The sequence below is a fragment of the Microbacterium sp. ZW T5_56 genome (genome assembly GCF_044987425.1).
In the GTDB taxonomy this organism is placed as follows: Bacteria; Actinomycetota; Actinomycetes; order Actinomycetales; family Microbacteriaceae; genus Microbacterium.
Genome location: NZ_JBJDRI010000001.1, coordinates 1 through 57,671, shown reverse-complemented (window position 1 = coordinate 57,671; position 57,671 = coordinate 1). Strand labels below are relative to the sequence as shown.

The 57,671-nt window shown below is 66.5% G+C and carries 46 protein-coding genes (1 of these 46 running past the window's edge); 28 read left to right on the top strand and 18 right to left on the bottom strand.

Annotated features, from left to right (window positions below; translation table 11 throughout):
• Window positions 1-34, bottom strand: partial view of a LacI family DNA-binding transcriptional regulator gene (locus ACI3KU_RS00230; RefSeq protein WP_404920273.1) — the start only. The gene continues 1,001 nt to the left of window position 1, outside the view; only the first 34 of its 1,035 coding nucleotides appear in the window; its start codon is at window positions 32-34; the stop codon falls past the left edge of the window.
• A 106-nt stretch (window positions 35-140) separates the two neighbouring features.
• On the opposite strand from ACI3KU_RS00230, the gene ACI3KU_RS00225 reads away from it, so the two are divergent.
• Window positions 141-1,169, top strand: coding sequence for a Gfo/Idh/MocA family protein (locus ACI3KU_RS00225; RefSeq protein WP_404920272.1), 1,029 nt, complete (start codon window positions 141-143; stop codon window positions 1,167-1,169).
• A gap of 20 nt (window positions 1,170-1,189) precedes the next feature.
• Entirely contained in the window at window positions 1,190-2,383 is a 1,194-nt protein-coding gene (locus tag ACI3KU_RS00220) for a hypothetical protein (protein WP_404920271.1), read from the top strand.
• Between the two features lie 212 nt (window positions 2,384-2,595).
• Here ACI3KU_RS00220 and ACI3KU_RS00215 read toward each other — a convergent pair whose 3' ends face one another.
• The 4 genes from ACI3KU_RS00215 to ACI3KU_RS00200 form a co-directional block, all read right to left on the bottom strand.
• Entirely contained in the window at window positions 2,596-4,242 is a 1,647-nt protein-coding gene (locus ACI3KU_RS00215; protein WP_404920270.1) for a glycoside hydrolase family 13 protein, read from the bottom strand.
• An 85-nt stretch (window positions 4,243-4,327) separates the two neighbouring features.
• Window positions 4,328-5,149 (bottom strand): carbohydrate ABC transporter permease, encoded by an 822-nt coding sequence (locus ACI3KU_RS00210; RefSeq protein WP_404920486.1) that lies wholly within the window; start codon window positions 5,147-5,149, stop codon window positions 4,328-4,330.
• Between the two features lie 80 nt (window positions 5,150-5,229).
• Window positions 5,230-6,141 (bottom strand): carbohydrate ABC transporter permease, encoded by a 912-nt coding sequence (locus ACI3KU_RS00205; protein WP_404920269.1) that lies wholly within the window; start codon window positions 6,139-6,141, stop codon window positions 5,230-5,232.
• Window positions 6,138-7,412 (bottom strand): ABC transporter substrate-binding protein, encoded by a 1,275-nt coding sequence (locus ACI3KU_RS00200; protein ID WP_404920268.1) that lies wholly within the window; start codon window positions 7,410-7,412, stop codon window positions 6,138-6,140. The genes ACI3KU_RS00205 and ACI3KU_RS00200 overlap by 4 nt, the downstream gene beginning before the upstream one ends.
• A gap of 143 nt (window positions 7,413-7,555) precedes the next feature.
• Between ACI3KU_RS00200 and ACI3KU_RS00195 the strand changes: the two genes are divergently transcribed.
• The 4 genes from ACI3KU_RS00195 (at window position 7,556) to ACI3KU_RS00180 (ending at window position 12,830) form a co-directional block, all read left to right on the top strand.
• Window positions 7,556-8,764, top strand: coding sequence for an ROK family protein (locus ACI3KU_RS00195; protein ID WP_404920267.1), 1,209 nt, complete (start codon window positions 7,556-7,558; stop codon window positions 8,762-8,764).
• Window positions 8,765-9,415: 651 nt separating this feature from the next.
• Window positions 9,416-10,678, top strand: a complete 1,263-nt coding sequence (locus tag ACI3KU_RS00190) for an MFS transporter (RefSeq protein ID WP_404920266.1) — start codon at window positions 9,416-9,418, stop codon at window positions 10,676-10,678.
• A gap of 338 nt (window positions 10,679-11,016) precedes the next feature.
• Entirely contained in the window at window positions 11,017-12,087 is a 1,071-nt protein-coding gene (locus ACI3KU_RS00185) for a Gfo/Idh/MocA family protein (protein ID WP_404920265.1), read from the top strand.
• Window positions 12,084-12,830, top strand: a complete 747-nt coding sequence (locus tag ACI3KU_RS00180) for a ThuA domain-containing protein (protein ID WP_404920264.1) — start codon at window positions 12,084-12,086, stop codon at window positions 12,828-12,830. The genes ACI3KU_RS00185 and ACI3KU_RS00180 overlap by 4 nt, the downstream gene beginning before the upstream one ends.
• Before the next feature lie 214 nt (window positions 12,831-13,044).
• Here the strand turns inward: ACI3KU_RS00180 and ACI3KU_RS00175 are convergent, their stop codons facing one another.
• Complete coding sequence (locus ACI3KU_RS00175) at window positions 13,045-15,093, bottom strand: glycosyl hydrolase family 28 protein (protein WP_404920263.1); 2,049 nt, start codon at window positions 15,091-15,093, stop codon at window positions 13,045-13,047.
• Between the two features lie 63 nt (window positions 15,094-15,156).
• Entirely contained in the window at window positions 15,157-16,341 is a 1,185-nt protein-coding gene (locus ACI3KU_RS00170) for a GDSL-type esterase/lipase family protein (protein ID WP_404920262.1), read from the bottom strand.
• 154 nt (window positions 16,342-16,495) lie between these two features.
• Between ACI3KU_RS00170 and ACI3KU_RS00165 the strand changes: the two genes are divergently transcribed.
• The 4 genes from ACI3KU_RS00165 (at window position 16,496) to ACI3KU_RS00150 (ending at window position 20,829) form a co-directional block, all read left to right on the top strand.
• Entirely contained in the window at window positions 16,496-17,857 is a 1,362-nt protein-coding gene (locus ACI3KU_RS00165; protein ID WP_404920261.1) for an extracellular solute-binding protein, read from the top strand.
• A 55-nt stretch (window positions 17,858-17,912) separates the two neighbouring features.
• Window positions 17,913-18,842 carry a carbohydrate ABC transporter permease gene (locus tag ACI3KU_RS00160; protein ID WP_404920260.1) on the top strand — a complete coding sequence of 310 codons (930 nt, stop codon included), beginning with the start codon at window positions 17,913-17,915 and terminating at the stop codon, window positions 18,840-18,842.
• Window positions 18,839-19,726, top strand: a complete 888-nt coding sequence (locus ACI3KU_RS00155; protein WP_404920259.1) for a carbohydrate ABC transporter permease — start codon at window positions 18,839-18,841, stop codon at window positions 19,724-19,726. The genes ACI3KU_RS00160 and ACI3KU_RS00155 overlap by 4 nt, the downstream gene beginning before the upstream one ends.
• Before the next feature lie 77 nt (window positions 19,727-19,803).
• Complete coding sequence (locus ACI3KU_RS00150) at window positions 19,804-20,829, top strand: LacI family DNA-binding transcriptional regulator (RefSeq protein ID WP_404920258.1); 1,026 nt, start codon at window positions 19,804-19,806, stop codon at window positions 20,827-20,829.
• Window positions 20,830-20,856: 27 nt separating this feature from the next.
• Here ACI3KU_RS00150 and ACI3KU_RS00145 read toward each other — a convergent pair whose 3' ends face one another.
• The 3 genes from ACI3KU_RS00145 to ACI3KU_RS00135 form a co-directional block, all read right to left on the bottom strand.
• Window positions 20,857-23,004: an alpha-galactosidase gene (locus tag ACI3KU_RS00145; RefSeq protein WP_404920257.1), complete on the bottom strand. Its 2,148-nt coding sequence runs from the start codon at window positions 23,002-23,004 to the stop codon at window positions 20,857-20,859.
• Window positions 23,001-23,888: a hypothetical protein gene (locus ACI3KU_RS00140; protein ID WP_404920256.1), complete on the bottom strand. Its 888-nt coding sequence runs from the start codon at window positions 23,886-23,888 to the stop codon at window positions 23,001-23,003. The genes ACI3KU_RS00145 and ACI3KU_RS00140 overlap by 4 nt, the downstream gene beginning before the upstream one ends.
• 130 nt (window positions 23,889-24,018) lie before the next feature.
• A complete protein-coding gene (locus tag ACI3KU_RS00135) occupies window positions 24,019-26,343 on the bottom strand; it encodes a beta-glucosidase (RefSeq protein ID WP_404920255.1) in 2,325 nt (774 codons plus the stop codon).
• A 261-nt stretch (window positions 26,344-26,604) separates the two neighbouring features.
• On the opposite strand from ACI3KU_RS00135, the gene ACI3KU_RS00130 reads away from it, so the two are divergent.
• The 5 genes from ACI3KU_RS00130 (at window position 26,605) to ACI3KU_RS00110 (ending at window position 32,549) form a co-directional block, all read left to right on the top strand.
• Window positions 26,605-27,504 (top strand): carbohydrate ABC transporter permease, encoded by a 900-nt coding sequence (locus ACI3KU_RS00130; protein WP_404920254.1) that lies wholly within the window; start codon window positions 26,605-26,607, stop codon window positions 27,502-27,504.
• Window positions 27,501-28,394 (top strand): carbohydrate ABC transporter permease, encoded by an 894-nt coding sequence (locus tag ACI3KU_RS00125; RefSeq protein WP_404920253.1) that lies wholly within the window; start codon window positions 27,501-27,503, stop codon window positions 28,392-28,394. The genes ACI3KU_RS00130 and ACI3KU_RS00125 overlap by 4 nt, the downstream gene beginning before the upstream one ends.
• Before the next feature lie 65 nt (window positions 28,395-28,459).
• Window positions 28,460-29,803, top strand: coding sequence for an ABC transporter substrate-binding protein (locus ACI3KU_RS00120; RefSeq protein WP_404920252.1), 1,344 nt, complete (start codon window positions 28,460-28,462; stop codon window positions 29,801-29,803).
• Window positions 29,804-29,885: 82 nt separating this feature from the next.
• Window positions 29,886-31,403, top strand: a complete 1,518-nt coding sequence (locus ACI3KU_RS00115) for an alpha-N-arabinofuranosidase (protein WP_404920251.1) — start codon at window positions 29,886-29,888, stop codon at window positions 31,401-31,403.
• Window positions 31,404-31,529: 126 nt separating this feature from the next.
• Window positions 31,530-32,549 carry a LacI family DNA-binding transcriptional regulator gene (locus ACI3KU_RS00110; RefSeq protein WP_404920250.1) on the top strand — a complete coding sequence of 340 codons (1,020 nt, stop codon included), beginning with the start codon at window positions 31,530-31,532 and terminating at the stop codon, window positions 32,547-32,549.
• Here the strand turns inward: ACI3KU_RS00110 and ACI3KU_RS00105 are convergent.
• Together ACI3KU_RS00105 and ACI3KU_RS00100 are read right to left on the bottom strand one after the other, a co-directional pair.
• On the bottom strand, window positions 32,546-33,622 hold the full coding sequence (locus tag ACI3KU_RS00105; RefSeq protein WP_404920249.1) for a hypothetical protein: 1,077 nt from the start codon (window positions 33,620-33,622) through the stop codon (window positions 32,546-32,548). The two genes, ACI3KU_RS00110 and ACI3KU_RS00105, sit on opposite strands and share 4 nt — an antisense overlap.
• 63 nt (window positions 33,623-33,685) lie before the next feature.
• Window positions 33,686-36,400: an alpha/beta hydrolase-fold protein gene (locus ACI3KU_RS00100; RefSeq protein WP_404920248.1), complete on the bottom strand. Its 2,715-nt coding sequence runs from the start codon at window positions 36,398-36,400 to the stop codon at window positions 33,686-33,688.
• 618 nt (window positions 36,401-37,018) lie between these two features.
• On the opposite strand from ACI3KU_RS00100, the gene ACI3KU_RS00095 reads away from it, so the two are divergent.
• Together ACI3KU_RS00095 and ACI3KU_RS00090 are read left to right on the top strand one after the other, a co-directional pair.
• Window positions 37,019-37,354, top strand: coding sequence for a hypothetical protein (locus ACI3KU_RS00095; protein ID WP_404920247.1), 336 nt, complete (start codon window positions 37,019-37,021; stop codon window positions 37,352-37,354).
• Window positions 37,351-38,355 carry a hypothetical protein gene (locus tag ACI3KU_RS00090; RefSeq protein WP_404920246.1) on the top strand — a complete coding sequence of 335 codons (1,005 nt, stop codon included), beginning with the start codon at window positions 37,351-37,353 and terminating at the stop codon, window positions 38,353-38,355. The genes ACI3KU_RS00095 and ACI3KU_RS00090 overlap by 4 nt, the downstream gene beginning before the upstream one ends.
• 700 nt (window positions 38,356-39,055) lie before the next feature.
• Here the strand turns inward: ACI3KU_RS00090 and ACI3KU_RS00085 are convergent.
• Window positions 39,056-39,955 carry an NAD(P)H-binding protein gene (locus ACI3KU_RS00085; RefSeq protein WP_404920245.1) on the bottom strand — a complete coding sequence of 300 codons (900 nt, stop codon included), beginning with the start codon at window positions 39,953-39,955 and terminating at the stop codon, window positions 39,056-39,058.
• Between the two features lie 136 nt (window positions 39,956-40,091).
• Here ACI3KU_RS00085 and ACI3KU_RS00080 point away from each other — a divergent pair, with 136 nt between their 5' ends.
• Together ACI3KU_RS00080 and ACI3KU_RS00075 are read left to right on the top strand one after the other, a co-directional pair.
• Complete coding sequence (locus ACI3KU_RS00080; RefSeq protein WP_404920244.1) at window positions 40,092-40,529, top strand: hypothetical protein; 438 nt, start codon at window positions 40,092-40,094, stop codon at window positions 40,527-40,529.
• A 69-nt stretch (window positions 40,530-40,598) separates the two neighbouring features.
• Window positions 40,599-41,081 carry a hypothetical protein gene (locus ACI3KU_RS00075; RefSeq protein WP_404920243.1) on the top strand — a complete coding sequence of 161 codons (483 nt, stop codon included), beginning with the start codon at window positions 40,599-40,601 and terminating at the stop codon, window positions 41,079-41,081.
• A 104-nt stretch (window positions 41,082-41,185) separates the two neighbouring features.
• Here the strand turns inward: ACI3KU_RS00075 and ACI3KU_RS00070 are convergent, their stop codons facing one another.
• Window positions 41,186-41,752, bottom strand: coding sequence for a hypothetical protein (locus ACI3KU_RS00070; RefSeq protein WP_404920242.1), 567 nt, complete (start codon window positions 41,750-41,752; stop codon window positions 41,186-41,188).
• 575 nt (window positions 41,753-42,327) lie between these two features.
• Between ACI3KU_RS00070 and ACI3KU_RS00065 the strand changes: the two genes are divergently transcribed.
• A complete protein-coding gene (locus ACI3KU_RS00065) occupies window positions 42,328-43,722 on the top strand; it encodes an IS1380 family transposase (protein ID WP_404920241.1) in 1,395 nt (464 codons plus the stop codon).
• Between the two features lie 491 nt (window positions 43,723-44,213).
• Here the strand turns inward: ACI3KU_RS00065 and ACI3KU_RS00060 are convergent, their stop codons facing one another.
• Window positions 44,214-44,789, bottom strand: a complete 576-nt coding sequence (locus ACI3KU_RS00060) for a TetR/AcrR family transcriptional regulator (protein WP_404920240.1) — start codon at window positions 44,787-44,789, stop codon at window positions 44,214-44,216.
• Between the two features lie 98 nt (window positions 44,790-44,887).
• Between ACI3KU_RS00060 and pdhA the strand changes: the two genes are divergently transcribed.
• Genes pdhA through ACI3KU_RS00045 form a run of 3 tightly spaced genes read left to right on the top strand, consistent with a single transcriptional unit; the run spans window position 44,888 to window position 48,285 of the window.
• Window positions 44,888-45,967 (top strand): pyruvate dehydrogenase (acetyl-transferring) E1 component subunit alpha, encoded by a 1,080-nt coding sequence (pdhA, locus tag ACI3KU_RS00055; RefSeq protein WP_404920239.1) that lies wholly within the window; start codon window positions 44,888-44,890, stop codon window positions 45,965-45,967.
• Window positions 45,964-46,956 (top strand): alpha-ketoacid dehydrogenase subunit beta, encoded by a 993-nt coding sequence (locus ACI3KU_RS00050; RefSeq protein WP_404920238.1) that lies wholly within the window; start codon window positions 45,964-45,966, stop codon window positions 46,954-46,956. Before pdhA ends, ACI3KU_RS00050 begins: the two co-directional genes overlap by 4 nt.
• Window positions 46,957-46,974: 18 nt before the next feature.
• Entirely contained in the window at window positions 46,975-48,285 is a 1,311-nt protein-coding gene (locus tag ACI3KU_RS00045; RefSeq protein ID WP_404920237.1) for a dihydrolipoamide acetyltransferase family protein, read from the top strand.
• Window position 48,286: 1 nt separating this feature from the next.
• On the opposite strand, the gene ACI3KU_RS00040 is transcribed toward ACI3KU_RS00045, so the two are convergent.
• Window positions 48,287-49,213: an SDR family oxidoreductase gene (locus ACI3KU_RS00040; RefSeq protein ID WP_404920236.1), complete on the bottom strand. Its 927-nt coding sequence runs from the start codon at window positions 49,211-49,213 to the stop codon at window positions 48,287-48,289.
• 102 nt (window positions 49,214-49,315) lie between these two features.
• Here ACI3KU_RS00040 and ACI3KU_RS00035 point away from each other — a divergent pair, with 102 nt between their 5' ends.
• Window positions 49,316-50,167, top strand: coding sequence for a helix-turn-helix transcriptional regulator (locus tag ACI3KU_RS00035; protein ID WP_404920235.1), 852 nt, complete (start codon window positions 49,316-49,318; stop codon window positions 50,165-50,167).
• Window positions 50,168-50,377: 210 nt separating this feature from the next.
• On the opposite strand, the gene ACI3KU_RS00030 is transcribed toward ACI3KU_RS00035, so the two are convergent.
• On the bottom strand, window positions 50,378-50,650 hold the full coding sequence (locus ACI3KU_RS00030; protein WP_404920234.1) for a hypothetical protein: 273 nt from the start codon (window positions 50,648-50,650) through the stop codon (window positions 50,378-50,380).
• A 129-nt stretch (window positions 50,651-50,779) separates the two neighbouring features.
• Between ACI3KU_RS00030 and ACI3KU_RS00025 the strand changes: the two genes are divergently transcribed.
• From ACI3KU_RS00025 to ACI3KU_RS00015, 3 genes are all read left to right on the top strand, one after another.
• Window positions 50,780-50,983, top strand: a complete 204-nt coding sequence (locus ACI3KU_RS00025; RefSeq protein WP_404920233.1) for a cold-shock protein — start codon at window positions 50,780-50,782, stop codon at window positions 50,981-50,983.
• Between the two features lie 178 nt (window positions 50,984-51,161).
• Complete coding sequence (locus ACI3KU_RS00020) at window positions 51,162-52,271, top strand: fatty acid desaturase family protein (protein WP_404920485.1); 1,110 nt, start codon at window positions 51,162-51,164, stop codon at window positions 52,269-52,271.
• Window positions 52,272-52,446: 175 nt separating this feature from the next.
• On the top strand, window positions 52,447-53,019 hold the full coding sequence (locus tag ACI3KU_RS00015; protein ID WP_404920232.1) for a hypothetical protein: 573 nt from the start codon (window positions 52,447-52,449) through the stop codon (window positions 53,017-53,019).
• On the opposite strand, the gene ACI3KU_RS00010 is transcribed toward ACI3KU_RS00015, so the two are convergent.
• A complete protein-coding gene (locus tag ACI3KU_RS00010) occupies window positions 53,001-53,879 on the bottom strand; it encodes an alkaline phosphatase family protein (protein ID WP_404920231.1) in 879 nt (292 codons plus the stop codon). The two genes, ACI3KU_RS00015 and ACI3KU_RS00010, sit on opposite strands and share 19 nt — an antisense overlap.
• A gap of 466 nt (window positions 53,880-54,345) precedes the next feature.
• Between ACI3KU_RS00010 and ACI3KU_RS00005 the strand changes: the two genes are divergently transcribed.
• Window positions 54,346-57,671: SdrD B-like domain-containing protein (locus ACI3KU_RS00005; RefSeq protein ID WP_404920230.1), on the top strand; the 3,326-nt coding region annotated here is incomplete at its 3' end.

Genomic DNA, 57,671 nt, shown 5'->3' with positions numbered 1-57,671 from the left:
CGCGCGCTACATCGGCGATCGTCGTACGGCTCATACCACCTCCTCGTGGAACCGGCGTGAACCGGTTTGATGAGTGTAAACCGGTTTGATTCGGGAAGTCAACGGGTTAGTCCGAGACGGCCCGTGGGATCGTGGAGCACGTGACCCTTCCCTCTGCGCGCCTCATCGATCCGTCTGCTGTACCCGCGTTGCGGTGGGGGGTGATCGGGACCGGATGGATCGCCGGCTACTTCGTCGATGCCCTGCACGGGCACACCGGCCAGCGGGTGACGGTCGTCGCCGCGCGCGACGCCGACCGCACCGGAGTCTTCGCCGCCGCGCACGGGATCGAGCGGGTGCTGACGCCGCCGGAGGCGCTGTTCGACCTCGCTGACATCGATGTGGTGTACATCGCCACCCCGCACGCCTCCCACCGAGACCTCGCACTCCGCGCGATTGCGGCGGGCAAGCATGTGCTGGTGGAGAAGCCGTTCGCGATGACCGCCGCGGAGTCGGCCGAGATCGCCGCGGCCTCACGCGCCGCGGGGGTACTGGCGATGGAGGCGATGTGGACGCGCTACCTGCCGCAGAGCGATGTACTCCGTCAGCTCATCGGAGACGGTGAGCTCGGCGAGGTCACGCAGATCGTCGCGGACTTCGGATCCGCCGCCACCTACGATCCGACCAGTCGGCTCTGGGACGCTGCACAGGGTGGCGGAGCGCTTCTGGACATCGGCGTGTATCCGATCTCCTTCGCCTCCTCGATCCTCGGTGCCCCCGAGCGGGTGCAGGCCACCGGACTCGTCACTGCCGATGGGGTGGATCTGCGCGCCACCGCGCTGCTCACCTCAGCCGGAGGCGCCGCGGATGCGGTCGTATCGACGTCGTTGTTGGCCCGCACGCCCGCATCGGCGATGGTGGTCGGCTCGCTTGGTCGCGTCGACGTGCTGCCGGCGTTCTTCGCGCCGTCGGGGTTGCGGGTCACGCGCGGGGAGCTGACGGAGGAGTGGATCGATGACCGCTTCTCGCAGCGCTACGACGCGCTCGGCTATCAGGCCACGGCGCTCGCGGTGTATGTCGGCGAGGGTCTTGTCGAGTCGCCGCTGCACCCGCTGGACGAGGTGACGACGGTGCTGCGTACGGTGGAGGGGATCCGCAAGCAGCTGACGGTGACCCCGCCTCTGTCGTAGCCGCGTGACAGGATCGACTCATGGGTCAGGGACAGAAGGCCACCACCAAGCGGGGTGTCAGCGCACTGGGTGCCTGGGGCATCGTCGCGCTGGTGGGTGTCGGTGTGTGGGCGGTGTTCTTCGGAATCCCGGCCGGCATTCAGACGCTGAAGACGCCGCTGATCTCTGAGGACTTCGGCCTCGAGGACGCTGTCGTGGCGCTTCGCCTCGATGCCGATGATCGGTCGTACCTGGTGCTGGTCAACGATGCCGGTGAGACGCGGTCCGTGCAGCTGGACGAGCGCGGATTCGAGGATTCACGCCTGGTGTGGACCGAGAACGGGCTGAGCACGGGTGGGCCATTCGACGAGTACGTCCTCGACGCCGATGATCTCCGATCCTTTCCACTCGACATCGCCAGCGAATCGTCGTCGGAGCGCGCTCGTGTCGCCACGGGCGATGGGTTCGCGGTGCTGACCGGATCCGCAGAGGGTGCGCAGCTCGCGTTCGTCGATGTCGAGGACGGCAAGCTCACCGAGCGTAACGTCGGCTACACCAGTGCGGGCCTGACGAGCTGTGACGGCGAGGCCGTGCTGGTGTCTGGCGATCATGGTGTCCGCACCGTGACAGGTGAGACCGAGGATCTGAGCGGCACCTCTCCGTTCACCGGTGTCGGCAGCGTCACCTGCGCGGGGGATCGCGTCTATGGCCTGGGCGAGTTCGTCGACGCGGAAGACCACGAGACTCAGACGCTTCAGATCTGGGACCGCACCACCGGTGAGCATCGCGAGGTGGAGATCCGCTATCCGAGGTCCGTGCTCGCCTGGATGTCCGGGACGCCGTTCGTCTGGGAAGGGCGACTGTACTGGGCTGCGTGGACTGCACTGTGGTCTGTGCCTGTCGGCCCGGAGCTCGGCGACTCCGTCACCGCGACCGAAACGGTGGATCTCGGTGGATTCCTCGATGACGTCGACGTCGAGATCATCTCGGGGACAGGCGAGGGCGTTCTCGCCGCAGCCGGGGGACGTGTGTATGGCGTCGCGACGGACGAGAGGTTCATCAATCCGCGGCGGGGCGCATCGTACGACCGGCTGGATCGCATGACGATCTTCGGTGCCGATGCGGCCTCGGGCGAGCGGCGAATCGAATTGGAGTTGCGTGGCATCGACTTCCCGAAGCGGGACATCCACGTCCACGCGATCGCGGTGAACCCGCAGTGGGCGGCCGAGCGCTGAGGCACATCTTTTGAGACCAGCTTGGCCGTTGGTCTCAGGTTTGGCGGAGTTCGGGCTCCTGTAGTGCACCTGGTGAGACCAGCTCGATGAGTGGTCTCAGGTTCGGGGTTCGTGGGGTCGGTGAGCGGCATCTTCTGAGACCGTTCGCCGCCGTGCCTGCAGGAAGCCGGTCCCGCGCGAGCGCGCAGGACCGGCTTGTGACCTCACGTGGGTCAGGCTGTGATCCACACCGTCGTGTCGGCGGGAACCGCGCCGTTCAGGAGCGGCGCCGTCGTCAGCACGACGTTCTCGCCCGCGAGCGGGAAGGGCTCACCGCCGAAGACCGTGATGACCTCCCACCCGTTCGGGCGACGGAAGCGCAGCACATCATCGCGACCCGTCTCGATCCACTCCAGCTGCTCGTCCGTCTGCAGCCGGTGCCGAAGCTCCAGCGCCTTCCGGTACAGGCTCAGCGTGGAGTCGGGATCTGCGTCCTCCACCGCGACGGCGTAGTCGGCGAACCACGACGGCTGCGGCAGGTGCGCGCCGTTCGTGCCGAATCCGAAGGAGGAGCCCTCCGTGGTCCACGGGAGCGGAACACGACAGCCGTCGCGGCCGAGCCGGTCGTACTCGGAACCACGGAAGAAGCCCGGGTCCTGGCGCTGATCGGGCGTGATCTCGGCCACCTCGTGAAGCCCGAGCTCCTCCCCCTGATACAGGTAGGCGCTGCCGGGCAGGGCGAGCATGAGCATCGTGGCGGCCCGCGCACGACGGAGGCCCCCCTCGCGATCCAGCCAGTCGGCAGGGCCACCGGCCTCGACCCACTCCGTGCCCTGCTTGACGGGGCGACCGTTCAGCGGCTCCAGGCCGTAGCGCGTGGCGTGGCGCGTGACGTCGTGGTTGGACAGCACCCACGTGGTGGACGATCCGGTCGCCGCCGCCTGCGCCAGATTGTCGGTGATGATGCTGCGGAACGAGGGCGCATCGAAGTCGGCCACCAGCAGATCGAAGTTGAACGACTGGCCCAGGCTGTCGGGGTGCGCGTATTTCGCGCGACGTTCGGGGGTGCTGACCCACGCCTCGGCCACGGCCGTGCGCGGAGGGTCGTAGGAGTTGAACACCGCGCGCCACTCGGCGTACACCTCGTGCACGTCGTCGCGGTCGATCAGCGGGTGGTTGCCGTCCTGTGGCATCGCGTCCAACTCCGCTTGTGACGGCAGCGGCTCACTGAGGTCCTTGGTGAGCATGTGCGCCACATCGATGCGGAAGCCGTCGACCCCGCGATCCGACCAGAACCGCAGCGTCTTCAGGAAGTCGGCGCGCACCTCCGGGTTGTCCCAGTTGAGGTCGGGCTGTTCCACGGCGAAGCGGTGGAAATACCACTGACCGTCCGCGACGCGCTCCCAGGCCGATCCACCGAACACGGACTGCCAGTCCGCGGGCGGCAGCTCGCCGTTCTCGCCCTGACCCTCGCGGAAGATGTAGCGCTCGCGGGCCGCGGATCCGCGACCGGCGGCGAGCGCCTCCTGGAACCACTCGTGCTGGTCGGATGTGTGATTGGGAACGATGTCCACGACCACTCTGATGTGGCGCTCGTGCAGACCCGACACCATTTCGTCGAAGTCGTCGAGGGTCCCGAGCCGCGGATCGACGTTGCGGTAATCCGCCACGTCGTATCCGCCGTCGGCGAGCTCCGACGGATAGAACGGGCTCAGCCACACCGCGTCGATTCCGAGCGCCTGGAGGTAGTCGGCGCGCGAGACGACGCCGGGGATGTCGCCGATGCCGTCGCCGTTGGCATCCGCGAAGCTGCGGGGGTAGATCTGGTAGACGGCGGCCTGACGCCACCAGGGGGCGGTGGTGGGTGTGGTGTCGGACATGACTGCTTTCTCGGTTGTGCTCCGGGGAGCGAGCGCGGACAGGGACGCGGGTGATCCGATCGGAATCGGACCACCCGCGTGAGGATCAACCCTTCACGGCTCCCTGCGTCACGCCCTCCATGACCCATCGCTGGGTGAAGAGGTACGCCACGATGGCCGGAGCCATCGCCATCAGGTACGACGCGAAGGACACGTTGTAGTTGTTGCTGAACTGGTTCTGGAACAGGTTCTGCCGCACGGGCAGGGTCTGCAACGCCGGGTCGGAGATGATCAGCGACGGCATCATGAAGTCGTTCCACGCGTAGAGGAAGGCGAAGATGCCCACCGTCGCGCTCATCGGCGCCAGCAGCGGAAAGATCAGCCGCCAGAACGTCTGCCACGTGGACGCGCCGTCGATGCGCGCCGCCTCCTCCAGCTCCATCGGAATCGAACGGAGGAACGCGGTGAACAGCAGCACACTGAAGCTCAGCTGGAACATCGTCGCGAGGATCAGCACGCCCACCGGGTTGTCCAGATGCACCAGACCCGTGAGCTGGATCTGCGGCAGCGCAACCACCGGGAACGGGATGAACATCGCCGCCAGCAGGTAGAAGAACGACCAGCGGAACAGACGCTTGTCCCAGTTGCGGACGATCGCGTACGACGCGAACGCCGACAGCAGGATCGTCAGCACCACGGTGCCGGCGGTGACGAACATCGACACCGCCGCTCCCACCGGGAACTTGGTGAGGTTCCAGGCTTCCACGAAGCCGTCGATGGAGAACGGTGCGGGCAGTGAGAACGCGTTGCCGTCCACCGCCTGCGCGCTGGTCTTGAATGCCATCGAGACGGTGACGTACAGCGGCAGCAGCACGGTGACCGCGCACAGGATGAGGATGATCGTCCCCGACCAGTTGACGCGTTCCATCGCCACGCGGGGCGACTTGCCGGGCTTGCCGCCCAAGACGATCGTGCTGGTGCTCGGTGCGGGTGCGGATTGAATGGCCATCAGAGTGCGTTCCTTCCGCGCGTCAGCGACAGCTGGAGGAGGGAGATGAGGATGGCCACGACGAAGAAGATCGTCGCGTTGGCCATCTGGTAGGCGTAATCGCCGCCGTTGAAGCCGGTGATGATCGTCATCGCAACGCTGCGCGTGGACGTTCCCGGTCCGCCGTCGGTGAGGCCCTTGATGATGTCGTAGGCGTTGAGGAAGCCCTTGAATCCGAGGATGAAGTTGATCACCACGTAGCCCGCCACCAGCGGAAGCGTGATGCGGGTGAGCTGCTGGAACTTGCTGGCGCCGTCGATGTCGGCGGCCTCGTACACGTCACCGGGTACCGAGAGCAGACCCGCGATGTAGATGAGCAGCGTTCCGGGAATCGCCTGCCAGGCGGTGACGATCACGATCGCGACCCAGGCGAAGTCGGGGCTGGAGAGGATGCTCGTCTGCAGCCAGTCGATCCCCGTCGCCTCGCCGAACGCCGGCAGGGAGTTCGAGAACAGAAACTTGAAGACGTAGGAGATGATGATGCCCGAGATCACCATCGGGATCACGAAGACGGTGCGCAGGCCGGTCTTGAAGTGGATGCGCGAGGTGAGTCCCACCGCCAGCAGGAACGCGATCACGTTGACGACGATCACGGTGGCGATGGAGAAGCCGAAGGTGAAGAGGTAGCTCTGCACGATGGCCGGGTCACCGAACGCCGCGATGTAGTTGGTGAGTCCGTTGAAGCTCCAGTCGCCGATGCCGATGGAGTCGGTGAAGCTGAAAAAGATGCCCATGACGCCCGGGACCGTGATGGCGAGGGTGAACAGGATGATGCTGGGCAGCAGGAACAGGTAATAGATCGGCTCGACGCGGCGCGTGGAGCGTGGCAGCTTGGTCTTTCCCGCCGTGACGATGGTGGACGTCGTTGTCATTGCTCCGTCTCCTTCTTCGCGGGTGCACGGAACGCCAGTCGAGCCCAGTCGGCATCGAGCGTGCTCAGTGTGTTGGTGATGCTGCCGCCGAGCGCGATGGTCTGCGCGTAGTTCATGACCGGGATGGTCTTGGGAACGAGGACCGACGCGCCCTGGTAGACCTTGCCCTCATCCACGTAGGAGGTCATTCCCTCGATACGCGGGTCTGACGGCGGGGCTGCGGTCTTGGTCGGCGTGAAGCCGAGTTGTGACTCGTTGTAGGCCTCGATGATCTCGGGCTGGAACAGGTACTCCAGGAAGTCCCGAGCCGCATCCTTGTGGTTCGATCCCTCAGGGATCATCGCGGCGAGGTCGAGGTTGACGCGCACGGCGAGGTCGTCGGGATCGTCGGTCATCGGCAGCGGGAAAGTGCCGAAGTTGCCGTTCGGCGCGGTCTTCGCGATCTCGCTGAACGCCCACGGTCCCTGCAGGTACATGGCCGCCTTGCCCTCGGCCATGGCGGTGTTGCCGTCGTTGTAGCCGCGGCTGCGGGCATCGGCGTTGATGTAGGTGCCCAGCAGCTGCTGCATCTTGTCCATCGGCTCCGCGAAGTCCTTCGAGAAGGACACCGCCGAGTCCGGACCCACGTCCGCACCCTCGGTGGCGAGGTCGTTGTAGAAGTCGACCACGTTGAGCGATCCGCCCACCGCGTAGTCGAACCAGCCCTGACCCACCGTCCAGGCATCGGCGGAGGCGAGTGTGGCGTAGAACGGGTCGATGCCCGCGGCCTTGAGCTTGTCGCACGCGGCGATCAGCTCGTCCCACGTGGTGGGGACGTCGATGCCGTTGGCGTCGAAGATGTCCTTGTTGTAGATCACGGAGGCTGCCATCACGGAGTAGGGCAGCGCACTCTGGCGGCCGGCGCAGACGCCGTACTGGTCCAGCAGGGACTGGTACGTGTCGGTCATCTGCGATGCGGCGGTCGTCTCACTCAGGTCGCTGAGCGTGCAGCGATCGATGAACCGCGCGATCTCCATGTTGTAGTTGGCCAGCATGAGATCCGGCGGGTTGCCTCGCACGAAGCTCGCCGAGACCACGTCCACACCGGAGGTGTCGATGACGACCTCCACCTTGTCCTGCGAGGCGTTGTAGTCATTGACCACCTGGGTCATGAACTCGATCGCCTCGCGCTTGCTGAATGTGAAACGGATCGTCTCCGTCCCATCGCTCGAGCACCCGGCGAGCAGCGCTGCGCTCACCCCGATACTCACCCCCGCAGCGATCGCGCGCATCGCGCGTCTTCTGCTTCCTGTCACCGTCGTCTCCGTCCGCTTCCTTGCGCCCGTCGGGGCAGAACCTTCGGATATTAGATTTACTAGCGAAATCAATATCTGGAAGGCATCATGACAGAACGATCCCGGAGAGGTCAAGACCCGTGAACCCCCTTGCCATTGCACCCTCGCGCCCGGCGCGCCTCGACTCCGTCCTGACATTCGCCTGGGATTCGGGCGAGTTCACCGCGTCTGACGCGATGGCCGCCACTGGTCTCACCCGATCCACCACCATCGAGGCACTGGACGAACTGGTGGAACTCGGCCTGCTGGTGGAACTGCCCAATGCGCGTGAGGCGGGGGAGTACAGCAAGGGCCGGCCCGCCCGCCGCTTCAGCCTGGCGAGAGACGCAGCGGTGCTGGTGGGAGTGGATGCGGGCGAGCGGCACATCACCGTGCGCGTCGCTGACCTGCGCTCGCAGCCCCTCTCGACACTGTCGATCGAGGTGGACTCTGACGCGGACGCAGCTGATGTGCGCTCGCGACTCGTCGTGAATGCGATCGAGACCGCGCTCGAGGAGGCGCACCGATCCCGAGACGACGTGCTGTCGCTGTGCATCGGCGTTCCGGCACCGGTCGGCAGCGACGGACGCTCGCCTCGGCATCCGCAGAACTACTGGGCGCGCACCAATCCCAGCTTCGTCGATGCGATGAGCTGGGCTCCGATCGTGCGAATCGACAACGATGCGTCGCTTGCCGCTGTCGCGGAGGGATCGGTGGGCGGAGCGGTCGGCAGCGAAAACTACATCGCGCTGCTTGCCGGCGAACGCCTCGGTGCAGGCGTCGTGGTGGACGGGCGCCTCCTGCGGGGCGCGCACGGTGGTGTGGGCGAGATGGTCGCCTTCGCCAATGTGGTGGGCGTCGGCGGCTCGGACGGTATCGGAACGAGACTCACGCGCTGGGCCATCAATGCGCGCGCGCATGACGAGTATGCGGCGGATGCCCCGCTCGCACGGCTCGCGGTGGACGAGCTCACCGGCCGCGCGATCCTCGATCTCGCGGCCGCCGGAGATCCCGATGCGGTTGCGCTCATCGAGCGAGCCGGCGTGCTCCTCTCGCGGATCGTCAGCGTGATGGCGGGGATGTTCGACCCGGCGCACTTCGTGGTGTCCGGTGCAATCTCCGCCGGTATCGCGCCCGTCGTGGAGTCTGCGCGGCAGCATCTGCCGAAGGACATGCACTTGCCCGCGCCCGAGCTGGTGATCTCACCGCTCGGCGGCGATGTCGTGGTGCTCGGTGCGCTCGCTGCCGCCTCGACGGCCGCGCGGGACCGCGTGCTAGACGTCTGGGTCGAGCGCACGCCCGTCGGCTGAACGCGCACGCCCGCGTTGCCACTCCGGCAGCGTCACCGGATGGAAGCCAACACCGGGTTCCGTAACTGACGCCATCGACCGGACGCGATCCCCACGGATCTCTCCACCTCGGCTGTGCTGCTACAACCAGTCCGCTCGCCGGCGGTGTCTATGCCGGCCCGAAGAGCCGCGGAGGACGGGCCTATTGGGCACCGAAATGACCTGTCGTCAGGTGGTAACGCGTGGTTCACTGGAATGACCGGGAGGTGCCTTAATGACTGGGTTGGATGCGGTTGCTACATGGCCTGAGTTGCTCGTGAGGCTTGACGACACACAGCGTGTATCCGGCCACCAGACCTTCGCGATGGACTACCTCGCGGAAGAGAGCCGTGATCGTGCTGCTGTGGTTTGTTTGCTGAGTCTGAAGCTCGGTAGCCTCGACTGCGCTGCGTACCTTTCGCGCGGCGCGAGTTGCAGCTCCGTGTAATGCCAGCTCGGATGACGGAAGCTTGGGAAGCGGATCTCGACCCCCAGACGAGTAACCCGGGGACATGGCAGGGCGCGCTGCGTCATCTGCACGGTGAGCGACATCCCCAGCGGAGATCGAGGAGCACCTCGATCTCCTGGGCGAGAGGGCGAGTCCTACCCGTCCCTTCTCAGGAGGACTGAGCGGTGGTGAGGGGTCGGGAGGGCCTCCCCGACGAGATGGGGCGATATACCGCTGGAACCTTCTGCAGCTCGGTAGGTACCGCGACCTTTCGGTCGATCGTTCCGATCCTTGCCGTTACGACGCTGAGTGTGGGTGCCGACGCCGTCGGAGTTCTCAATGCGCTGAGCATGATTGGTATGACGCTGCTCGGCATACCAATTGGCGTCTTCGCTGATCGGTTCAGCACGCGGCGCATGATGATCTTCGCTGATCTGGCCAGAGCGCTCTTGCTACTTCTCGTAGCCGTCCTTGGGATCAGCGGCAGGCTCTCCATCGTTGCGCTGGGCATCGTGTGCGTGTGCGTCGGCATCGCGGAAGTCTTCTTCACGACTGCGAATTCTGCTCGCGTGCCTTCGCTTGTGGAAGATCGGCAGATTCCGCTGGCGTTTGGCAGGTTGAAAGCTGCATCGACTACGGGGGAAGTCGCGTCGCCGGGTGTTGCAGCAGTGATGCTTGGCGTCGTGGTCGCGCCTGCTGTGGCTGCAGTGGCTGCAGTGGCGTATCTGGGATCAGCGGCGTTGTTTGCCAAACCGAACGGGAAATTAAAGCACAAACAGGCATCGCGTCGGAGTCGGCGTACGTTCTTCTCGGAGGCTTTGGAGGGACTGAGATACTCCCTCGGAAACCCGGTCCTTCGTGCACTCCTGCTGTCTGGCATGGCGGCGTCAACAGGGGCGATGTTCATGAACGCATTCAATGTTGTGTACCTCGCCAACGTAGTTGGATTGAGTGCGGCATTGATTGCCCTCGTTACCACAGTCCAAGGCGTGGGCGGCCTCGTCGGAGCGCTCGTTGCGCCGCGCCTCATCGCGCGGCGGGGCGAAGCGACAACCAAGATCGCCGCTAGCGCGGCGGCTGCTGTTCCCTGTCTGGGCTACTTCGCGGCGCCCTCTCTGGGCGCGGACGGTATCTGGGCGATCGTCATCGCGTGCGCTGGTGGGGGGTTCGTTGCTGTTATTGCCGGAGTGGCAGGAGCATCCGTCCCTGCACGCGTCGCCCCCCGAGCGATGCTCGGAAGGGTGATCGCTTGCAACCGCACGTTTGCTCTCGGAATCATGCCGTTTGCGAGCATCGCAGGCGGATTAGTGGTCAGTCAGTGGGGATATGAAGTGGGCTTGATCAGTGTCATTGTGTTCGCCCTCGCGTCGAGTCTGCTTCTGGCCCTCTCACCGTTCCGCAGGTGGACTTCAGCGAGCACCCGACAGGAGAAAGACGAAGATGAATGACGAAGGCGAGAGGAAGTACTTGGTACAACTCGCTGATACCAAAGGCGAGGTCACGCTGGCGAGGACTTGACCTCCTCAGCGCTTCTATGTCAGCCGAGATGTTCTGCCCGGTCGTCTGCGTGTGAGGTTCCTCCAGCCGGAACACAACGGGTTGCCGCGCGGATCGACGTTCGCGCGTTGAAGGTGGGCCACCGCGCGCCGTGGGGGTGGCGGGTGGTGATCGTATCGATTCGATGCGGGGTTGACGGCGACCGGCGCGGAGTGGTTGAGTAGACGCAATCGGCGTTGATTTGCAATCCGAATCTACTGGGACAGCGCCGTCGAAGAGAAGGAACATTGTGACCACGGATCTGAAGGTCGGCGTGATCGGCCTGGGCTGGGCGGGCCAGCAGCACTTGGATGCGTACAGCACCATCGACGGCGTCGAGATCGTCGCGGTGGCGGCGATGGAGCAGGATCTGCTTACCGCCGCGGCGGAGAAGTACGCGGTGGCGAACACGTTCGCGCGCTGGGAAGACCTGCTCGAACTCGAGGGGCTGGACGCCGTCAGCGTCGCGGTCCCGAACTTCCTGCACGCGCCCATCGCGATCGCCGCGCTGGAGCGGGGGATCCATGTGCTGAGCGAGAAGCCGATCGCTCGCAATGGAGAGGAAGGCCAGCAGATGGTCGACGCCGCCCGCGCTGCCGGTCGCGTGCTCGACGTGGCGTTCAACCACCGCCGTCGCGGCGACATCCAGGCGCTCAAGGGCGCCATCGACCGCGGCGAGGTGGGCCGTCCGTACTTCGCAAAGGCCGCGTGGCTGCGTCGTCAGGGCATCCCGATGCTGGGCAGCTGGTTCACGAACCCCACCCTCGCGGGTGGCGGTCCGCTCGCCGACATCGGCGTCCACGTCCTCGATTACGCGCTGGACCTGCTGGGTGAGCCGGAGGTGCTGGCGGTCTCTGCGAACACCTACTCGGAGCTCGGCCCGCGCGGCCTCGGCGGCAACGCGCAGTACAGCGCCGCCGCGACCGACCACGCGTTCGGCGTGGAGGACTTCGCCACGGCGTTCCTGCGTCTCGAAGGCGGCGCCACGCTCCTCATCGAGGCAGGCTGGGCCAGCTATCGAAACCCGGACGACGAGATGAACTTCCTCGTGTACGGCACCGACGGCGGCGCCGAGCTGCGCGTGGCGGGCGACCCCAGTGAGCTGCGCATCTTCCGCGACAACGGTGCCGAGAACGCCGACTACTCGCCCGAGGTCGGCGAGAGCGGCATGCACCTCGGTGTCGTGATCGACTTCGTCGCCGCGGTCCGTGCCGGTGAGGCGGAGTGGGCACGTCACGACGGCTCGCTCGCGCTGAAGCGCACGCGAGTCATCGACGCCTGCTACGCGTCGGCGCGCGAGGGTCGGGAGGTGCAACTGTGACACGCACGGAGAAGCTCAACATCCTGGTCTGGAACGAGGGTGTGCACGAGGCACGCAACGAGCCGGTCACCATGGCGGAGATGTACCCCGAGGGCATGCACGGCGCCATCGCCGCGGGCCTGCGGGCGCACTATCCGAACGCCGACATCTCGACGGCCACGCTGGTGGACCCGGAGCACGGCCTCTCCGAGGAGACCCTGGCGCGCACCGACGTGCTGCTGTGGTGGGGACACATCGCCCACGACGAGGTCAGCGACGAGATCGTCGCGCGCGTGCAGCGCCACGTGCTGGGCGGCATGGGACTGATCGTGCTGCACTCCGGCCACTTCTCGAAGATCTTCATCCGCCTGCTGGGTACCACCTGCTCGCTGAAGTGGCGCAACGAGGCCGAGCGCGAACTGGTGTGGACGGTGAAGCCCTCGCATCCCATCGCCGCGGGCGTTGAGAGCCCGCTGATCATCCCCGAGCAGGAGATGTACGGCGAGCTGTTCGACATCCCCGACCCGGATGACCTGATCTTCATCAGCTCGTTCACGGGTGGCGAGGTGTTCCGCTCGGGCGTGACCTTCACGCGCGGCAAGGGTCGGATCTTCTACTTCAGCCCCGGCGACCAGGAGTACCCGGTCTACCACCAGTCGCAGATCCACCAGGTGCTCGCGAACGGCGTCGGCTGGGCCGCGCAGCCCGCGCTGCATCGTGCGGAGCCGAGTGTCGCCAACGCGGCGCGCGACTGGTACGTCTGAGTCACTGAAGCTGTCCCGAGACGAGGAGAATGTCGCCAACGGAGGACGGGAACACGTGTTCCGGACCTCCGTTGGCGACATTCTCCTCATTTCGCGCCCTCACCCCAGGGCGAGTGGAACCACGGCGCACGCGACCACGAACAACGTCACTGCCGAGAGCCCCACACTCGCTGCGCCGGTCGCTGCGACTCGGATCACCAGCCGAGAGGTCGTCTTACTGGTAGGTGATCCGGGGCGTCCAGGCGGTCGTGTCGTTGTTCGTGGTCGCGCGCCCGTCTACCCGGAAGGAGATCACGTCGCCGGCCGCGACCGTGACTGCGGTGTTCGTCGCCACGCCGACGCCGTCCGATGCGGCAATCGTCTGCCAGCCACCTCCGACAGGCCAGAGCGTGGTGGTGCCGTTCTTCCAGATGCTCGCGGTGATGCCGTCCCCGCCGGACGTGTCCCACTTTCGGACCTGCCCGGTGATGGACACCGTGCCCGCGCGGGGTGCTGTCCATTCCATAAGGATCTGGTCACCATCCGGATGCATCAGTGTCTGACTTCCCGATGTCCACAGCGCATCCCACGATCCCATCCCACGCCAGCGTCCTTCGCTGGTGCTCCAGGTCATCTGCTGCGTACCGACACCGGCCTTCCACACCCGATAGTTCCATCCCTGGTTCCCCTGCTGGGGGGTGTAGTCATGGGCGGCGTCGTAGCGCGCGGCGGTCCAGTCCTCCGCTGGGGCGATTCCGATGGGGCCGTTGACGGTGACGGTTCCGGTCGCCGTCACGAATGACAGGTTGGTCACCAGCGAGTTGATCCGCAGGTGCGGATCGCTGGCCGAGGCCACCGGTGTGCCGTTGATCTTCACGTTCTTCAGCTGTACCCCGTCGATCCGCCGAGCTGCGTCCCAGCCGATCATGCGGATCTCGTTGGATCCGGGAGAAGTGGACGTGATGTTGGAGAACGTCACACCGGAGATCGATCCCGGCCAGCCCAGGTTGCCGAGCAGAGAGTCGAACCACAGACTGTTGCGGATATCGACGTTGATCAGTCGCTTGGCATGCTCCACCCGGATGTCGTCGAAGACGATGTCCGACATCGACGTGGCGTTGAACATCAGCACCGTGAGCGCCGCCCGGTCGGTGAGCTGGTCAGGGTGATCACGGTCGTCGAAGCTCTGCAGCACGTCGATGTTTCGGAACGTGATGTGCTCGTATCGTGCCGCGATCGTCTCCTCGCCGACCACGATGGCGTTGTTCGCGTCAGACCACAGCTGCGAATCGACATAGGAGATGTCGTGGTTCGGGGTGGCGGTGGCGGGGTTCGCGAGGCGGTCGTATCCGCCCTGTGGTGCGTAGCCCTTGATCGACACGGCGTCGTCGCAGGCGCGGATGAAGACGTCCTGGAACGTGACGTGGTTGCTGTTGTTGATGTCGAAGCCGTCCGTGCTCGCATAAGTCGGACTGACCACGTGATAATCGCTTACCCGCACGTCGGAGGATTCGCTGATGAATCCGGTCCATCCCACGACGCTGCGATTGGTGGTGATGCCCGAGATCGCGACGTTCTGCGAGCGGGACACAGCGATTGCGACGTCGTCATAGCCACCCGTGGTGGCGCTGTAGTCGCTGAGCAGAACGCCGTGTCCGCGGACGGTCGCCCCGGTGGCGTTCTCGATCCGGATCCGGGCCCGCAGGACCGCGCCGGGAGCGAGATACAGGGTCTTGCCCGACGGCACGAACACGGGAGCGCCCGTCTGGACGTGCAGGCCGGGGCCGTAGTAGATCACGTTCGGGTCTGTCGGCGACGGCGGGTTCACCTCGGGAGCCTGAGCGAACAGGTGAAGGGTGCGGCCCTGGTAGTCATCGTCGAGAACGAGGGTGACGTCTCGTGGTTGGTCCAGCGTGAAGGTCAGCGTCTGCCCCGATCGTGCGGGTACGAGTCCGAGAGACGCGGGAACCAGTTTCGCAGTCGTGAACGCGAAGCCCACGGTGACGCTCACCGTGACGGGCCCGCCGGTCATGTCGAACCGCCCGAAGCTCACGTGCTTGCCCCAGCCGTTCTGTCCGGCGTCGAACAGCCCGACGGCTTGGCCCGCGGCGGTCACGGTGAAATCGGAGCTGGTGGCGACGCCGCTGGGGATCGCTGGTGCGCTGACGGTGCCGATCGCGGCTGCAGGAGAGGCGACGGAGAACGCGGACCACGCGATCGCTGCGGTGATGAACGCCGCAGCGGCGCGCAGACGAAGGGATTGTCGGGGAGGGGAGGACGACATGGCTGCACTGCCTTTCGTGAGGAAGATTGCTATGAGCAAGCGGTTGCTCATAGAATCGCGATATTACCCTCGCGATTTCTGCAGCGTCAAGCGTTGCGCTGCTCGGAGCGCGGAGGAAGCCGTCAGGTCACCGCCCGTGACGAGGTGCACAAAACGCCTCGCCATCAGCGCGTGGCCGTCGTGATCGGGGTGCACGTCGTCATGCAGGTGGTGCGCGTCGTCGGGGCCGAGGAGACGGCGCCCATCGAGCACTCCGAGAAGCGGGTCGTGTCGGGCCTCCGCCACCTGTTCGATGGCAGCGCGTGTCATCTCCAGCGTGAGTGCGTCGGGGGAATCGGGCTGAGGTGTGCCTTCGTGACCGCCGCCGGCGCGAAGCCTCGTGGGGCCAGGAACGCTCTCGTGAATCGGGCACGATATCGCACTGATGAGCAGGATCGGCACACCGGGATGTGCGGATCGGATTCGATCGAGAAACCCGTGCCAGGCGGGAATGAGCGTGCGTGGTCGCAAGGCGGCCGTGCCGACGGGGTTGATTCCGATCTTGAGCGTGACGAGGTTGACGGCGGTGGTGGCGATCGTGTCTGCGACGAAGGGGTCCAGCATCGCGTTGCCGGCCAGTGAGAGATCGACGAGTTCCACGCCGAGGTCTCGCGCTGCGGACGCGGGCCACGAAGAAAGCGGGTCGTTCGCCTCATGACCGTGGCTGATCGAGCTTCCGTGATGCAACCAGCGCAGGGATGACCCCCCGGGAGCTGCTTGCGCCGGCGACGAGAGTCGAATGCTACGGATCAGGGTGGCTGCCGTATGGGGCAGGTGCAGGGCGACCTCGCGAACGCGAGTCCCGTCGCCTCCGAGGCGGAACTCGTGAGTGAGGGTATCGCCGGCTTCCTCCTGCATCACGCCGTCGCGCAGGCGTCGCACGGGACCGGTGGAGACCGCGACGCGATCGACCTCGTCGCCGTCGACGCGAGCGATGATCACCGCGGGGAAGGCGGGCGCGGCATTCCCATCGGCACTGCGGCTGATGTCTGCCTCGAGCGTCAGCGATTGTGCGGCGGTGAGCAGCATCAGACGGACACCCGCGGTGTCGTCGGCAGCGCGCAGAGCGCCGTGATCGGCCATGCGCAGGCGCGCTGCCCGGCCGAGCCGTCGAGGACGCAGGCCACGCGCGGACTCCTCGATCTCCGCAGCTCCGTGCAGTGCCTGGCGGATGGTCTCTCGCGCCATGGTGAACCCGTTGCTCGTCATCGGGAGCCTCCTCTCGTGTGGATACCTGGATTCTGACAGAATGGACAACCGATTACCCAAATGTGATTCCTGGTCGCCGGTCCGAGTTGACATGGCGAGACATGTCCCGCACAATCACAACTGGACAACCGCTTGCTCATCCTCTGGAGATTCAATGAAGAAGAACCCGCGCCGCCTGTTGGCGGCAGTGCTCGCGACGGGGACCGCCGCCGCCCTTCTCGCCGCGTGCGCCCCCGCCGATGCTGCCAACAGCGACGGAAAGATCACGATCGTCGTCGGCGACCGCCCACCCGCAGACCAGGCGGAGAGTCTCGCCGCCCTGGACAAGTCGATCGCAGCGTTCGAAAAGGCGCACCCCGACGTCACGATCGAATCGGTGGAGACGCGCTGGGCCGCGGACACGTTCCAGGCCATGGTGGCCGGGGGCACGATGCCGACCACGATGGCCGTCCCGTTCACCGAGCCGCAGTCGCTGATCGCCTCGCGCCAGATCGCCGACATCTCGGCGGAGCTGAAGTCCACCGGCCTCGGAGAGGTGCTCAATCCTGCAGTGGCCGCGGTCGCCCAGGATGCGAGCGGCAACAGCTTCGGTGTGCCCACTGATGTCTACTCGGTGGGACTCGCGTACAACCGCGCACTGTTCACTGCCGCGGGTCTCGACCCTGATGCGCCACCGGCGACCTGGGACGAGGTGCGCGCTGCGGCGAAGAAGATCGCTGACACCACCGGCAAGGCCGGGTACTCGCTGTACACGTCCAACCACTTCGGCGGCTGGATGATGACGGCTGCGGTCGCCAGCTTCGGAGGCACCATCGAGAACGCTGATGGCACTGCGAGCACCGTCGATTCGGAGCCGGTGCAGGACTACGTGAACGTCCTGCGCGAGATGCGCTGGACCGACAACTCGCTCGGCAGCAGCTTCGTCAACGACGCTCAGCCCACTCTGCAGGACTTCGCCGCGGGCAAGATCGGCATGCTCCTCAGCTTGCCGTTCGACTACCCGGGACTCGTGCAGCAGTACAAGATGAAGCCCGAGGACTTCGGGTTCGGTGCACTGCCGCAGGCGCCGGGTCAGTCCGCCACCCTCACCGGCGGCAACGTCCAGGTCTTCAGCCCGTCTGCCACGAAGGAGCAGATCGTGGCAGGACTGGAGTGGTTGAAGTTCAACCGCTTCAACGCCTACACGGATAAGGAAACCGCGGTAGCCAAGGCCGAAGCGGACGCCGCGGACGGCAACATCGTCGGACTTCCGGCGCTCTCTCCGGTGAGTTCCGAGGCCTACGCGCAGTACCAGGAGTGGATCTCGCCCTACGTCAACCTGCCGTTGGAGAACTTCGCGTCCTACTCCGCGGTGGCGGAGTCGCAGACACTGGTTCCCGAGCCGCGCACCAAGGCGCAGGACATGTACGCGGTGCTCGACACGCTGCTGCAAGGTGTGCTCACGACCGAGAACGCCGATGTCGATGCCCTGATCGCCGAAGCATCGGCAGCCGTGGATGCCAAGATCGCTCGCTGACACCGATCGCCCCGTCCCCAGGGGCGGGGCGATCATCCCAAGAACGGAGAACTCGGTGAGCATTGATGACGCTGCACCCCATCAGCGCGAGCACCGTCGGCGCACACGTGGTGCGTGGATTCGACGCGGTGGACTGGCGTCGGTCGTCTTCGCGTTGCCCGCGGTCTTCGTCTTCGGGCTCTTCGCGTGGAGTCCCATCCTGCAGTCGGTGGTCTTCGCATTTCAGAAGACCAACCTCGTGGATGCGGCCAGCTGGGTCGGGTGGAGCAATTTCACCTATGTGTTGAGCGATCCGCTGCTGCCCCGCGTCATGATGAACACTCTGTGGTTCGCCGTGCTGGCGCTGGTGATCGGCTTCCCGGTGCCGCTGGTCCTTGCCGTCTTCATGTCCGAATTGCGACGCAGTCGGGGACTGTTCAACGTGCTCTCCTACCTGCCGGTCGTGATCCCGCCGGTCGTGGCGATCCTGCTGTGGCGCTTCTTCTATGACCCCAGCGCCGAGGGACTGTTCAATCGCGTCCTCGCAAGCGTGGGGATACCTGCCCAACCGTGGCTGAATTCCGAGGCGATGGCGATGCCCGCCATCGTTCTGGAAGTCACCTGGGCGACCGCGGGCGGAACGGTGATCATCTATCTCGCCGCGCTCGCCGGCGTGCGCACCGAGCTCTACGAGGCAGCGGAGTTGGATCGCGCCGGAATCTGGCGTCGAATCTGGCACATCACCCTGCCGGAACTGCGCGGTGTGATCCTCGTTCTCCTCCTGCTGCAGGTGATCGGCACTCTGCAGGTGTTCACCGAGCCGTTCCTGTTCACCGGTGGCGGCCCCAACAACTCGACGAAGACGATCCTCATGATGATCTATGACTACGCGTTCGTGAACGGCGATTACGGTGCCGCGACAGCGCTCTCCCTCATGCTGGCCGTCGTGCTGGGCATCATCTCCGCCTTCTACCTGTGGGCCACGCGTCGTTGGAGTCGTTCATGAGCATGACAGACGAGCGCAGCGCGATCTCCTGGGCCGATCGTCGCCGACCGAGCGTGAAGTGGACGCTCCGCATCGCACAGACGGTGATCCTCATCGGTCTGCTGATCTCCGGTGCCGGAACGCTGCTATGGCTGGCCAAGGCCTCCCTGTCCACCACGCAGGACATCATCTCGGCACCGTGGGAGTGGTTCCCCCACGGCATCCACTTCGAGAACCTCGCGGTGGCGTGGAACGAGCTCCAGGTGGGCCGCTATCTCGGCAACACGGCCATCATGGCCGCCGGCGCATGGATCGCCAACATCATCGTCACCACGACGGCGTCGTACGTGCTGAGCATTCTTCGACCGCGCTGGGCACCGGTGTTCTCTGGAGCGATTCTCGCCACGATGCTGATCCCCAGCATCGTGGCGATGGTGCCGCTTTACGTCACCGTGATCCGGGTACCCGGCACGCAGATCAGCCTGCTCAACACGTTCTGGGCCGTCTGGCTGCCTGCGGCGGCGAGCGCGTTCAACATTCTGATCGTCAAGCGCTTCTTCGATGCGATCCCGCAGGAGATCATCGAGGCCGCACGTGTGGATGGCGCGGGCGCGTTCCGCATCTTCTGGCAGATCGTTCTGCCCTTCGCCCGCCCCATCCTCGGTGTGGTCTCCGTTCTGGCGATCCTCGCGAGCTGGAAGGACTTCCTCTGGCCGAAACTGGTGCTGCAGGATCCGAATCTGCAGCCCATCTCGGTCGCACTGCCGCGCTTCGCGAACACCACGGAGCTCAGCGTTCAGATGGGAGCGATGTTCCTCGGGCTGGTGATCCCCGTGATCCTCTTCCTCGTCTTCCAGAGGCAGATCCTCCGGGGCGTCAGCATGAGTGGGGCGACCAAGGGGTAGCATCGCTGCGGATGGCAGCCGACAGCAGAACTGATTCCAGAACAAAGGGGAACGAAGACGTGGCGGACGAAAGATCCGTGACTCTCCGGGATGTCGCGGCCGTGGTCGGGGTGTCGGTGCCGACCGTTTCGAAGGTGCTCAACGGCTCCGGACGGGTCTCGCCGGAGACACGAGCGAGGATCATCGAGGCCGCTGAGCGGCTGGATTTCCGACCGAACGCGCTGGCGCAGTTCTTCGCGCTCGGGCGCAGCTTCTCGGTGGGTGTGCTCGCGCAGAAGGCGTCCGGAACGTTCTCGATGCCCGTGATCACCGGCATCGTGCACGAGCTGAGTGCCCACGACGTCGCGACGCTCGTCTACGACGATGAGAACGATCCGTCGCTGCGCGCGGAGAACGTTCGAAAGCTCAAGGCCCGCAAGGTGGACGGCGTGCTCATCGTGGGAGACGGCACCGATTCGCCGGTTCCCTCGATCTCGCACATGCTCTCGGCGCCACAGGTGCATGTCTTCGGCGTCACCGACAACCCGAAGGACGTGACGTTCCTTCCGAACGATGCGATGGCCGGCCGCCTGGCTGGGGAGCATCTGATCGCGCAGGGCCGCACACGCATCGCTCATGTCACCGCTGACCCGGGCTTCCGCACGGTTCGAGAGCGTCACTGCGGCCTCACGCAGGCGCTGTCGGATGCGGGTCTTCCGCTGGCGCTCGGTGCGCCGTTATATGGCACCTGGCATCGAAGCTGGGGCTATGAGGCCGGGCTGCGCATCCGCGATCGGATCGATGAGATCGATGCCGTGTTCTGTGGAAACGACTTCATCGCCCAGGGGCTCGGTCGTGCCCTCACCGCCGCAGGTGTGCGCATCCCGGAAGATGTGGCGCTGGTCGGCTACGACAACTGGAGCTTCTTCGGCGGTGGGGAAGATCGCTATCTCACGACGGTCGATCCCGGCCACGTGGAACTCGGTCGTGGTGCGGCGCGTCACCTGCTCGATTCGGTGGGGAGCACCGTCGACGGCGGCGTCACGCTGCATGATTGTCGTCTGATTCCCGGCTTCTCCTCGGGGGCGCTCCCCGCGACCGAACTCGACTTCCCGTTCTTCTGAATGGTGCCGGTCCGGCCGCGGCGCCGCTCAGTCGCGTCGGATCACGGTCAGGACCGCGACTTCCTCCGGCCACAGAGTGGGCCCCTCGACACCGATTGTCGCAAGCAGTCTGCCCGGAAGCATGATTCCGGGGGACTCCATCCAGGCGGGTCGCCCGAGGTAGTCGTTGTCTCCGGAGGCGGGCCGACATGCCGTGACGAGGTACCGGCCCTCGGGGTCCAGACCCGGCAGGACGACGCGCCCGGTGGTGTACTGCGGATCGCTGCGGACGCTGGCCACAACGTAGAGCGCGGCGGAGCCGTCTGGGGACACGACGCCGGTCACGGTCACGGGGGAGGCGGGGTCGTCCCCGTGCACGAGGCTGCCCTGACGGAGAAGATCGCGATGCACCCGGTACAGTCCGACCCATTCCGCGAGTTCCGCGAGGTCACCCTCGCTCGCGTGGGAGAGATCCCACTCGATGCCGAAATCGCCGAGCAGCGCGGTCCCCGCCCGGAAGTTCAGACGGTGGTGACGTCGAGTGGAGCCGGCCATCGGAGCACCGACATGTGCCCCGAGAATCTCAGGCGGCATGACGAGAGCCGTCCAGCGCTGGATCGCCTGGCGATCGACCGGATCCACGCTGTCACTGGTCCAGAATCGATCACTGTGCTCCAGGATGCCCAGATCGATCCGCGCGCCGCCGGAGGCGCAGGCTTCGATCGTGAGCTGCGGGAACTTCGCGCGCAGGGCGCCCAGCAGCGCGTAAAGCGCGTGCGTCTGCGCGTGTGTACCCGCGATGCGATCGGGGCCGACACCCGCGTCGATGAGGTCGCGGTTGTGGTCCCACTTCACATACCCGATGCCATACCGCTCGATGATCTCTGACATCGCCGTGAAGATCGCTGACCAGGCGTCCGGATTCGTGAGATCCAATACCTGCTGATGGCGGGACGCGATCGGGACGCGATCCGGAAGGCGCATCAGCCATTCCGGGTGATCGCGCGCGAGATCGGAGTCCTCGTTGATCATCTCGGGTTCGAACCAGATTCCGGCTTCCATGCCGAGTTCGCGAATGCGAGTGGTGACCCGCTCGAGGCCGTCGGGGAAGACCTCTGGTGAGACGCGCCAGTCCCCGAGGGACGATCGGTCGTCGCGACGCCCGCCAAACCAGCCATCATCGATGACGAAGCGTTCCGCTCCGGCGCGCGCCGCGCGTTCTGCCAACCCGATGAGCCGATCCGCACTCATATCGAAGCCGATGGCCTCCCAGCTGTTGAACGTGACCGGACGCGGCCGATCACGGAGGTGGGGGAGAGAACGAGCGAAGCGATGGAAGCGGGCCGACAGGGAGTCGAGACCGTCCGGGCCGAAGGAGGCATAGAGCCAGGGCGTCGCATACTCCTCGCCCGGCGCGAGCTCAACCTCGCCCGGAAGCAGAAGCTCCCCGCCTGCGAGCATCCGCTCGCCGGTGGGCAGGCGCTCCGCGAATGAGCGCTGGTTGCCGGACCAGCCGAGATGAACTCCCCAGACGCGACCTCGTCGGAAGCCGAATCCGCGCTCGCCAGCCACCGTGACGTACGCGGCATCTGCGCCAGGACGTCCCCGGCGGGACTCACGGAGGCGGATGCCCGTCTCGAATGGCAGTCGTACGGGTACTCGTTCCAGGGCGTGTCTGCCTGTCATGTCCAGGAGCTCGGCAGCGTCCGCCCCTACCGGGAGGGATACGGTCAGTCGCTCCATGCTGTAGGCGCTCGCACCGACATTTCGGAGCGCGTGGCGCACCCGGAGAAGCCCGCCGGGCAGCAGTTCGAGCGTGCTGGTCAGCATGAGTGAGGCCGCGTGATCCACGGCGTCGATCTGGACCGAGACAGCCTCTTCGCCGACTCGCTCTTCGCGGATCGCCGTCGTCGCGAACCTCGGAGACCATGCCGATCGGTCGCGATGGCCAACGAGCCCCGGTTGCCCCAGCCAACCGGTGGTGGACGTCGGCAGGAGGGACGGATCCGTGGTGGGTGGGAGCGAGGAGCCCGCCATACGAGTGGTGGCGAGGTGGAGGTGGTCCGCGTCGCCGGGGGTGATGCGTCCGAGGTCTTCCCCCCAGTGCACCACGGTGGGCAGCCGGTCGGTGTCGGCGACATCGAGCAGGACGGAGACGCCGTCTCGACGTAGATGAAGGAGCGGGCCGGCAGTCATCGTCCACCGATCGCCGTGCGCGCGAGCAGTGCCGCGACGGCCGCGTGCTCGGAGGGAAGAGTCATCACCGCGGCGTGACGCACGCCATTCGGAACCTGCACGGCCGCGGGGGTCCACGAGTGCCCATCGGTGGAGGCGACAGCTCCGTAGCGGCCCTCCAGATAGTGGTCGAACAGCATCACGAGCTCATCGTCGTGCCGGTAGAGCGTGGGACCTTCGGTCGGCGACGGTGTGACCGCCCCGAGCTCGTTCGAGGCGGAGGGGGTCGTGCGGCGCACGTGAATCCGATTGTGCTCGCCCCCGACAACCGGATCTCCCCGCTCGTCCTTGTAGGCCATCAACACCTCGTCGCCCTGGACGAGCACGCTGGCGTCGATCACCGAGAAGCCGGGATCGAAGTACACTTCGGCGGGCGACAGCTCGGCGAAGTCCGTCGTGAGACAGCTCCAGATCGCCTGATGGCGGCGATTCCAGTCCTGGTCTGCCTGGGGCCCGTCGACCGGGTGGGGATCCACAACCGATGACCAGATGATCCGGGCACGCCCGGAGCCGGGCTCCACGAAGAACTCCGGTGCCCAGCAGTTGAGCGTACCGGCGACATCGGCCATCACGGGAAGCAGCGTCTGCTCATCCCAGGTGAGCAGATCGTCAGAAGCCGTGTGCACGATCGCGTCGGATTCCCATCCGTTCGTTCCGAGCAGATGGAAACGACCGTCCGGGCCGATGGCGATGAACGGGTCGCGAATGCTCCTACTGCCAATGGTGCCGCGCAGGACCTCGCGGCCGTCATCCACCGCGTAGAAGCTGCGACCATCGACGCTCACGGCGAGATGGAGTGATTCCTCCTCGGTGGTGAAGTACGAGAGCACGTGAACGTGGGGCATGGGTTCTCCAATCGGTGCGGTCGCGGTCACGACGCGTGGCATGGCTACACCCTAGCGCAACCGGTTGCTCATGGGTGCAAGAGACAGCGGGCCCGCCTGTACCGACGGGCCCCCTGTCTCTGCTCTGGCGTCAGGCCCGGGCGGCGACGCTGGACAGCACCTCCACGCCCGTCGTGAGCACCGGCGTCACGACATCGCGCTCTGCGCCCGTCAGCCGAAGCGTTGCCGCCACCGGCCGGTCGGCGACCGAGAACCCGGCGGACAGCACGATCTCTCCGGGCTCCACGATCCGCGTCCGCGCCAGCCCTGTGAACGAGAAGCGATCCGCGTGCACCGTGAATGCCATGCGGGCACGCTCGCCGGGCGCGAGCGCCACCCGGGCGTAGCCCATGAGCTGCTGCACCGGTCGAGTCACCTGCGCCACGGGGTCGGCGCCGTACAGCTGCACGACGGTCTCGCCAGCGCGGTCGCCGGTGTTGGTCACCTTCGTCGTCACGACGACGGTTCCATCGGTCGCGATCTCGGCGCGATCCAGCATCAGCTCACCCAGCTCGAAGGTCGTGTACGACAGCCCGTGACCGAACGGGAATGCCGGGGCGATCGACAGATTGCTGATGCGGTCGCCGTCTTGACCGAGCGGCGGAGCGAGATACGTGTGCGGCAGCGCCGTCGGCTCTGCGGGAACCTGCACGGGGAGGTGCCCACTGGGATTCACCTCACCCGAGAGCACCCGTGCCAGCGCGCCCGCACCCTCGACGCCCGGCATGAACGCCTGCACGATGGCGGCGGCACGACCGACGAAGCTGCCGATCGCGTACGGGCGGCCCGACAACACCAGCAGCACCACCGGCACGCCGGTCTCCAGCACCGCATCCACCAGCGCGCGCTGGTCACCGGGGAGCTCCAGAGACGGCGCGTCTGATCCCTCGCCAGACGTTCCCTTGCCGAACATCCCGGCATGATCGCCCACCACCACGACGGCGACATCCGAAGCCGCCGCAGCGGCGACTGCTCGCGACAACTCTGCGGGATCGTGCGGCGTCTGCAGGGGAACTCCGCGCTCCGCGATCACCTCTGCGTTGGGGAAACTCTCGCGCAGCGCCTCCGGGAGAGGCTGTGCGCTCAGCCCGAGTCCGAACTCGCGGTGCCGGGAGAGCACGTGCACCGGGAAGGAATACGCACCCATCAGCGCACTGGCGTCGTCTGCGCACGGCCCGATCACCGCGATGCGCGATGTCTGCGGCCGCAGCGGAAGCAGCCCGGTCGGGTTGTCGAGCAGAATCACCGACTTCTCCGCCAGCTCCCGTGCGATCCGGCGGTTCTCCGGGCTGTCGAGGTCGTGATCCGTCGGATCCGCGGGCGTCCATCCCTCGTCCAGCAGCCCGAGCTCGATCTTCTGGCGCATCACCCGACGCAGCGCCGTGTCGATCTCCGCCGCCGTGCGCTCCGGCGCGGGGTCATCGGTTGCGAGTTCGAGGTACGCGGAGATGTCAGGCAGCTCCACGTCGATTCCGGCATGCAGCGCCAGCCGCCCGGCATCGGCCATCGTGGCGGCCACGCCGTGCTTGGACTTCAGGAACGCGATGGCCCAGTAGTCGGCGACGACGGTGCCCTCGAATCCCCACTCGCCGCGCAGTAGGTCGGTGAGCAGCCACCGATCAGCGGCGGACGGCACCCGGTCCGTCTCCGTGTAGGAGTTCATCACGCTGCGCGCGCCGGCTTCGCGAACGGCCATCTCGAAGGGCAGCAGAACTAGATCGCGCAACTCCCGCTCGCCCATCGACACCGGCGCGTGGTTGCGACCGCCGCGGGAGCTGGCATGCCCCGCGAAGTGCTTGAGAGTGGCGATGACGCCCGCGCGCTGGAGCCCGGAGACGTAAGCGGAGGCGAGAGTCGCCACCACATACGGGTCCTCGCCCATGGTCTCCTCGACGCGCCCCCACCGGTAGTCCGTCACCACGTCGAGCACGGGCGACAGGCCCTGATGCACGCCTACGGCGGCGAGATCGCGACCGATGGCGTTCGCCATCTCGTCCACGAGCGCCGGGGAGAACGTCGCTGCCCACGCCAGTGCGGTGGGGTACACCGTGGCACCGAGCGTCGTGAACCCGGTGAGGCACTCCTCGTGCACGATCGCCGGAATCCCGGGGCGAGTGGTGTCGAGGAGATGCCGCTGCGATTCCTGCACCCGCGTCATGCCCTCGCGGGCGGTCACCGGCGCCGTGCCGAACACGCGGGTGAGCTGCCCGATGCCGTGGCGCGTGACGTGCTCGAAGGGCGATCGACCCTCGGAGAAGACGTCCTGCATGGGGGCGATGATGTCGTCCGAGGTGCGCTGGTCGGCCCAGAATCCGCCGAGCTGAGCGACCTTCTCCTCGGCGCTGAGGGCGGCGATCACCGCCTCGATCCTCGTTTCGATATCGACCGCGGGGTCGCGCCAGATCTCGCCTGCCATGGGTTCTCTCCGTCCTGATTCTTCACAGATCAGTCGCTATGACTTGCGCGATGGGGAAGATCGTGGATACTGATATGCAACGTTGTAAATATCTATGACGGAACAGCATCGTTCTGTCAAGGAGAATTGCGATCCCGGTCCCACAAGGGCGGTGCATTCGCGATCGACACACTCGACGACTCACCGCCAATAGGCGTCGTCGAGGCATCACTTCAAGGAAGAAAGTGCCATGACCGATCGAGCCCGAGGAACTTCCCCCGCATGAAGAAGTTGCTCTACAACCAGCGTCTCGCGCCGTACCTGTTCATCCTGCCGTTCCTGCTGACGCTGCTCGTCTTCTGGCTGATTCCGGTGGCGCGCTCGGTGATCATGAGCTTCCAGGAGGTGCTTTACGGGGAGGCGACGTTCATCGGAACCGCCAACTACGACCGCCTCTGGAAAGACCAGGTGTTCTGGAAGGCGATGTTCAACAGCCTCCGCTACATGGTGCTGACGCTCATCCTACTGGTGCCGATTCCGATGGTCCTCGCGGCCATCATCAACGCGAAGGTCGGCAGCGCTCGGATCAAGAACTTCTTCAAGTCCTCGCTGTTCGTCCCCGCGCTCACCTCGGTCGTGGTGGCCGGCATCGTGTTCCGGCTGATGTTCGCCGAGACGGACTCCGGACTCATGAACCAGATCGCCGACTTCTTCGGCTTCGGTCCGGTTCGCTGGCTGCGCGAAGACCTCACCGGACTCGGAGCGCTGCTGTTGCTGGCCCTCTGGCGATGGGCCGGCGTGAACACGATGTACTTCCTCGCTGGCATGCAGGCGATTCCGACGGAGTACTACGAGGCGGCATCGATTGACGGCGCGAGCAAGATCCAGCAGTTCTTCAACGTCACGCTCCCGGGCCTCAAGCCCACCATCGTCTACGTCACCACCATCAGCGTCTACGGCGGTCTGGCGATGTTCCTGGAGAGCTTCATGCTCTACGCCGGCAACAACTCGCCGAACAATCAGGGCCTCACGATCGTGGGATACCTCTACCGCAAGGGCATCCAGGAGAACGATCTCGGCTTCGCGTCCGCCGTGGGTGTGGTGCTGCTCGTGCTGGTGCTCGCGATCAACCTCACCCAGCTCACCGCCACGGGAACGTTCAAGAAGGAGTCCACACGATGAGCCGGTCGACCCTTACCGATCGTGAGATGGCTGCGATCCCCGCGACGCGGCGCCAGCCGCTGAGTCGCCGTGCCGTCGGTCTCATCCAGAGCGCGTTCCTCATCGTCATCGCGCTGATCTCCCTGGTGCCGGTGCTCGCGATCTTCCTCGGCACATTCCAGGACGGCAATGACGTCATCCGCAACGGGATCTCGTTCGCGATCGACTTCTCGAAGCTGAGCGTCGAGAACTACACGATGCTCTTCACCGACTCGGGACTGTACTTCCAGTGGTTCTGGAACAGCCTCGTCCTCACCATCGTCCAGGTGGTGGGAACGCTACTGGTGAGCTCATTCGTCGCGTACGGATTCGCGATGTACGAGTTCCGCGGCAAGAGCCTCGGCTTCATCCTGGTGATCATCCTGATGACCATCCCGTTCGAGATGCTCATGCTGCCGCTGTACGTGCAGGTGAACGATTTCGGTGCCGCGGATCAGTACTGGATCGTGGTGCTGCCCTTCCTGGCGCAGGCCGTGACCATCTTCTTCTTCCGCCAGTACTTCCTCGGCGTGCCGAAGGAGATCCTGGAAGCCGGGCGCGTGGACGGAGTGTCGGAGTTCGGCATCTTCTTCCGCCTGATCATCCCGATCGCCAAGCCCGCGTTCGCGGCGATGGCGATCCTCAACGCCATGACGGTCTGGAACAACTTCCTCTGGCCCCTTCTGGTGCTGCGCTCGCCCGACAAGTTCCTGCTTCCGATCGGTCTCAACACACTGTTGACGCCATACGGCAACAACTACGAGCTGTTGATCATCGGATCGTTCTTCTCGTTGATTCCGATCCTCATTCTCTTCCTCGCATTCCAGCGCTTCTTCGTCGAAGGCATGACCGCCGGAGCCGTCAAGGGCTGAATGCTCTTCCTCTCACTGATCGACCCTCCCTTGCAGTACCCCCAAACACAGTCAGGAGCATCACTATGCGCATTCGAAAGATCGTGACGGCGGCCGTCGTCGCCGGTGTCGCCGTCGGAGTCCTCTCCGGTTGCGGCGCAGGCGGCAACTCCACCGGTGGCGGCGACGATGCCGCAGCGGGCGGCGCCACGAAGTTGGACATGTGGGTGTTCGCCGAACTCCACGGCCAGGTCTATGAAGAGATGGCCGAGAAGTGGAACGAGGAGAACCCCGACAAGGCTGTCGACCTCAACATCACCGTCTACCCGTATCAGGACATGCACGACAAGCTGCTGCTTGCCGTGAACTCGGGACAGGGCCTTCCTGACCTCGCCGACATCGAGGTCGGCAAGTTCCGCAACTTCGTCAAGGGTGCGACGCCGCCGCTGGCCGACCTCACCCAGGCCGCAGAGCCCTATATCGACGACATCGTCAAGGCCCGCCTCGATCTGTACAGTCGTGACGGCAAGATCTACGGCTATCCCACGCACGTGGGTGCGTTCGTCGCCTTCTACAACACGGAGCTGCTCGACGCCGCGGGTATCGACTACACCACCATCAAGACGTGGGACGACTTCGCGAAGGCAGGCACGACCTACAACGCATCGACCGGCAAGGCCTTCAGCGTCGCCAGCACGGGTGTCTACTTCACCGAGCCGCTCGCCATCGCGCAGAACGGCGGCCAGCTGTTCACCGACGACGGCCTGGGCGACGTGGATGTCAACAACCCCGTGGTGGTCGAGACCATGGAGATGTTCCAGGACATGAAGGACGCGGGCGCGCTCTCCACGATCCCCGGCGGCAGCCCCGACAACGAGGAGGCCTACGGCGCGATCAACAAGGGCGACTTCGCGGCGATCGTCTACCCCGCCTGGTACACCTCCAGATTCGTGGACTACATGCCTGACCTCGACGGCAAGATCGCCATCGCTCCGGCCCCGCAGGTTCCGGGATCCGACGTGCTCACCATCGGTGGCGGCGGAACCGGCACGACCGTGATGGACAAGAGCGAGAACAAGGAGCTCGCCACGGAGTTCCTCGCCTACGCGAAGCTGTCGCACGAAGCCAATGTGGCGGTGTGGGAGGTGCTCGGCTTCGACCCGGTCAACATGTCCGTCTGGGAGGACGAGGCCGTCACGCACAACCCCGACAACAAGTTCAACAAGTACTTCCAGACCAACTTGTTCGACGTGCTCAACTCGGTGAAGTCGGGCATCGGCCACTTCACGTCCTTCTCCAACGAGAACCTGCCGAAGGTGGACAACCAGTTCCGCACCGTGACGCTCAATGAGATCTACGAGAACGGGACGCCGGCGAAGGATGCGCTGGATCAGGCGCAGTCCGATCTGAAGAACGAGCTGGGTCAGTAACTCCAGCCACTCCGAGGTGCGGGCGGGCGATGCGTCGTCCGCCCGCACCTTCTGAACTCCCCACGAAGGAATGAACCACGTCATGCTCACCGCTTCTCTCACCGTCGATCCCGCTTTCGTCGTCGGCCCCGTTCGTCGTCGCACGTTCGGTGCCTTTGTCGAGCACCTGGGTCGAAGCGTGTACACGGGCATCCACGATCCCGACCACCCCCGCGCCGATGCGGACGGCTTCCGTGAGGACGTGATCGAGCTGACTCGTGAGCTCGGCGTCTCCACCGTGCGGTACCCGGGCGGCAACTTCGTCTCCGGCTACCGCTGGGAGGACGGCGTCGGCCCGGTGGCGGATCGTCCTCCGCGACTGGATCTGGCGTGGCACTCCCTCGAGCCCAACACCGTGGGTGTCGACGAGTTCATGCGCTGGGCCGCGAAGGCCGGTGTCGAGCCGATGATGGCGGTGAACCTCGGCACCCGGGGCGTGCAGGAGGCGCTGGATCTGCTGGAGTACTGCAACGTTCCGGCCGGGTCCGCGTGGGCGGAGCAGCGTCGCGCCAACGGCACCCCCGAGCCGCACCGTATTCGCATGTGGTGCCTCGGCAATGAGATGGATGGACCGTGGCAGATCGGCCACAAGACGGCGGAGGAGTACGGACGCCTGGCGGCTGAGACCGCACGCGCGATGCGCATGGTGGATCCGGGTCTCGAGCTGGTGGTGTGCGGATCCTCCGGTTCGGCGATCCCGACCTTCGGTGAGTGGGAGCGCGTCGTCCTGACGGAGACGTACGAGCACGTGGACTACATCTCTGCGCACGCCTACTACTGGGAGGAGGACGGCGACCTCGCCTCCTTCCTCGCCAGCGCCGTCGACATGGATCACTTCATCGACTCGGTGACGGCCACCGCCGACGCCGTGCGTGCGGCGGGCAAGCACACCAAGAGCATCAACATCTCCTTCGATGAGTGGAACGTCTGGTACCAGCACCGCGCGGAGTCGCAGCCGCCCACCGGCGACGATTGGCCGATCGCGCCGGTGCTGCTGGAGGACCGGTACAACGTCGCCGACGCCGTCGTGGTGGGCGGGCTGCTGATCTCGCTGCTGCGTCACAGCGACCGCGTGCACTCCGCCTCTCTCGCACAGCTGGTCAACGTGATCGCCCCGATCATGACGGAGCCTGGCGGGCGGTCCTGGAAGCAGACCACCTTCCATCCGTTCGCCCTCACCTCGCGCTTCGCGCAGGGTGAGGTGCTGCGGCTGGCGGTCGACTCCCCGCGGATCACGACGGCGAAGTTCGGCGAGGTCGACGCGATCGACGCGGTCGCCACGCACGACCCGGAGACGGGGGATGTGGTGATCCTCACGGTGAACCGGTCGACCGCCGAGGAGCTGTCGATCGAGGCTCGCGTCAGCGGATTCGGGCAGCTGCGCATCGCAGACGCGCTCACGCTGTCCAACCCCGACCACACCTGGAGCGCGACCGCCGATGACGACACCTCCGTGGTGCCGCGGGAGAACGCCACGGCGAGCGTCGAGGACGGCCGCCTGCACGCGGTGCTTCCGCCGGTGTCGTGGTCGATCATCCGGCTCACCTCCGCTGCGGCCTGAGTCTCCCTCGCGGGGTCCGTCATCAGACGGGCCCCGCGGCGTCGGGCTACGGGGCGGCACGCGCGGCGAGGATAGAGTGAGTGGACGCTCAGAGACGCGTGGGGGAGTGAATCGATGGAGCCGACAATGCACGACGTCGCACGTCTGGCTGGAGTGTCGATCAAGACGGTCTCGAACGTCATCAACGACTACCCGCACGTGCGCCAGCAGATGCGGGACCGCGTGCGCGCCGCCATCGATGAGCTGGGCTACCGCCCGAACCTGTCTGCCCGCGGTCTCCGCTCCGGCCGCACCGGGGTCATCGGACTCGCCGTTCCCGCGCTGAGTGAGAACTACTTCGCCGAGCTGGCCGATGCCGTGATCCGTGCCGCTGACACGCATGGCCTCGGTGTGGTGGTAGAGCAGACCAGCGGGGATCGCGAGCGGGAGCTCCAGGTGATCAGCGGAGGGCGTCTCCGCCTGACGGACGGCCTGCTCTTCAGCCCGTATGCGCTGGGGCAGGCCGATGCTGACGCCCTGAACACCGGCTTCCCGCTGGTGCTGCTGGGAGAGCGCATCTTCGACGGCCCCACCGACCACGTCACCATGAACAACGTCGCCTCTGCGCGCGCGGCCGTGGAGCACCTCCTGGAGATCGGGCGTCGGCGCATCGCGATCGTCGGTGCCGAATCCGATCCGACGATCGACACCAGCTCCGCGACGCTGCGTGTGGCCGGCTACGAAGAGGCGCTCGCCGCGGCCGGCGTCGATCTCGATCCCAGCCTCGTGCGCATCGCCCCGCACTGGAACCGCACCGCGGGTGTGCTCGCGGTGCGTGAGCTCATCGCTTCCGGCGTGCCCTTCGATGCCGTCTTCGCGCTCAACGACGCCCTGGGTCTGGGCGCGCTGCGTGCCCTGGGCGAGGCGGGACTGCGCGTTCCCGAGGACGTCGCCGTGATCGGGTTCGACAACATCGACGAGGGCCGTTTCTCCATGCCGTCGATGTCCAGCGTCGATGCCGGCAGCAAGCAGATCGCGCGCGACGCCGTCGCCCTCCTCATCGAGCGGATCGAGGAGAAGGGCGATCGACGCGCGCCACGAACGCTGCAGCCGGGCTTTGAGATCGTGCGCCGCGAGTCCACCGGATTCCCGGTGCCCGCGGTCTAGGCCGGGATCACCTCGCGGTCGGACGTGCGTGCCGCAGCGACGGCCGCGTCGATCGCGGCCTGGATGCGCGCGGCGGAGCGCTTGCGCTGCCGGCGGATCAGCCACCAGGCCAGCAGCGCCAGCAGCAGTACGGCGAGATAGACCCACGGCGGCGTCCAGACGGTGACGGCGGTGGTGCTGGCCCGGAGCGGAACCTCGATCTCATCGGTGCCGACCGCCTGTGGCTGCAGTGAGATCTCCCCGAAGGCGAGGACGAGCGGCCAGGCCGGCAGGGTCGCCTCAGCGCGTGCCGACTGGCCCGGGAGGATCTCCCTGCCCTCGGCGATATCGGTGCTCACCGGAAGCACACCGAAGGGTCCGGACAGCGTCACGGTGCTCGAGGCCGCCAGGCGCACGTTGCCGCGGTTGGCGATGTCGAAGGAGATCGTGGCTGTGCCGGGAGTGAAGGGGTTCCAGGCAGCCGCGTACTGCAGGTCGACATTCTCTGTGGCGAGGGCGGCCTTGATGTCGCCGTTCACGCGAAGATGCACGCGCACGCCGACACGCGTGGACAGGTGAACCTGGGTCCGGGAGTCGGCGAGCAGCTCGGCGACGATTCCCGCCGGATGATCGCCAGGGGTCGCGCCCGCCGGAACCGCGATGCGGACCGGGATGATGATCGTGGCCCCGGCCGCGAGATCGATCGCGAACCCGCCGCCGGTGCGCGGCTGAGCCTGCGCGACCTCGCCGAACGTGACCCAGGAGCCGCCGTCCTTCGGCGCCTGATCACCGGGGAGGAGGTCGAAGCTGCCGCTGTCGGTGACGACGCCGTCGCTCGCATACACCGCGAATCGCGCGGGGGTGCCGCCGTGGTTGGTCAGGGCGAGGTGCTCGTCGATGCTCGCCCCCGGATCGACGCGCTGGCGGAGCGAGACGCGCCCGTCCGCAGCGTCCGCTGATGCGGGCTGCAGCGACCACGTGGTGCCCGCGGGCGGGTCGGTGGCCGCGTCGTCGGCGGTGGCGGGAGCGGCGCCGAAGAGCAGTCCGAGGCCGACGAGGAGAACGGTGATCGCCGTGGCGATGCGTGTGGTCATAGCAACCCCCGGCGCGGCCGATCGGTGAAGGAACCGATCGGCCGCGCGTTGTCGGGTTCCGGGTCAGTCGACCGGGAACAGGGATACGGACAGAACGCTGGTGTACTGGCCCGGCTGAATGTCGACCGGAACCTCCAGACTCAGATCGGCCGCGAGGGCGGCCTGACCGTACCGACCCGCGGCGTTCGCGCTGGCCAGCTCACCTGGGGCGGCGAGACCGAGCCCGCCGTCGAGGATGGTCTTGACCTGATCGCCCGCGGTCAGACCGTCGCGCGGCGTGAGCACGCGCGGGGTCCATCCGAGGTGTCCGGCGTCGATCGTGCGACCGGCGGACGTGAACGCCTGAGCCTGAGCCGCGACGCTCCAGCCGCCGAGTCCCGCCTGCTGCGCCGTGCGTGAATCCGTCACAGCAACCTCGGGCAGCGCGCCGGTGAGACGCAGGCGGTCGCCCGCGTTCTGCGGTGCCGACAGCGCCACACCGTCGCCGAAGTCGGCCACGGTGAGCGCCAGCACACCGTTCTCGCCCTCGGCGATGGATGCCGTCACGGGGATACCGGAGGTGGTGTCCGCCTTGAACAGCTTGGGCACGAAGTCGATCAGCGCCTTCTGCCAGACATCCCAGCTGTGGGGGCCGGGAATCGGCGGGTTGAACTCGTGCACGATGCCGCGCGACTCCATAGCGCTCACCAGACTGAGGGTGTTCTGGTACGTGAAGTCCTGCATGTCGCCGGTGTAGATGGACAACAGCTTCGTGCCGGCGTTGATCGCCGCCACATCAGCGTTCGCGGGAGGCGAGCTGAAGGCCGAGAAACCGCCGATGTAGGCGAACTGACCGGGCTTCGCCCACAGCGTGCCGAGCGCGTGCCCGGAACCCATCGACAGTCCGGCGAGGCCGCGCTGTTCCGGGTCGGAGCTCACGTTGTAGGCGGCGAGCGAGGCCGGAACGATCGCGTCGGTGATCTCCTTGGGGAAGTCGACGCCGTTGCCATTGGACATCACCACGACCATCGGCACGATGTTGCCGCGAGCGTAGTGGTTGTCCAGGATCTGGGCCGCACGACCCACCTGGATCCAGTCGCTCCACGTCTGGCCGCTGCCGTGCTGCAGGTACAGCACCGGGTAGGGTTCTGCGCGATCCGCGTCGTAGCCCGGCGGAGTCCACACATACGCGGAGCGGCTCTGCGCGTTGGCCGTGCTGGTGTAGGTCATGGTGGTGACCTCACCGCGCTGCTCCGGAGCCACATCGCGGGTGAACTGCGCGCGCAGCGTGTCGCCCTCCACGTAGAAGGTGCTCCAGTTCGGCTCGGAGTTGACCACCGTGGGGTTTCCGGTGTCCTTGCGATCGACGCGGTCACCGGTGAGGCGGTAGTAGTACGAACCGCCCTCGAGGCCGCCGACGGTGAGACGCCAGCGGTCGCCGTCGCGCACCATCGGAATGCGCAGCCAGCCGCCAGACGGACCCCAGTTCGCCCACACGTTCACGTTCTTCGCAGTGGCGAACTCGGCGGTCTCGAACGTGACGACGCCGTTGTCCTCGACCCAGGGCGTGGGGGTGGTCCCGGGTGCGGGCAGCGAGTGCGCTTCGGTCAGGGCGAGGTGTCCCTCGCTCATTCCGTGGTCGGCCGGCGACGTGAACACGCGCGCTGCGAAGTCGTGCAGGGCGCGCTGCCAGGTCTCCCAGACATCGCCGGAGGCCGGGTCGGAACCGTCGGACTCGAACTCCACGCCGGCGGTGCCGAGCTTCGTCGCGAGGGCCACGTTCTGGTTGTACGAGCGGTCCGTGACGTTGCCGAGGTAGAGGCGGAGCAGGTCGGTGCCCGCGTTGACCTGCGCGGCGCGGGATGCACTGATGCTCGTCAGAAGGCTTCCGGAGAAGGAGCCGACCTTCGAGAAGGTTCCCGGATCGGTCACCATCAGATTGAGCGCCTGCGTGGCGCCGCGGCCGATACCTGCGATCGCCCGGTCTGCGGCATCGGTGGAGGCGTTGAACTCCTCCTGAACCGCGGGAACCAGGCTGTCGAGAACCTCGGTGCGCACGTCCGACGACGTTCCGTCACCCATGACGACGATCATCGGCTCTGCCTGCTGCTCGACGGTGAGGTTGTCGAGGATCTGAGCCGCGCGACCCACCTCCGTCCACTCGGTGTACGCCTGCCCGCTGTCCTGCAACAGGTACAGCACCGGGTACGGCTCGGCGCGGTCGGGGTCGTAGCTCGGCGGTGTCCACACCTGTGCGGAGCGCTCGCCGTTCTGCACCACGCTGTCGTAGGTGAACGTTGTCAGCTCACCGCCGGCGGGGACGTCGGCCTGCCACGCCGCAGACGCGCCCTCGACGAAGAACGTGCTCCACGTGGGCTGCGCGGTGACCGTCTGCGGGATGTCGGGATTGCGGAACCCGACTTCGGTCTCACTGCCCGCGATGGTCGCCTCGTACTGGAAGTAGTACTGACCCGGCTCCAGCGGGCCGATGTTGGCGACCCAGTTGTTGCCGCTGCGATCCAGGTTGAGCAGCGACATCTCGTGCCCGGGCCCGAAGTTGCCCTCCACTCTCACCGTGGCGGGAGCCGTGCCCACGGCGGCCAGGACGGCGCTGTTGGGCACGGTGAAGCGATGCACACCGTCCGCGGGCTGCGAGATCCACGGGTCGGTGGCACCGCCGGTGTCGGCAAGCGCCGGTTGGGCGACGAGTATCGCCCCCGAGCTCACCGCCGCCACGGTGAGAGCAGCCGCGAGTCGTCGCCTCCGCTGCGGAGGCGCGACATGTCTGCGAGTTTTCATCAACGTTGATTCCTCTCGTTCCTTAGAATTTACAACGTAGTAAATTCGGCACTCACAGGATGGCGGCGTCCGCGCCCGGTGTCAAGAGTCGATTCGGGTTCGTGGCTCGTGGAACGCGCGCATCCGGGCTCGGGAGCAGGCGCCGCGGCCTGTGGAGGCTGTGGTTCTGGGGTGGTCGGACGGGCGCGGTGCTGGGCTCAGGTGCTGGGTTCCGGAGGTGGTCGGGCAGGCTGCAGGTCGGGGCAGTCCTGGTTGGGAAGGAGGTGTGCCGTCGTCGCCGAGCGGGGGACTTCGGGCGGGTGCTGTTGCCAACCGCGCCGGAGGAGTACGGTGCTCTCACGGACGCTGTGGGGGCGCTCGGTGGTGGCGATCTGGGGGTGGTCAGGCGATGGCGCTGGACTACATCACGGAGGTGCGCCCAACCATCGACCGCATGATCCGTGGCATCACTGAGTCGATCTTCGGACTCTTTGCATCGTCGAATCACTTGTCGCAAGGCAGCCTCTCATCGGGATCATCGGCTTCGTTCTACTGGTGACTTTTGCGACGATGGCTCGGGCTCGCGCTCCCCTGGTCAGGTGGGCGAAAAGCTGGTGCGCTGATCACGATGCCGTGTTCGTGACCGCCGCGATCGGGTGCCAGGTGATCTCGAATGGCGATGGTGCGCAATGCGACAACGGGTGGCTGGCGATACGGGGTAGCAAGCTGATGTACATTCCGGACGGGTGGGCTCCCGAGGGTCCAACCGTCATCTCGTTGCCGGGTGAGCTGCCTCTCTCGGCCGTGGTCGATCGTGGAGTCATCCTGGCGCCACACACGACCTTGATCCGTTACACCGTGGGCGAGGCCGAGAAGGAGGTGCGCGTGTATCCGATCCCTCGCACCGGCAATTGCCTTCGTGACGTCTCGCGCAAAGAGCTCGACACGATCCTCGCCGCATTGGCGCAAGCGTGAACGCGGCCGGGGCGGATTCGACGCCCGTTGAGAAGCCACGCCGTCGTGCGTGGCCCGCGATCCTGGACCCGCGGAAGAACGTGCACCTCAATGTCTTCCTTCGGCTCGCCGCTGCGTGGCTGTGCCTGTTGGGGAGTGGTGTCGTCCTCTACAGACTCCTGTTCTTCCCGCCGGGTGATCGGTTCTCTCTGACGTGGTCAGACGATCCGTTCACGCCCGAGCTCCTGGTGACGGCAGTCGCCTTCGTCCCTGCGGCCTTCGCAGCCCTCGCCGCGCTCAGCGGTCCTCGGCGTCTCCTGGCGCAGGTGCTCGCGATAGCCATGGTGAGTGTCGGCTTTGCCCTGCTGGCCGGGTCGATGTTGTTCGTACCCGGGGATGCGCCGCGCGGTACGTTCGTCGTGATCGAGACGGCGGTCATCGTGCTCGTGTACTCGACCGCCCTGCTGACGCGTCGGGACCTCTGGCGACGAACGCCGCGGTCGACGGAAGGCGACAGGGCTGTCCAGATCGCTGCATCGCCGTGGTGGAGACGGAACCGCGGACCACGAACAGCGGCTATGGCTTTCGTCGTCGTCGTCATTGTCGCGGCAGCCGGGGTGGGCGTGTGGATGTGGAACGCTCGAGACGCACTGCCGACCCGGCTCGGCGAGACGGTGTCCATCCCGGCGACCTTTGCTCTCTCCTCGTCGTCCTGGTCCCCGGACTCCGATCGTGGAATCTCCGTGATGATTCGCCAAGACGGCACAGCTGTTCTGTCACGAGCTCCCCTTGGCGTTCTCGGCACCGATGAAGATGGTCGCTCCTGTGGCACCGAGCGAGGAACGGAGTTCAGTGGCGAAGGGGAGTGGCACCTGGACTCACGCGGTGCCCTCCAGATCGACTCCGACGCCGGATCTCTGGTCCTTTACCCCCGGCGGGGGATGGTGGGCGATACGAACTGGTGGCAGACGAGGTTCTTCCTCTGCGATGGCAGCAGCATGAACTTCAGCGTGATGGGGTAGATGGAAATGAGCCGATACACAGGAGATCTGTGAAGCTCCGCTTCCCACGGCGCGCTGTCGTCTGGACCGCGGTGGGAGTCGTCCTGGTCGTGATCGCGGCGGGAGTGTGGTGGCTTTCCGCGCGATGGCAATTCTACGAGGCCGACGGGTTGGATCTTCCCGCAATGTACGGGGCGGAGGCCGGCGAGGAAGTGGCTGCTGCCGGCTCGCAGATTCGTCTCTACGCGGACCACACCGCGCAACTGCATGAGGTTCCCGTCGGGGATCTGAGCACCACGAATGATGGGTGGCCTTGTCTTGCCTCCGCGACAACGCAAGATTCGACGGAGGCGGCACGGTGGGAGTACATCGCGACGGACACCATCGTTGCGCACGCGACGCAGGGCGACATCGTCTTAGTTGCACGCCGGGTTCGACTTGCGAATCTCGAGTGGGTTGTTCTGCGAACGCCGCTGTGTGAGTCCGGGGCAATCCAGTGGACACGATAGATGCGCGAGGGCGAGGGCCCGGTCTGTCCCTGTCCCTCGCGCACAAACACAACCCGCGAGACTTCCGTCTGTGGGTCAGAATCCGCGCAACGCGGCGATTGTCGCCCACAGACGGAAGTCTCGCGGGTCATGGGGTGACCTTGTTGCGACTACCGCGTGGGGTCATCGCGCTGACGGGGCGCGGACTGAGGGTCTGACTTCCGTCGGGACCCCTACCCTCGCGCGCGGAGATCCGCGAGCCCGAAGCGTCCGGCGTCGGGCAGGGCGGCGCGGATGGCGGCCGTGTCGAATCGTCCGACGGGGGCGAGATCGCCGGGTAGCTCGTCGGCGGGCGGTGCAGCATCCACCACGCCCTCGGCGAGCATCATCACCTGCGCCTTCGCGAGGAGTGGCACGCGCATCGTCCACTCGGCGAGCTGCGCGAGGGCGTAGTGGAAGGCGATCGGGGCGGGCGTCACCCTCACCCGCCGCCCGATGGTGGCGGCCACGCGTCGGACTGCATCGCTGAGCAGGAGAGTCTCGCCGCCCCGGACCGCCACGGTGCTGCACGTGAGTCGACCCTCGATGGCGGCGACGGCGACATCGACCAGCTCCTCTACCGCGATCGGCGCGATCGGCCTCTCGTGGAATCCGACCGACGCGAACAGCGGCAACGTCTGAACCGTGCGGCTGAGGTGATCCACCAGGTGATCACCGCGACCGTAGATCATGCCGGCCTTGAGGATCGTGTAGTCCAGTCCCGAGGCGCGAATGAGCTCCTCGGCCTCCCACTTCGACTGGTGGTATCCGGATCGAGTCCCCGGTCGGGCGCGGAGGAAGCTCAGCAGAATCACCTTCCGCACCCCGGCACGCTGCGCTGCCTCGATCACCGCAGCGGTTCCCTCCACGTGCACGCGTCGGAACGTCTGCGCGCCGATCTCCCGGTTGATGCCCGCGAAATGGGCCACGACGTCACACCCCTCGAAAACTCGTGTGAGGGAGTCGACATCGGCGACGTCCCCACCGTTGCGTCGTGAGGCGAGGACGACCCGTTCGGTCGGGTATCGATTCGCGAGATGTCGGCCCACGAAGCCGGTGCCTCCGGTGATCGCGATACGGGGTGAACTGAACATGTTCGAAAGTCTAGGTCCTGATCCCGGCGTCGGCAACAGATGACGGTTGCCGTTCCATACTGAACGTGTTCAAATGAGCACGGTGTGGCGAGCGGAACCTGGGTGTGTAGCCGAGAACGACGGAACGGAGAAGCCGATGAACGTCTACCTGAATGTGTTCCTTCGCGGTGTCTTCGCGTGGATGCTGGCCGTCATCGACGGCGGCGTGCTCTACGCATCGCTGTCCGACGCTGGGCCCTCGGGGCCGGAGGGGGTCGAGACCATGGCGTTGGGGATGTACGGCATGCTCGCCTTCGGTACTTTCCCGTCCTTCTTCGCGGTGCTCGCGGCGCTCTGCGCCCCGCGAGTTCTGCCCGTGCAGGTGCTCGCCGTCGCCATCGTCGGCTTCGGTGCGTGGTTCCCGTGGGGTTGGATGGTCATTCATCGGACCGGCGAGATGAGCGTCACGATGGGCGGTCTTCTGGGCGGCGTGCACGTGGCCTTCTTCGCCGCAGCCCTCCTGACGCGACGCGAACTATGGGTGTGGAGGGGGCGTGCTCGCCATCCGGAGCGCGCGACGCCCGACATCCGCTGACCCAGTGACGAGTGGCGCGAGAACAGGACGCGCATTGCCGACGCCCGGAGGGCGAGGTACCTTCCGTACATGGCGGTTGGGCGCGAATCACCGGGGAGGCCACGACCCCTCGTGCTGTGGTGTGTCTGCGGCGCGCTCGCGGTGATCGTCGTCTCGCTGGTGGTCATGCCGCTCGAAGATCCGACGTGGCCTGCACGAGTCATCGCAGGCGTCACGAATGGAGACAGCACTCTGTGGCAGTTCGCGCTGACGGCACTGTTCATCATGATCGTTGCGACCGCCGGTGCCTTCGCTCTCAGTCGTCAACTGACGAGCCCGGCGCTGATTCGCGTCGCCAATGCGACGGCGTTCGTTGCGGGCACCCTCGCGGCCTCGGTCTGGTGCGCACGACTGTGGGTGACGGGTCAAGAGGTCGATGAGTCCCCGAGCGGGTGGATCGTGCTCATCTTGGTTGCCGTGGCGCTCCTCGCACCCCTGCTGGTGGGGGCGGGAGCCATTGCTCTGGTCGTCGGAGGCATGGTCCAGCGGCGGGCAGCGAGGTTCCCTGCATAGGGGTTGTGAAACAGCGCTGCCGGGGCCGTGGTGCGGCGGATCTCGCCTGGGTCAGCCGTGAATCCAGGCACCCACAGGGCCGCGGGTGAGTGCGGGATCCGAGTTCACGTGGATTCTCGCGCGGCGAGAGCTTCCTCGAGGCCTGTCACATCGGCGACGTCGTAGAACGCGATGGGAAGCCCCGAACCCATCGCAGCGAAGAAGTCCAAACCGGTGTTTGCATACACGAGAAGAACTCGGGCGCCGGGCAGGCCGCTCGCCGGTCCTTGTTCCATGCCGAAGGTCACGTCGAGGTGCGCGCCATCGCTCCGAATCGAGCTGGTGATCTGGGCCGTGGCCAGCCCAACGTAATGCGTGCCGGCTGGATCGATGACGATCGCGCGTTTATTGGTCAAGAAGTAGTGGGTTCGGCGTTTCCGCGCTGCTTTGACGAAGAACCGTCCGATCACCATGTAGAGAGCAAATGCGATGAAGACGAGACCGAACACCCACATGAACCGCGGACCGCGTGTTGAGGATGCGGCCAGGACGGTCCAGAAGATGGCGAACCCCAGCGTGAACACGCTGAATGGCACCAACATGGAGTCCGACCGTGTCGTCCACACCGACGCGTCCGGGCTGCCCTGCCACTGGATCTCTTCGCCGTTGTGAAGGTGCGGGTCTGGCTGCATTCCCTCACCGTGCCATGCGTGTGCCCGCTGGAGAAGGAGATCGCTCCGCCCGCGTGTCACGCGTGATGCGCGGGTGAACGCGGCACGGTTCGGAACGTACCCACGACCGGGATGGCGGACTGTGTGGTGGGGATTGAATAGTGAACGTGTTCAAATCAGTCTCGATGTTGCGCTGCCGATGACGGGGGCAGCGCTGAAACACCACGAGGACGTGCGGAAGAGTTGATGATGACCCGCAGCAACGCGAGACGAGAGCGCTGGCAGTTCCTCTCAACACTCTGCATCTGCCTCGGTGTGGGCCTTTTCGTTTCCCTCGTATGGTCCACCACGTTCGTGCAGTTTGATCTCGTGCCATCCGCGGCGATGACGAATCGGACCGTGCCACAGGTCTGGAGCGAAAGCTGGATGTCGACCTTCCTGGGCGTACTCGCGGGATCGGTTGTTCCATCGCTAGCCTCGGGGTTTCATCGTTGAGTCGCTTCGGGGTCGTGTCTCGGGTATGAAAAGTGCTCCTGATCTGGGAGAATTGGGATTGTCTGGAAACCAGTTCGCTCAGTTCGAGGAGCACCTTCAAGGTGAAGAATATCGGAGCCTATCTGCGCGCCCGTGTTGATACTGCGGCGGTGTCTGCGGTTGGTCATGCGGGCGGGGTGTTGTTGACCGAGACGATCCGCGTGACGGGCCTGGATCGGGTGCTCTCGGATGCGCTCGGGCTGTGGCGGAAGCCGCTGGCGACGCATGACCCGGCGAAGGTGATCCTGGATCTCGCGGTTACGCTCGCGCTGGGCGGTGACGCGCTCAGCGATATCGCGACCGTGCGTGCCGAGCCTGGCGTCTACGGGCTGGTCGCGTCGGATCCGACGGTGTCCCGGACGATCACCGCGTTGGCCGCGGACGCCGAGCGTGTGCTCGCCGCGATCGATACCGCCCGGCAGCAGGCGCGGGCGACAGCGTGGGCACGGGCTGGCGCGCATGCCCCCGATCTTGCTGTCACGGCTGACGCTCCGTTGGTGATCGATCTGGACGCGACGCTGCTGACCGCGCACTCGGAGAAGGAACACGCGAGCCCGACGTTCAAGCACGGGTTCGGGTTCCATCCGCTGCTCGCGTTCGCCGACCACGGGCCGACCGGTTCCGGGGAGATGCTCGCGATCCGCCTCCGCCCGGGGAATGCGGGGTCGAACACCGCGGCCGATCACATCGCCGTCACCCGCACTGCGCTCGCGCAGCTCCCCGGCGGGAGTCCGCGTCCCGGCAAGAGCGTCCTGATCCGCGCCGATGGCGCCGGCGGCACGAAGGACTTCGTGTCCTGGCTGACGAAGCGGCGGTTGTCGTACTCGGTCGGGTTCACGCTCCCGTTCCATACCCCGGAGCTCTACAAGCTGATCACCGACCACAAGGCCTGGGAGGCGGCGCTCGATGCCGACGGCGACGTCCGCGACAGGGCCGCGGTCGCGGAGCTGACCGGGCTGCTCGACATGACCGGATGGCCCGAGGGGATGCGAGTCATCGTGCGGCGGGAACGCCCACACCCGGGCGCGCAGCTCCGCTTCGACGACGTCGACGGCTACCGGCTCACCGCGTTCGCCACCAACGGCAAACGGGGTCAGCTGCAACGGCTCGAGTTGCGCCACCGGCGCCGCGCGCGTTGCGAAGACCGCATCCGGAACGCGAAAGACACCGGGCTCCGCAACCTCCCGTTGCACGGCTTCAACCAGAACCGCATCTGGGCAGCGGTCGTCGCCCTCGCGTCCGAGATCACCGCCTGGACGGGCCTGCTCGCCCACCCCGAACACGAAGCGCGACGTTGGGAACCGAAACGGCTCCGACACCGGCTCTTCACGATCCCCGCGGCCCTGGCCCGCCACGGCCGCCGCACCATCCTGCACCTGAGCAACCGATCCCGCTGGTCGCCCATCATCCTCGACGCGATCGAACGGCTCCGCGCACTACCCGCACCCAGCGGCTGACACCACTGACCCCGCCGACCATCACAACCCGAGGACCTGGAGAACCGCCCCGCAGCGCCACGCGGCGCTCTGTCACACCCTCATGCCAGAATCGGCACCAGAAACGACAACGACGTCACCACCGCCCCAATCAGGTCACCGCTGAAAGATCGAGGCTAGGCGTGGCATTGCCGCTCGTGGGGCGAAGTAGGCAGCGTGTTCGGTATCTGCTGGGTGTCACAGCCGCGTGCAACCTCGTGCCGGCGCTTGTTCCCGCATACCTTGTTGCCGGCGTGGGCGGAGGTGTGAGCGGTGCCGCATGGTTTGGCCTGCTCGCCTGGTGTGGTGCAGTGGGGATGTTCTTGTCGCTGTATCCGTGGCGTCGCAAGCGACTGGCCACTCGCGATGATGCCGGGGCCGATCGCGCCGGCCGACAGCGGGGGTGAGGCGGAATGCCGGGCCAGGATGACTCCTGTCGGGGATGGCTGGTCGCGCTTCTTCCGCGAGCGCTCTCAGCTGATCCCGAGACGCGCGAGCGCGGCGAGGGCGAGTGCCTCCGCCTCCGCCGCCGTCGGGGTCGGCGTGAGCCCGAGGAGTCTGCGGCGGTGCGGCTCACCAAGCAGAAGCGAAAACAGCGCCTCAGCGAGCTCGGGATCCGACACGTGCCCCCGAAGTGCGGCGATGTAGCTCTCCGGCCCGTCGCGATAGAACTGTGCGCCCAACTCCGGGAACTCCCGCGCCGACGCGATCACGAGTCGGTGCAACGCGATCGCCTCATCCGAATGCAGGATCGCTACGATCCTCGTCGCGAGCTCCTGAATGCTCCCCTCGCCGGGATGGGCGAGGGCGCGTTCGCGGAGACGTTCCACGGCCGCCAGGAAGATCTCGGCGCGCGTGGCGAAGTGTCCGTAGATGGTGCGCTTCGTGACGTGAGCCTCTTCGCGGATGTCGTCGAAGGTGACCCCGCCGAAACCGTTGGCGATGAACAGCTTCACCGCGGCGTCGAGGATCTCGTCGCGGCGCTGCACGCGCTCCGCCTCGGTGGGGCGGCCGCGTTTGCGGGCGGGCACCGCGCCGTCGGTCATCATCGGTCTCCCTTCGCCGAGCTCCATTCTATAATGAAACGACAGACGTATCATTTATCGTGTTCGCACCCCGAACCGATGCCGGGCGAGAAGGAGATCCCATGCCCCCGACCAAGAGGCGAGCCACCAAACCGGCGCAGGCACCGGAGCTGCTCGCGCTGTACCGCCAGATGGTGGGTATTCGGCGCTTCGAGGAGCGCGCCGCCCGCGCCTATACCGAGGCTCGGGTGGGCGGCTACTGCCACCTCAACCTCGGCGAGGAGGCTACGGTCGTCGGCCTCATGAGCGCTCTGCGCACCGACGACTACGTCTTCACCAACTACCGCGAGCATGGCTACGCCCTGGCGCAAGGCATCGCACCCGAGCGACTCATGGCCGAGCTCTACGGCCGCAGCGACGGGGTGTCGAAGGGGTGGGGCGGATCCATGCACATGCTCGATGCCTCAGCCCGGTTCATGGGCGGCTACGGCATCGTGGGCGGCCAGATCCCGCTCGCCACCGGTGCCGCCCTCGCCATCGACTACCGCGGCGGCAGCGAAGCCGTGGTGTGCCTGATGGGCGACGGGACCACCAACATCGGCGCCTTCCACGAGTCGCTCAACATCGCGGCGCTGTGGAACCTGCCCGTGGTCTACGTGGTGGTGAACAACGGCCTGGGCATGGGCACCACGGTGGAGATGTCCTCCGCCGAACCCGAGCTGCACCGGCGCGCGACCTCGTACCGCATGGCTTCCGCCTGCGTCGACGGCAACGATCCGATCGCCGTCCGCGACGCCGCTCGCATCGCGCTCGACAGTGCCCGCGCGGGCAAGCCCTACCTGCTCGAGACCCGATCCGGCCGCCTGAAAGGACACTCCGTGGTCGACCCCGCCCGCTACAGGTCGCAGGACGAGATCGCCGCCGTGCGCGATGCCGATCCCATCGCCGCGTTCGCGCTGCACCTGCGGGATGCCGGCGTCCTCACCGACGACCTCGTGGCGGAGATCGACGCCGCAGCCCTCGCGGCAGCCACCGCGGCGGCCGACTTCGCCGAGGCCAGCCCGCACCCGGACGTCGCGTCTCTCTTCGACTACACCTACGCGACGCCGGTGCCGAACGACTCTCGTCGCCTCCCGGGTCACGCCCTGTATCCCGCAGCCCCGAGACCCGCAGCTCGCGAGGCCGAGGCGGTGAACGCATGAGCGTCATCAGCTACCGCCAGGCCCTGCACGACGCGCTGCGCACCGAGATGCTGCGAGACGAGAACGTCTTCCTCATCGGCGAGGAGATCGGTCGATTCGAGGGGTCGTACAAGATCACGGCGGGCATGCTCGACGAGTTCGGTCCGAAGCGCGTGCGCGACACCCCCATCGCGGAGGAGGGGTTCACCGGCGCCGCGATCGGTGCCGCGATGCTCGGACTGCGCCCCGTGGTGGAGATCATGACGATCAACTTCTCGCTGCTCGCGCTGGATCAGATCGTCAACCACGCCGCGAAGATCTACGGCATGTTCGGCGGTCAGGTGAGCGTCCCCCTCGTGATCCGCACACCCGGCGGCGGTGGGCAGCAGCTCGGTGCCACGCACTCGCAGAACATCGAGCTGTACTACGCGTTCGTGCCTGGAATGAAGGTCGTCGCGCCCGCCACGCCCGCTGACGCGAAGGCGCTCATGCTCGCCGCCATCCGCGACGATGACCCGGTGCTGGTGCTGGAGAACCTCGCGCTCTACAACACCACCGGCGAGGTGCCCGACGACATCGAGCCGGCCGAGATCGGTCGCGCCGCCGTCACGCGAGCGGGTGCGGACATCACCGTGATCGCTTACTCCCGCATGGCCGTCGTCGCCCTGCAGGCAGCCGAGGAACTCGCCGCCGAGGGGATCGAGGTGGAGGTGGTGGACCTGCGAAGCCTCCGACCCCTGGACCGCGAGACCATTATCGACTCGGTCCGCCGCACCTCCTGCGCCGTGGTCTTGGAGGATGACTGGCTCACGTACGGGATCGGCGCCGAGATCGCCGCCACCATCTCCGACGGCGCGTTCGACTGGCTCGACGCTCCCGTCCGCCGCGTGGCCATGGCCGAGGTGCCGATGCCCTACGCGAAGTCCCTGGAGCTCGCCGCGCTCCCGTCGCTGGAAGACGCGAAGACCGCGATCCGCGAAACCCTCGACGCCGTCGCTCGGCGCCGCTGAAGAGTCGAAGGAACAGCAATGATGATCGACATCCTGATGCCCCGCCTGTCCGACACCATGACGGAGGGGGCGATCGCGGCCTGGCTGAAGCAGCCCGGCGACACGGTCGCACCCGGCAACCTGCTCGTCGAGATCGAGACCGACAAGGCTCTCATGGCGCAGGAGGCGTACGACGCCGGCGTGCTCGCGGAGATCCTGGTGCCGGTGGGGGAGAACGTCCCGATCGGCACGCCCATCGCCCGGCTCGACGACGGGAGCGGCGATGGGCCGGGCGCCGCGTCGAGCGGGGAAGCCGTACGGGCGGCCGACCACGCAAGCCCCGTTCCCCCTCAGCCGACGGGAACGAGTCCCGGCGCGGCGAGCCCGTCGTCGGCCACATCCAGCTCTCTCGCGGGTGCGACGGCAGACGACACGCACCTGACACCCGAACCCCCGGGAGACGACTCCAGCCCCGCGCGCCGCGCTGCGACCCCCCTCGTCCGGCGGCTCGCACGTGAACGCGGCATCGACCTCGACGTCGTCGCCGGCTCCGGCCCGGGTGGCCGGATCGTGCGCGCCGACCTCGACGACATCCCCGCGGTCCCTGCGGCTCCGCCCGCGCCGCCCGCCACCCCCACGTCGGACGCCCGCGAGCCGGAATCCGTCCCGTTCGACGCGATCCGCGAACAGATCGCCGCGCGTCTCACTGCCAGCGCCACCACCACGCCCACCTTCACGGTGACCGCTACAGCCGACGTGACCGAGCTGCTGACCCTGCGCGCCGACCTCAACGCCCAGCGAACGACGGATGCGCCGCGCGTGAGTGTGAACGACCTGCTCGTGCGCGCCACCGCGCTCGCGCTGCGTGCGCATCCCGGCGTGAACGCGTCCTACGCGAGTGCGGGCCGCGGCGCCACGCTGGTGCACGGTCGCGTGCACATCGGCATCGCCGTCGCCTCCCCGGCGGGCCTGGTGGTTCCCGTCATTCGTGACGCTGATCGGCTCGCCGTCTCCAGCATCGCGGCGACATCCGCCGCTCTCGTCGCGAAGGCCTCGGAGCGTCGACTCACCACGAGCGACATGACCGACGGCACGTTCACGATCAGCAACCTCGGGATGTATGGCATCGATCAGTTCGACGCGATCATCAACCCGCCGCAGGGGGCGATCCTCGCCGTCGGCGCGGCGCGCGACGACCTCGCTCTGAATGAGGACGGCACCGTGATCAGCCGTCGCACGATGCGGCTGACGCTGACGGCCGACCACCGCATCATCGACGGCGCGCTGGCGGCCGCGTTCCTCTCCACCCTCATCGACGTGCTGCGGCGCCCCCTCGCCGTGCTCGCCTGAGTCAGCGGGGGAGGGGTATGCCGATGAGATGCTCCGACGCGTCCCACATGCGCTCGGCATCGGCGGTGCTGCGCAGCGGCCGATAGAGGGCCTGCTCCGCGGGCATGCCCCCCACGTGTCCGAGGCCGCGGGGACCGTAGAGGAGGCCGCCGCTGCCAGAGGTGGCGGCCAGCAGGGCAGGAAGGGCCGCTGTTTCCGGCGTTCCCACGACCAGTCCGCGTGCCGCGGCCCAGCGGATGACGCGGACCTCCAGCGTGTCTGTCGTGCGCCCGAGTTCGGGTCGCGCCGACAGCAGGCTCGTGGGGGCGACGCCGGGGTGAGACAGGTTGCTGGTGATGCCCCAGCCGGCTCGAACGCTGCGACGGTTCAGCTCCAGGCCGAACAATCCCAACGCGATCTTCGACTGCCGGTACGCCCGCATGCCGTTGTACGAGCGCGCGCTGTTCAGGTCATCCCAGGTGATCGGGCCGCGACTTGCCGCGACGCTGACCTGTGAGGTGACGCGCGCCTGTCCCTCGCGAAGCAGGGGGAACAGGTGGGCCACCAGCGCCACGTGACCCAGGTGATTCGTGCCCAGCTGCAGCTCGAATCCGTCCGCCGTGCTCTGGCGCTCCGGCGGCGTCATGACTCCCGCGTTGTTGATGAGGAGGTGGATCGGCTCGCCGCGTTCCTGCATCACCGCGCCGAAGGCGGCGACCGACGACAGGTCGGACAGATCGAGACGCTCGATGCGCACACGTGCGTCCGGGACCGCGTCGCGGATGGTCTCGAGCGCCGCTTCGCCCTTTGCGGGGTTTCGGACGGGCAGCACGATGTCGGTGCCCGCCTGGGCGAGCTGCGTGGCGATGCGCAGACCGATCCCGTCGCTGGCACCGGTGATCACCGCGCGTTGGTGCGTGAGGTCCGACAGGTCGATGTTCGTGTTCATGCCCTCAGCCTGCGCCGACCCCGCTCCGCTATCCAGGACTTCTCAGGTCGTGGATACGCGACCCCCGGAATGCAAGGATCATCCTGATCGAGGGGAGATCCCATGGCGGTGGACCGAACGGCCCTGGCCGAGTTCCTGCGCACGCGGCGCGCTGCGCTGCAGCCGGAGGACGTGGGACTGGCGCGGGGATCGCGCCGTCGCACCGAGGGACTGCGTCGCGAGGAGGTCGCGGGGCTGAGCCACATGTCGCCTGACTACTACGCGCGACTGGAACGGGGCGACGGGCCGATCCCATCCGAGCAGATGCTCGCGGCCATCGCCCTGGGCCTGCACCTCAGCGTCGACGAGCGCGACCACCTGTTCCGACTGGCGGGCCATGAGCCGCCCGCACGGGGCAGCGACAGCGAGCACGTCAGTCCGGGCATGCTGCGGATCCTGGACCGGTTGACCGACACGCCCGCCGAGGTCGTGACCGAACTGGGGGAGACGCTGCGGCAGACTCCGCTCGGCGTTGCGCTCACCGGCGACGCCACCCTGCTCCGCGGGTCGGAGCGCAGCATCGGCTACCGCTGGTTCAGCGATCCACGAAGCCGGAGCCTGTATGACCCGAGCGAGCACGAGTTCCTGTCGCGGCTCTGGGTCTCGGGTCTGCGCGGGGCGATCGCGCGCCGCGGTGCCGACTCTCGAGCCGCGCAGTACGCCCGCGCCCTCCGCGAGACGAGTGAGGAGTTCCGGGCCATCTGGGAGCGCCAGGAGGTGGGGCTGCAGCCACGCGCCGTCAAACGATTCCGCCATCCCGAGTTGGGGGCGCTCGAGCTGAGCTGTCAGACGCTGCTCGATCCGGAGCAGTCCCATGCTCTGCTGGTCTACACTGCGGCACCGGGCTCGGAGAGCCAGGAGAAGCTGCGGCTGCTCAGCACGCTCGCGCCGCGCACCTCGCTCACGGTCGCGTAGGCACCGCTGTCGGGGCCTCACGCTTCACCGCTCGGCGCAACGCGACGAAGAACACGATCAGCCCGGTGGGGAGCAGGACATGCCCGCGCATTGTCAGAACGTCCAGACGTGTGCTAAAGTTGGCTGTTCAGGCAACTGAAGCCGCGTTTCTCCCCCGAAATCCTTCGGACCGGCTTCCGGCTTGTCACCTACGGACAGATGATCTCCGGATCATCCGCCACGCGGCACCAAGGTCGGTGCGCGCCCCTTCATTTTGATTGGCTGTTTTTCATCTCTTTCCCTGTAATACTCCCTCCGCCTCCGTCCACCCACCTGGTGTGGCGACAGGCCGACCACGACGTTCACGTCGCGACGCTGCACGGTGAGTTCGCCGGCTTCGTCGCCGAAGTCGCCGGACGATTCGTCACGCACGACGCTCACGCCGTGCCGCTCGCGCACACCGCCACGCTTGACGAGGCGCGCGACATCCTCGATACCGCTCACGCTCTCGCGTTCGTGGCATCCACCCCATCGGCGAGCGCCCACGCGCGGCTCGCCCGCACAGCCCCGCGACGGTTCCGTCGCGGTTACGGGGAGCGCACACGCGGTCCCAAGCACAGAAGGAATGACGTTATGGCCACTGGCACCGTCAAATGGTTCAACTCCGACAAGGGCTTCGGCTTCATCGCTCCCGATGATGGCTCGGCCGACCTCTTCGCGCACTTCAGCGCGATCTCCGGCAACGGCTACCGTAGCCTCGAGGAGAACCAGAAGGTGGAATTCGACGCCGAGCGCGGCCCCAAGGGCATGCAGGCAGCGAACATCCAGGTTCTCTGAATCTTGAAGTAAACGCGGGGAGGGTGCGAATATTCGCACCCTCCCCGCGTCATATTCGGAGGACGTATTCAGTCGGCGGCATGCATCGCCCCGTAGCGTGAGGGGGAAGCGTCGGCACACGCCGTTCGTTTCCGCCTCAGTCGCGCAAGCGGGGCTGCCCAGAGAATCGACGTTTCTTATCTCTTCCATCACCGCCGACTCCGTCAGCACTCTCGGTCCCGTCCGTCAGACCTACGCGCGCAGCGAGGATTTCCCACCCATCGCGCGCGCCTATACCGAGCTGGCGCAGGTGGTGCGTGAGACCGGCCTGCTGCGTCGCAGCCGCTGGTTCTACGCACTCACAGCTCTGGCCATCGCCGTCGGCTTCGGCGGGGCGATCACCGGCTTCATCCTGCTGGGTGACAGCTGGTTCCAGCTGCTGATCGCTGCTGCGCTGGGTATCCTCTTCACGCAGGTCGCCTTCCTCGCCCATGAGGCTGGGCACCGGCAGATCCTCACCACCGGACCCGCGAACGACCGACTGGCCAGCGTGCTGGCTGCCGTCGTCGGCATGAGCTTCTCCTGGTGGAACAGCAAGCACAGCCGTCACCACGCCAACCCCAACCGTGTGAGCAAGGACCCGGACATCGAGGTCGACACCATCTCGTTCCTCGCGGACGACGCCGCAGAGGCACGGGGCCTGCGCCGCTGGATCACGATGCGCCAGGGGTGGCTGTTCTTCCCGCTGCTGACGCTGGAAGGTCTGAACCTGCACTACCAGAGCCTGCGTCACCTGCTTTCTCGCGGTCCGGTCACGGATCGCTGGTCAGAGCTCGGCATGATCGTGGCGCGATTCGCACTCGTGCTGATCCCCGTCTTCCTGCTGCTTCCGGTCGGGATGGCCTTCGCCTTCCTCGGTGTGATGCTCGCGGTGTTCGGTGTTTACATGGGGGCCTCCTTCGCCCCGAATCACAAGGGCATGCCGGTGATCGCTCCCGACGCGAAGCTCGACTTCTTCTCGAAGCAGGTGCGCACCTCTCGCAACATTCGCGGTGGATGGTGGGCCACGATCCTCATGGGTGGCCTCAACTACCAGATCGAGCACCACCTGTTCCCGAGCATGGCTCGCCCGCAGCTCGCCGCCACGCGCGAGATCGTGCGCGAGTACTGCGCGAAGCACAACGTTCCGTACGTCGAGACCTCGCTGTGGCGCTCGTACGCCATCGTGATCGACTACTTGAACACGGTGGGTCTCGCCGCACGGGATCCGTTCGACTGCCCGATGGTGCAGCAGTACCGCCGCGTCTGACGGGCGACCCACGTCGCGAAACACGACGCGAAGCTCCTCGTCGTGAAACGAGGAGCTTGTCGCGAAACGAGGACGGGAGCCCGACTTCTGTGACGGGCTCGGCGAATTCTCCTCGATTCGTGCCGTGATGAACACCCGCTCATCACTCCCGCTGTGACGCGGGAAGATAGCTGGCGTGAGGGCTTCGACACGTGATCGGATAGCGACGGTCGTCTCCGAGATCGGAGGCCCGTCACCTCTTCTGCTGGTCGGCCTGCTTCAGGTGGGGCTGCCAACGGGTGCTGTCCTCCCGACTCTCATCTCGGTTCTCGCGATGGCCGTGGCCCCCTATGCCGCTACCATCTGGCTGGCGCGCGCGGGCCGGGTCGATGGTCGCTTTGTCGCTGACCGTCGGCAGCGGATGCCCATCCTGCTCGCAACCCTCGTCGTGGTGATGGCGGGTGCCGTCGCGGTCGCGCTTCTGCGTGCACCCAGCAGCCTGGTCTGGCTCTCTGTCGTCGCCGTAGCCGCGCTGATGATCGTGACGGTGATCACCCTGCGCTGGAAGATCTCGATCCACGCGACGATCGCGGCCTTCTTCGCCGGCCTGCAGGTCGCTCTCTTCGGGCCCATCGGCCTGATCGCGATCGCCGTCCCGCTTCTTGTGATGTGGGCGCGGTATCGCCTCCGCGCGCACACTGCTGGGCAGCTCGTCGCCGGCGCAGCGCTCGGTGGGGCACTGGCGCTGGGCTACGCGCTGCTCGTCTGAGGCGGGGTGCTCGTCGCGGACCACGGCCGCCCGTCGAGGCCCGGTGGCACCGCGACGCCCAGTACGTGGAGGGCATGGACGCCCACATCGGCCTGGGATGCGCCGATGACGACACCAGCGTCGATCCCCGGACCCGACGCCGCGATCCAGCCGGTGCGCTCGGCATCGCTGTCGCCACCATGATGACCGCCGTCACGGTGGCCGTGATCGGTCAGCACGACGACCGTCCACTCCTCCGCCGAGCGACGGGGTCGGGCGGCGATGGCGGCCAGCAGCACCCCCACCTGTTCGTCGGCGCGCTCGATCGCTGCCCGATAGCGGTCGGTGATTCCTTCCGCATGAGCCGCCATGTCGGGCAGCAGGAGATAGGCGAATACCGCGGCGTGGTCGCGCGAGAGCAGCTCGCGCGCGGTCCGTGAGGTGACGACCTCATCCATCACGGCGATCGCGGCCAGGGCCGCATCGTCGGTGCCGTCTTCGACACCGGTCGGCAGGTCGGGTCGAAACCCGCCGGGGGCGAACACGGGTCCTCCGGCGGCGCCGGTGACGAGGGGTGCCCAGGCGGCCGCGGCGAACGTCGTCGCGGCGGCATCGTGGGCGCGAACACGAGAGAGGAAGTCCGGGTACTGATCGAGGTGATGATTGTGGAGGTCGTTGTCGTCGATGCCATGGCGGTCGCGATGCACGCCGGAGGCGACACTGGCCCAGACCGGAGCCGAGATCGTGGGGTTGCGCTCGTCCACGCGAACGTCCTCCCAGAACCCGGCCTCGCCGATCGCCGTGATATGGGGCACGTGAGCCTTCCTCAGCACGTCTGCGCGAACGCCGTCGATGCCGATGACCAGGACATGCCGCGACATCCGTACTCCTCACTGCCCGGCGGCGTCCGATCGCCGCCCCGGTCCACCCTAGGGCGGAGAGACGGATCAGGGTGCCGAGCGCTCGTCCCGAGGCGCGGGCCGCTTGTTGGCGGCGCTGACCCCAACGTTGGGGTCATTTCAATGAACGTTGCGGATCGTTACCTGAAACGAGGCGGTTCTGAGCGCTCGTGACCGGTCAGGATCTCATCGTCGCCACATCGGTGCCTTCCAGCGACATCTCAGGGGTCTCCCACGCAGCACGGATGTGAAAACGCTCTCCGTGGCCGGGGCTCTCACTGCAACAGGCCGGTCAGGAGCTCTTCCGCGACCCTTTCCGAGCCTTCGTCTAGCCGATACATTCAAGAAGCTGGCCTACCCCAGGATCAGCTGCCCGCGCGCCCGGGATCCCCGACAGGCGCGGTGCACTCTGCGTGCGCGGCGACGCGCAATCGAACAGGAGTGATCTGTGAAGAGGCTCATCGCAGGAGGTGCGGTCGGTGCTCTGGCTGCAACCTTGCTGACCGTGGGGGGAGTGAGCCCAGCCGCTGTCGCAGCGACCGGTGACGGCACCATCTCCGTCACGGTGGTGCGAGACAACAATGTCAACAAGGAGCACGACGCTCTCGACGTCGGGCTCGAAGGTGTCAAGGTTCATTTCTTCGACATCGCCGGCGACGAAATCGTCGTCGACACCGACGCGGATGGTGTGGCAACTCTCGCCGCCGCCGCAAACACGCTGGCCGGCGGTCGCTACCGCGTCGAGGTCACCAACCCGGACGCCGGCAAGTACAGCGAGGCGCAGATCGCGGACGGTCACGCCGACCCGCAGTTCGCCCCCGCCGTGTCGTTCGTGGACGTGCGTGGTGCCAAGGACGCGACCCTGACGGTCGGCTACGTCGACTACACCACGCTGGGACCTGATGGCGCCCGCCTCTACTCCTCCGTGATGGGCAACGACATCTGGCCGTCCCAGAACAACGGCACCGAGGTCTACAGCACCCGGTATGACATGACCGGCAGCCCGACCGACATCACCACGACCGGCACGATCGGTGCGGTCTACGGAATCGGCATCGACAGCCGAAGCCTCGACATCTACGCGGGCGCCTATGCCAAGCGCGGCTCGCTCTACGGCCCCGGTGGATCGGGTGCGGTCTATCGCGTCAACTCCGTGACGGGCGCGTGGGAGGTCTACGCCACGGTGGCGGACGCCGGTGACACCGAGCACGACCTCGGCCCGCTCGACCCGGCCGCAGGCTTCGTGCACCACGACTTCGCGTTCCGCGAGGCCGTCGGTCGTGAGGCCCTCGGTGATGTCGACATCACCCCGGACAACAAGTTCCTGACCACAGTGAACCTCAACACTGAAGAGCTCGTGGTTTACCCGGTGCAGGCCGATGTGAACCCGGCACCGATCCAGACGTTGAAGATCGCCGCTCCGCAGAGCTGCGACAGTGACTGGGCTCCCATGGGTCTCGGGCAGAAGGACTCCAGCCTGTTCGTCGGCGCGATCTGCGGCAGCGACATGAAGACCTACCTCATCGAGTACGAGCGCGCAGCAGACGGCACGCTCAGCACGTCGCCGGTGAGCACCCGCCAGGGTGAGGTCGCGCTGACTGTGCCCCGCGCCGGACAGAACGGCCCCTTCGGCGGTTCCATGGCCGCTGAGTGCAACCCTGTTGCCTGGCGTGTCTGGACTGACGACGTCCCGCAGGCCTGCGTCAACGGCGGTCTGAACGGTCCCGCTGTCGGCTGGTGGCCGCAGTTCGTGGTGCCGCAGCCGATGTTCGGTGACATCGAGTTCCTCGAGAACGGCCAGATGGTTCTGAGCTTCCGCGACCGCAGCGGCGACCAGTACGGTCTCGGCATGTACGTGGGGCAGAAGGATGCCGACACGCCGTCCTACGGAAACATCGTGGCAACGGGTGACCTCGTCGCGCTGCCCGCGGACGCAACGTCGCTCGACTTCGCGAACCCGGTGCATGACTTCCAGGACACCGGTGCGTTCCACGCGCAGGCGGCCTACTCCGGAATCGCGCATGTCCCGGGCACGGACACGGTCGTCAGCAACACGATGGACGCAACCGGTGCCATCAACACCAACGGTCTGCGTGCGTATGACGTCGAGACCGGCAACGCTGTCGGGAACACCTTCCTGACCAGCGCGTTCTACAAGGGCATGGGCCTGGCGGATCTCGAGGCGCTGGTGCTGGAGCAGACGCAGCAGATCGGTAACCGTATCTGGTCCGACCTGGACCAGGACGGCATCCAGGGTCCGAACGAGCGTGGCATCGCCGGCGTGCAGGTCAGCCTGTACGACGCCGACGGCAACGTCGTCGCGACGACGGAGACCGACAAGAACGGCGAGTACTACTTCGACACCGCAGATGGTCTGCTTCCCGACACGAAGTACGAGGTCCGTCTGGACCGCGCCAGTGACTTCACCGCGGGCGGCCCGCTGGTCGGCTACACGCCGACCGATGCCACCGCGGGATTCAACCGTGACATCGACAGCAACGGTGTGCTCAACGATGGCGGCGTGGTCGTCTCTGCGATCACTTCGCCGAAGGCTGGCGTGAACGACCACTCGATCGACTTCGGTTTCGTGCCGAAGCTGGTGTCGGTGGGCGACTACGTGTGGCTCGACGCTGACGCCGACGGTATCCAGGATGCTGGCGAGAAGCCGGTTGCCGGTGCCGAGGTGATCCTCTATGACGCAAACGGTGTCGAGGTTGCTCGGACCACCACGGACGCCAATGGCTTCTACGCCTTCGGTGACCTGGAGGCCAACGCCGAGTACACGATCGTGTTCCCGACGACGGTCACCGTGGATGGGAAGCAGGTTCCGCTGACGCGCCCCAACCAGGGAAGCGATGACGGGAAGGACTCGGACGCTGACCCGAAGACGGGGAGTGTGACCATCAACGCTCCGGCTGACGGCAACAACTCGATCCTGCCGGGTGAGGTCGATGACCCCACGATTGATGCGGGTTACGCGACGCCGGTGCTGGTTTCGGTGGGTGACTACCTGTGGATCGATGCGGATCGTGATGGTGTCCAGGATGCTGGTGAGAAGCCGGTTGCTGGTGCCGAGGTGGTTCTGTATGACGCTGCTGGTGTTGAGGTTGCTCGTACGACGACGGATGAGAACGGGTACTACGTGTTCCCGAACCTGTCCCCGTCGACGGATTACACGATCGGCTTCCCGACCACGGTCACCGTGGGTGGCAAGGAGTACCCGCTGACGAAGCCGGGTGCTGGGTCGGATCGTGGTGTGGACTCGAACCCGGGTGCGGATGGCAAGTATTCGTTCACGTCGCCGGCGAAGGGTGGCAACTCGACTGCTCCGGGCAAGGCTGATGACCCCACTATCGATGCGGGTTATGTCCCGCCGGTGCTGGTGTCTGTGGGTGACTACCTCTGGCTTGACGCGGACCGTGATGGTGTCCAGGATGCTGGTGAGAAGCCGGTTGCTGGTGCGACCGTGGTTCTGTATGACGCTGCTGGTGTCGAGGTTGCTCGTACCACGACGGATGAGAACGGGTACTACGCGTTCCCGGATCTGACGCCGGGTGCGGACTACACGATCGGCTTCCCGACCACCGTCACGGTGGGTGGGAAGGAGTACCCGCTGACCAAGCCGGGTGCGGGTTCGGATCGTGGTTCGGACTCGAACCCGGGTGCGGATGGCGAGTACGCGTTCACCGCTCCGACAAAGGGTGGCAACTCGACCGCTCCGGGCAAGGCTGATGACCCCACCATCGATGCGGGTTACGCACCGCCGGTGCTGGT

Excerpts from the sequence above, each read along its gene's own strand:
- ACI3KU_RS00045 (WP_404920237.1), top strand. The coding sequence starts at position 46,975 with ATGATGATCGACATCCTGATGCCCCGCCTGTCCGACACCATGACGGAG.
- ACI3KU_RS00085 (WP_404920245.1), bottom strand. The coding sequence starts at position 39,955 with ATGTTCAGTTCACCCCGTATCGCGATCACCGGAGGCACCGGCTTCGTG.
- ACI3KU_RS00215 (WP_404920270.1), bottom strand. The coding sequence starts at position 4,242 with ATGTCCGACACCACACCCACCACCGCCCCCTGGTGGCGTCAGGCCGCC.
- ACI3KU_RS00025 (WP_404920233.1), top strand. The coding sequence starts at position 50,780 with ATGGCCACTGGCACCGTCAAATGGTTCAACTCCGACAAGGGCTTCGGC.
- ACI3KU_RS00105 (WP_404920249.1), bottom strand. The coding sequence starts at position 33,622 with ATGACCACACGCATCGCCACGGCGATCACCGTTCTCCTCGTCGGCCTC.
- pdhA (WP_404920239.1), top strand. The coding sequence starts at position 44,888 with ATGCCCCCGACCAAGAGGCGAGCCACCAAACCGGCGCAGGCACCGGAG.
- ACI3KU_RS00080 (WP_404920244.1), top strand. The coding sequence starts at position 40,092 with ATGAACGTCTACCTGAATGTGTTCCTTCGCGGTGTCTTCGCGTGGATG.
- ACI3KU_RS00075 (WP_404920243.1), top strand. The coding sequence starts at position 40,599 with ATGGCGGTTGGGCGCGAATCACCGGGGAGGCCACGACCCCTCGTGCTG.
- ACI3KU_RS00010 (WP_404920231.1), bottom strand. The coding sequence starts at position 53,879 with ATGTCGCGGCATGTCCTGGTCATCGGCATCGACGGCGTTCGCGCAGAC.
- ACI3KU_RS00140 (WP_404920256.1), bottom strand. The coding sequence starts at position 23,888 with ATGCCCCACGTTCACGTGCTCTCGTACTTCACCACCGAGGAGGAATCA.
- ACI3KU_RS00130 (WP_404920254.1), top strand. The coding sequence starts at position 26,605 with ATGAAGAAGTTGCTCTACAACCAGCGTCTCGCGCCGTACCTGTTCATC.
- ACI3KU_RS00120 (WP_404920252.1), top strand. The coding sequence starts at position 28,460 with ATGCGCATTCGAAAGATCGTGACGGCGGCCGTCGTCGCCGGTGTCGCC.
- ACI3KU_RS00050 (WP_404920238.1), top strand. The coding sequence starts at position 45,964 with ATGAGCGTCATCAGCTACCGCCAGGCCCTGCACGACGCGCTGCGCACC.
- ACI3KU_RS00200 (WP_404920268.1), bottom strand. The coding sequence starts at position 7,412 with ATGCGCGCGATCGCTGCGGGGGTGAGTATCGGGGTGAGCGCAGCGCTG.
- ACI3KU_RS00060 (WP_404920240.1), bottom strand. The coding sequence starts at position 44,789 with ATGATGACCGACGGCGCGGTGCCCGCCCGCAAACGCGGCCGCCCCACC.
- ACI3KU_RS00175 (WP_404920263.1), bottom strand. The coding sequence starts at position 15,093 with ATGTCGTCCTCCCCTCCCCGACAATCCCTTCGTCTGCGCGCCGCTGCG.
- ACI3KU_RS00070 (WP_404920242.1), bottom strand. The coding sequence starts at position 41,752 with ATGCAGCCAGACCCGCACCTTCACAACGGCGAAGAGATCCAGTGGCAG.
- ACI3KU_RS00040 (WP_404920236.1), bottom strand. The coding sequence starts at position 49,213 with ATGAACACGAACATCGACCTGTCGGACCTCACGCACCAACGCGCGGTG.
- ACI3KU_RS00125 (WP_404920253.1), top strand. The coding sequence starts at position 27,501 with ATGAGCCGGTCGACCCTTACCGATCGTGAGATGGCTGCGATCCCCGCG.
- ACI3KU_RS00170 (WP_404920262.1), bottom strand. The coding sequence starts at position 16,341 with ATGACGAGCAACGGGTTCACCATGGCGCGAGAGACCATCCGCCAGGCA.
- ACI3KU_RS00115 (WP_404920251.1), top strand. The coding sequence starts at position 29,886 with ATGCTCACCGCTTCTCTCACCGTCGATCCCGCTTTCGTCGTCGGCCCC.
- ACI3KU_RS00205 (WP_404920269.1), bottom strand. The coding sequence starts at position 6,141 with ATGACAACGACGTCCACCATCGTCACGGCGGGAAAGACCAAGCTGCCA.
- ACI3KU_RS00210 (WP_404920486.1), bottom strand. The coding sequence starts at position 5,149 with ATGGAACGCGTCAACTGGTCGGGGACGATCATCCTCATCCTGTGCGCG.
- ACI3KU_RS00220 (WP_404920271.1), top strand. The coding sequence starts at position 1,190 with ATGGGTCAGGGACAGAAGGCCACCACCAAGCGGGGTGTCAGCGCACTG.
- ACI3KU_RS00035 (WP_404920235.1), top strand. The coding sequence starts at position 49,316 with ATGGCGGTGGACCGAACGGCCCTGGCCGAGTTCCTGCGCACGCGGCGC.
- ACI3KU_RS00100 (WP_404920248.1), bottom strand. The coding sequence starts at position 36,400 with ATGAAAACTCGCAGACATGTCGCGCCTCCGCAGCGGAGGCGACGACTC.
- ACI3KU_RS00155 (WP_404920259.1), top strand. The coding sequence starts at position 18,839 with ATGAGCATGACAGACGAGCGCAGCGCGATCTCCTGGGCCGATCGTCGC.
- ACI3KU_RS00145 (WP_404920257.1), bottom strand. The coding sequence starts at position 23,004 with ATGACTGCCGGCCCGCTCCTTCATCTACGTCGAGACGGCGTCTCCGTC.
- ACI3KU_RS00135 (WP_404920255.1), bottom strand. The coding sequence starts at position 26,343 with ATGGCAGGCGAGATCTGGCGCGACCCCGCGGTCGATATCGAAACGAGG.
- ACI3KU_RS00165 (WP_404920261.1), top strand. The coding sequence starts at position 16,496 with ATGAAGAAGAACCCGCGCCGCCTGTTGGCGGCAGTGCTCGCGACGGGG.
- ACI3KU_RS00110 (WP_404920250.1), top strand. The coding sequence starts at position 31,530 with ATGCACGACGTCGCACGTCTGGCTGGAGTGTCGATCAAGACGGTCTCG.